The organism is Marinoscillum sp. (assembly GCF_040222955.1).
Lineage (GTDB): Bacteria > Bacteroidota > Bacteroidia > Cytophagales > Cyclobacteriaceae > Marinoscillum.
This window is the reverse complement of record NZ_JAVKCA010000013.1, coordinates 57154-114824: the sequence shown is the minus strand read 5'-3', so window position 1 is coordinate 114824 and position 57671 is coordinate 57154. Positions and strand designations below refer to the sequence as shown.

At 43.2% G+C, this 57671-nt stretch carries 56 protein-coding genes and 1 riboswitch (2 of these 57 only partly in view); of the genes, 22 read left to right on the top strand and 34 right to left on the bottom strand.

The window, feature by feature from the left end; translation table 11 throughout:
* Both RIH33_RS12905 and RIH33_RS12900 read left to right on the top strand, forming a co-directional pair.
* Positions 1 to 40, top strand: the final stretch of a protein-coding gene (locus RIH33_RS12905; protein ID WP_406651208.1) for a hypothetical protein. The gene continues 95 nt to the left of window position 1, outside the view; the window shows 40 of its 135 coding nt (coding positions 96–135); the start codon falls outside the window, past its left edge; its stop codon occupies positions 38 to 40.
* Positions 41 to 259: 219 nt separating this feature from the next.
* Positions 260 to 1162: a hypothetical protein gene (locus RIH33_RS12900; protein WP_406651207.1), complete on the top strand. Its 903-nt coding sequence runs from the start codon at positions 260 to 262 to the stop codon at positions 1160 to 1162.
* 53 nt (positions 1163 to 1215) lie between these two features.
* On the opposite strand, the gene RIH33_RS12895 is transcribed toward RIH33_RS12900, so the two are convergent.
* On the bottom strand, positions 1216 to 2106 hold the full coding sequence (locus tag RIH33_RS12895) for a DMT family transporter (RefSeq protein WP_406651206.1): 891 nt from the start codon (positions 2104 to 2106) through the stop codon (positions 1216 to 1218).
* A gap of 22 nt (positions 2107 to 2128) precedes the next feature.
* Positions 2129 to 3121 (bottom strand): tRNA dihydrouridine synthase DusB, encoded by a 993-nt coding sequence (dusB, locus tag RIH33_RS12890; protein ID WP_406651205.1) that lies wholly within the window; start codon positions 3119 to 3121, stop codon positions 2129 to 2131.
* 38 nt (positions 3122 to 3159) lie between these two features.
* Between dusB and RIH33_RS12885 the strand changes: the two genes are divergently transcribed.
* From RIH33_RS12885 to RIH33_RS12850, 8 genes are all read left to right on the top strand, one after another.
* Positions 3160 to 4101, top strand: coding sequence for a lysostaphin resistance A-like protein (locus RIH33_RS12885; protein ID WP_406651204.1), 942 nt, complete (start codon positions 3160 to 3162; stop codon positions 4099 to 4101).
* On the top strand, positions 4094 to 4300 hold the full coding sequence (locus RIH33_RS12880) for a hypothetical protein (protein WP_406651203.1): 207 nt from the start codon (positions 4094 to 4096) through the stop codon (positions 4298 to 4300). The genes RIH33_RS12885 and RIH33_RS12880 overlap by 8 nt, the downstream gene beginning before the upstream one ends.
* Positions 4293 to 5111: a phosphatidate cytidylyltransferase gene (locus RIH33_RS12875; protein ID WP_406651202.1), complete on the top strand. Its 819-nt coding sequence runs from the start codon at positions 4293 to 4295 to the stop codon at positions 5109 to 5111. Before RIH33_RS12880 ends, RIH33_RS12875 begins: the two co-directional genes overlap by 8 nt.
* 68 nt (positions 5112 to 5179) lie before the next feature.
* Positions 5180 to 6454, top strand: a complete 1275-nt coding sequence (locus tag RIH33_RS12870) for a Glu/Leu/Phe/Val family dehydrogenase (RefSeq protein ID WP_406651201.1) — start codon at positions 5180 to 5182, stop codon at positions 6452 to 6454.
* Complete coding sequence (locus tag RIH33_RS12865) at positions 6454 to 7110, top strand: phosphatidylserine decarboxylase family protein (RefSeq protein ID WP_406651200.1); 657 nt, start codon at positions 6454 to 6456, stop codon at positions 7108 to 7110. Before RIH33_RS12870 ends, RIH33_RS12865 begins: the two co-directional genes overlap by 1 nt.
* A gap of 151 nt (positions 7111 to 7261) precedes the next feature.
* Positions 7262 to 7846: a DUF4389 domain-containing protein gene (locus RIH33_RS12860; protein ID WP_406651199.1), complete on the top strand. Its 585-nt coding sequence runs from the start codon at positions 7262 to 7264 to the stop codon at positions 7844 to 7846.
* Positions 7847 to 7856: 10 nt separating this feature from the next.
* Positions 7857 to 8390, top strand: coding sequence for a DUF4870 domain-containing protein (locus RIH33_RS12855; protein WP_406651197.1), 534 nt, complete (start codon positions 7857 to 7859; stop codon positions 8388 to 8390).
* Positions 8391 to 8399: 9 nt separating this feature from the next.
* Entirely contained in the window at positions 8400 to 9185 is a 786-nt protein-coding gene (locus RIH33_RS12850; protein WP_406651196.1) for a M48 family metallopeptidase, read from the top strand.
* Here the strand turns inward: RIH33_RS12850 and RIH33_RS12845 are convergent, their stop codons facing one another.
* Both RIH33_RS12845 and ribD read right to left on the bottom strand, forming a co-directional pair.
* A complete protein-coding gene (locus RIH33_RS12845; protein ID WP_406651195.1) occupies positions 9186 to 9656 on the bottom strand; it encodes a GAF domain-containing protein in 471 nt (156 codons plus the stop codon). It lies immediately after the preceding gene.
* A 9-nt stretch (positions 9657 to 9665) separates the two neighbouring features.
* Positions 9666 to 10685 (bottom strand): bifunctional diaminohydroxyphosphoribosylaminopyrimidine deaminase/5-amino-6-(5-phosphoribosylamino)uracil reductase RibD, encoded by a 1020-nt coding sequence (ribD, locus tag RIH33_RS12840; RefSeq protein WP_406651194.1) that lies wholly within the window; start codon positions 10683 to 10685, stop codon positions 9666 to 9668.
* Between the two features lie 18 nt (positions 10686 to 10703).
* Between ribD and prmC the strand changes: the two genes are divergently transcribed.
* Positions 10704 to 11555, top strand: a complete 852-nt coding sequence (gene prmC, locus RIH33_RS12835; protein WP_406651193.1) for a peptide chain release factor N(5)-glutamine methyltransferase — start codon at positions 10704 to 10706, stop codon at positions 11553 to 11555.
* A gap of 10 nt (positions 11556 to 11565) precedes the next feature.
* Here prmC and RIH33_RS12830 read toward each other — a convergent pair whose 3' ends face one another.
* Together RIH33_RS12830 and RIH33_RS12825 are read right to left on the bottom strand one after the other, a co-directional pair.
* Positions 11566 to 12867: a TonB family protein gene (locus RIH33_RS12830; protein WP_406651192.1), complete on the bottom strand. Its 1302-nt coding sequence runs from the start codon at positions 12865 to 12867 to the stop codon at positions 11566 to 11568.
* Positions 12854 to 13429 carry an RNA polymerase sigma factor gene (locus RIH33_RS12825; protein ID WP_406651191.1) on the bottom strand — a complete coding sequence of 192 codons (576 nt, stop codon included), beginning with the start codon at positions 13427 to 13429 and terminating at the stop codon, positions 12854 to 12856. The genes RIH33_RS12830 and RIH33_RS12825 overlap by 14 nt, the downstream gene beginning before the upstream one ends.
* A 114-nt stretch (positions 13430 to 13543) precedes the next feature.
* Between RIH33_RS12825 and RIH33_RS12820 the strand changes: the two genes are divergently transcribed.
* On the top strand, positions 13544 to 15364 hold the full coding sequence (locus RIH33_RS12820) for a von Willebrand factor type A domain-containing protein (RefSeq protein ID WP_406651190.1): 1821 nt from the start codon (positions 13544 to 13546) through the stop codon (positions 15362 to 15364).
* Here RIH33_RS12820 and RIH33_RS12815 read toward each other — a convergent pair.
* The gene (locus tag RIH33_RS12815) at positions 15358 to 15993 is read right to left on the bottom strand and encodes a hypothetical protein (protein WP_406651189.1); all 636 of its coding nucleotides are present in this window, start codon (positions 15991 to 15993) and stop codon (positions 15358 to 15360) included. The genes RIH33_RS12820 and RIH33_RS12815 overlap by 7 nt on opposite strands.
* Positions 15994 to 16118: 125 nt before the next feature.
* Here RIH33_RS12815 and RIH33_RS12810 point away from each other — a divergent pair, with 125 nt between their 5' ends.
* Entirely contained in the window at positions 16119 to 16688 is a 570-nt protein-coding gene (locus RIH33_RS12810; RefSeq protein WP_406651188.1) for a DUF4136 domain-containing protein, read from the top strand.
* A 59-nt stretch (positions 16689 to 16747) separates the two neighbouring features.
* On the opposite strand, the gene RIH33_RS12805 is transcribed toward RIH33_RS12810, so the two are convergent.
* The 3 genes from RIH33_RS12805 to pnuC form a co-directional block, all read right to left on the bottom strand.
* Entirely contained in the window at positions 16748 to 19198 is a 2451-nt protein-coding gene (locus tag RIH33_RS12805) for a TonB-dependent receptor (RefSeq protein WP_406651187.1), read from the bottom strand.
* 47 nt (positions 19199 to 19245) lie between these two features.
* Positions 19246 to 19369: riboswitch (TPP riboswitch) on the bottom strand.
* A 15-nt stretch (positions 19370 to 19384) separates the two neighbouring features.
* Complete coding sequence (locus tag RIH33_RS12800) at positions 19385 to 19903, bottom strand: AAA family ATPase (protein WP_406651186.1); 519 nt, start codon at positions 19901 to 19903, stop codon at positions 19385 to 19387.
* Positions 19900 to 20499 (bottom strand): nicotinamide riboside transporter PnuC, encoded by a 600-nt coding sequence (gene pnuC, locus RIH33_RS12795; protein WP_406651185.1) that lies wholly within the window; start codon positions 20497 to 20499, stop codon positions 19900 to 19902. Before pnuC ends, RIH33_RS12800 begins: the two co-directional genes overlap by 4 nt.
* 87 nt (positions 20500 to 20586) lie before the next feature.
* On the opposite strand from pnuC, the gene guaB reads away from it, so the two are divergent.
* The 8 genes from guaB (at position 20587) to RIH33_RS12755 (ending at position 29304) form a co-directional block, all read left to right on the top strand.
* Positions 20587 to 22056, top strand: coding sequence for an IMP dehydrogenase (gene guaB, locus RIH33_RS12790; protein WP_159582791.1), 1470 nt, complete (start codon positions 20587 to 20589; stop codon positions 22054 to 22056).
* Positions 22057 to 22138: 82 nt separating this feature from the next.
* The gene (locus RIH33_RS12785) at positions 22139 to 22624 is read left to right on the top strand and encodes a hypothetical protein (RefSeq protein ID WP_406651184.1); all 486 of its coding nucleotides are present in this window, start codon (positions 22139 to 22141) and stop codon (positions 22622 to 22624) included.
* Between the two features lie 743 nt (positions 22625 to 23367).
* Entirely contained in the window at positions 23368 to 25413 is a 2046-nt protein-coding gene (locus tag RIH33_RS12780) for a SpoIIE family protein phosphatase (RefSeq protein ID WP_406651183.1), read from the top strand.
* A gap of 5 nt (positions 25414 to 25418) precedes the next feature.
* Positions 25419 to 25760: an STAS domain-containing protein gene (locus tag RIH33_RS12775; protein WP_406651182.1), complete on the top strand. Its 342-nt coding sequence runs from the start codon at positions 25419 to 25421 to the stop codon at positions 25758 to 25760.
* Positions 25750 to 26166 (top strand): ATP-binding protein, encoded by a 417-nt coding sequence (locus RIH33_RS12770; RefSeq protein WP_406651181.1) that lies wholly within the window; start codon positions 25750 to 25752, stop codon positions 26164 to 26166. Before RIH33_RS12775 ends, RIH33_RS12770 begins: the two co-directional genes overlap by 11 nt.
* Positions 26163 to 27017: a peptidyl-prolyl cis-trans isomerase gene (locus RIH33_RS12765; RefSeq protein WP_406651180.1), complete on the top strand. Its 855-nt coding sequence runs from the start codon at positions 26163 to 26165 to the stop codon at positions 27015 to 27017. Before RIH33_RS12770 ends, RIH33_RS12765 begins: the two co-directional genes overlap by 4 nt.
* Positions 26971 to 28323 carry a peptidylprolyl isomerase gene (locus RIH33_RS12760; protein WP_406651179.1) on the top strand — a complete coding sequence of 451 codons (1353 nt, stop codon included), beginning with the start codon at positions 26971 to 26973 and terminating at the stop codon, positions 28321 to 28323. The genes RIH33_RS12765 and RIH33_RS12760 overlap by 47 nt, the downstream gene beginning before the upstream one ends.
* A gap of 15 nt (positions 28324 to 28338) precedes the next feature.
* Positions 28339 to 29304 (top strand): AAA family ATPase, encoded by a 966-nt coding sequence (locus RIH33_RS12755; RefSeq protein ID WP_406651178.1) that lies wholly within the window; start codon positions 28339 to 28341, stop codon positions 29302 to 29304.
* A 12-nt stretch (positions 29305 to 29316) separates the two neighbouring features.
* Here RIH33_RS12755 and pheS read toward each other — a convergent pair whose 3' ends face one another.
* From pheS to gmd, 5 genes are all read right to left on the bottom strand, one after another.
* Positions 29317 to 30327 carry a phenylalanine--tRNA ligase subunit alpha gene (pheS, locus tag RIH33_RS12750; protein WP_406651177.1) on the bottom strand — a complete coding sequence of 337 codons (1011 nt, stop codon included), beginning with the start codon at positions 30325 to 30327 and terminating at the stop codon, positions 29317 to 29319.
* 40 nt (positions 30328 to 30367) lie between these two features.
* Positions 30368 to 31471, bottom strand: a complete 1104-nt coding sequence (locus tag RIH33_RS12745) for an MraY family glycosyltransferase (RefSeq protein ID WP_406651176.1) — start codon at positions 31469 to 31471, stop codon at positions 30368 to 30370.
* A 106-nt stretch (positions 31472 to 31577) separates the two neighbouring features.
* Complete coding sequence (locus RIH33_RS12740; protein WP_406651175.1) at positions 31578 to 32963, bottom strand: undecaprenyl-phosphate glucose phosphotransferase; 1386 nt, start codon at positions 32961 to 32963, stop codon at positions 31578 to 31580.
* 56 nt (positions 32964 to 33019) lie between these two features.
* Positions 33020 to 33949 carry a GDP-L-fucose synthase family protein gene (locus tag RIH33_RS12735; RefSeq protein ID WP_406651174.1) on the bottom strand — a complete coding sequence of 310 codons (930 nt, stop codon included), beginning with the start codon at positions 33947 to 33949 and terminating at the stop codon, positions 33020 to 33022.
* Between the two features lie 59 nt (positions 33950 to 34008).
* On the bottom strand, positions 34009 to 35121 hold the full coding sequence (gene gmd / locus RIH33_RS12730) for a GDP-mannose 4,6-dehydratase (RefSeq protein ID WP_406651173.1): 1113 nt from the start codon (positions 35119 to 35121) through the stop codon (positions 34009 to 34011).
* Between the two features lie 188 nt (positions 35122 to 35309).
* Here gmd and glmS point away from each other — a divergent pair, with 188 nt between their 5' ends.
* Positions 35310 to 37154, top strand: coding sequence for a glutamine--fructose-6-phosphate transaminase (isomerizing) (gene glmS, locus RIH33_RS12725; protein ID WP_406651171.1), 1845 nt, complete (start codon positions 35310 to 35312; stop codon positions 37152 to 37154).
* Between the two features lie 211 nt (positions 37155 to 37365).
* Here the strand turns inward: glmS and RIH33_RS12720 are convergent, their stop codons facing one another.
* From RIH33_RS12720 to RIH33_RS12630, 19 genes are all read right to left on the bottom strand, one after another.
* Positions 37366 to 38373, bottom strand: coding sequence for an NAD-dependent epimerase (locus RIH33_RS12720; RefSeq protein ID WP_406651170.1), 1008 nt, complete (start codon positions 38371 to 38373; stop codon positions 37366 to 37368).
* Positions 38374 to 38446: 73 nt separating this feature from the next.
* Positions 38447 to 38815 (bottom strand): cupin domain-containing protein, encoded by a 369-nt coding sequence (locus tag RIH33_RS12715; protein WP_406651169.1) that lies wholly within the window; start codon positions 38813 to 38815, stop codon positions 38447 to 38449.
* The gene (locus RIH33_RS12710) at positions 38808 to 39785 is read right to left on the bottom strand and encodes an NAD-dependent epimerase/dehydratase family protein (protein ID WP_406651168.1); all 978 of its coding nucleotides are present in this window, start codon (positions 39783 to 39785) and stop codon (positions 38808 to 38810) included. The genes RIH33_RS12715 and RIH33_RS12710 overlap by 8 nt, the downstream gene beginning before the upstream one ends.
* Positions 39782 to 40543: a WecB/TagA/CpsF family glycosyltransferase gene (locus tag RIH33_RS12705; protein WP_406651167.1), complete on the bottom strand. Its 762-nt coding sequence runs from the start codon at positions 40541 to 40543 to the stop codon at positions 39782 to 39784. Before RIH33_RS12705 ends, RIH33_RS12710 begins: the two co-directional genes overlap by 4 nt.
* The gene (locus RIH33_RS12700; protein WP_406651166.1) at positions 40536 to 41504 is read right to left on the bottom strand and encodes an NAD-dependent epimerase/dehydratase family protein; all 969 of its coding nucleotides are present in this window, start codon (positions 41502 to 41504) and stop codon (positions 40536 to 40538) included. Before RIH33_RS12700 ends, RIH33_RS12705 begins: the two co-directional genes overlap by 8 nt.
* Complete coding sequence (locus RIH33_RS12695) at positions 41501 to 42658, bottom strand: glycosyltransferase family 4 protein (RefSeq protein ID WP_406651165.1); 1158 nt, start codon at positions 42656 to 42658, stop codon at positions 41501 to 41503. Before RIH33_RS12695 ends, RIH33_RS12700 begins: the two co-directional genes overlap by 4 nt.
* Before the next feature lie 2 nt (positions 42659 to 42660).
* The gene (locus RIH33_RS12690) at positions 42661 to 43974 is read right to left on the bottom strand and encodes a phenylacetate--CoA ligase family protein (protein WP_406651164.1); all 1314 of its coding nucleotides are present in this window, start codon (positions 43972 to 43974) and stop codon (positions 42661 to 42663) included.
* A gap of 4 nt (positions 43975 to 43978) precedes the next feature.
* Positions 43979 to 45337: a hypothetical protein gene (locus RIH33_RS12685; protein ID WP_406651163.1), complete on the bottom strand. Its 1359-nt coding sequence runs from the start codon at positions 45335 to 45337 to the stop codon at positions 43979 to 43981.
* Positions 45337 to 46716 carry a hypothetical protein gene (locus RIH33_RS12680; RefSeq protein WP_406651162.1) on the bottom strand — a complete coding sequence of 460 codons (1380 nt, stop codon included), beginning with the start codon at positions 46714 to 46716 and terminating at the stop codon, positions 45337 to 45339. Before RIH33_RS12680 ends, RIH33_RS12685 begins: the two co-directional genes overlap by 1 nt.
* Positions 46713 to 48131 carry an oligosaccharide flippase family protein gene (locus tag RIH33_RS12675; RefSeq protein WP_406651161.1) on the bottom strand — a complete coding sequence of 473 codons (1419 nt, stop codon included), beginning with the start codon at positions 48129 to 48131 and terminating at the stop codon, positions 46713 to 46715. The genes RIH33_RS12680 and RIH33_RS12675 overlap by 4 nt, the downstream gene beginning before the upstream one ends.
* Complete coding sequence (locus RIH33_RS12670; protein WP_406651160.1) at positions 48128 to 48802, bottom strand: cytidylyltransferase domain-containing protein; 675 nt, start codon at positions 48800 to 48802, stop codon at positions 48128 to 48130. The genes RIH33_RS12675 and RIH33_RS12670 overlap by 4 nt, the downstream gene beginning before the upstream one ends.
* Positions 48802 to 49848, bottom strand: coding sequence for a nucleotidyltransferase family protein (locus RIH33_RS12665; protein WP_406651159.1), 1047 nt, complete (start codon positions 49846 to 49848; stop codon positions 48802 to 48804). The genes RIH33_RS12670 and RIH33_RS12665 overlap by 1 nt, the downstream gene beginning before the upstream one ends.
* An 85-nt stretch (positions 49849 to 49933) precedes the next feature.
* Positions 49934 to 51055: a UDP-N-acetylglucosamine 2-epimerase gene (neuC, locus tag RIH33_RS12660; RefSeq protein WP_406651158.1), complete on the bottom strand. Its 1122-nt coding sequence runs from the start codon at positions 51053 to 51055 to the stop codon at positions 49934 to 49936.
* Positions 51052 to 52074, bottom strand: coding sequence for an N-acetylneuraminate synthase (gene neuB / locus RIH33_RS12655; protein ID WP_406651157.1), 1023 nt, complete (start codon positions 52072 to 52074; stop codon positions 51052 to 51054). Before neuB ends, neuC begins: the two co-directional genes overlap by 4 nt.
* On the bottom strand, positions 52071 to 52706 hold the full coding sequence (locus tag RIH33_RS12650) for a NeuD/PglB/VioB family sugar acetyltransferase (protein WP_406651156.1): 636 nt from the start codon (positions 52704 to 52706) through the stop codon (positions 52071 to 52073). Before RIH33_RS12650 ends, neuB begins: the two co-directional genes overlap by 4 nt.
* On the bottom strand, positions 52690 to 53838 hold the full coding sequence (locus RIH33_RS12645) for a LegC family aminotransferase (RefSeq protein ID WP_406651155.1): 1149 nt from the start codon (positions 53836 to 53838) through the stop codon (positions 52690 to 52692). The genes RIH33_RS12650 and RIH33_RS12645 overlap by 17 nt, the downstream gene beginning before the upstream one ends.
* Positions 53831 to 54826 (bottom strand): NAD-dependent 4,6-dehydratase LegB, encoded by a 996-nt coding sequence (locus RIH33_RS12640; protein WP_406651154.1) that lies wholly within the window; start codon positions 54824 to 54826, stop codon positions 53831 to 53833. Before RIH33_RS12640 ends, RIH33_RS12645 begins: the two co-directional genes overlap by 8 nt.
* A complete protein-coding gene (locus RIH33_RS12635) occupies positions 54816 to 55892 on the bottom strand; it encodes a Wzz/FepE/Etk N-terminal domain-containing protein (protein ID WP_406651153.1) in 1077 nt (358 codons plus the stop codon). The genes RIH33_RS12640 and RIH33_RS12635 overlap by 11 nt, the downstream gene beginning before the upstream one ends.
* A 101-nt stretch (positions 55893 to 55993) precedes the next feature.
* A protein-coding gene (locus tag RIH33_RS12630) for an SLBB domain-containing protein (RefSeq protein WP_406651152.1) crosses the window boundary here: on the bottom strand, positions 55994 to 57671 show its 3' portion. The gene runs 806 nt beyond the window's last position; the window shows 1678 of its 2484 coding nt (coding positions 807–2484); its start codon lies off the right edge, out of view; its stop codon occupies positions 55994 to 55996.

The window sequence follows — 57671 nt, the reverse complement described above, 5'->3', positions numbered from 1 at the left end:
TCAGGTAGAGACCCTCTCTCTGGAGTGGGAGCACCTGTGACCCACCTGCTGGCAGCTCAAGAAACCTCTCAGGATTAGCCACAAGCTCTATTTGGCCTTAAAAAATCAAATCAGAACAGTTTGTTTTCTCTTTTATTGAATGCTTTATATTAGTTTTCCGCAAATTTGACAGTCCGCCAACATAAAAAATGTTTGAGGTTTTAATAATTTTCGGTTAAACTGAGCAGTTTAGCTTAAAACATTCATCATATAAAGCATTATGAAAACTAACGATTCCTATTTGTCCTTTCTTGATATCTGGCATGTCGCCATGTGGTACCTGTTTCTGGTGGCCATCGGTCTTTCCATTGTTTTTGTCATCAGGTATTGGATCAAATATTCATTTGCCGGCACACTCAAAGAGAAATTCGATGTAGCCAGTCAGCATGAAATCAAAAGTTACCTTCGGGCCAATTATGTGTTAGCTGCCAGTATCTTTTTCTTCCTCAATACAGTATATGATGAAACAGTGGTTCTTAGTCCTGTTTGGTTTTTCATCAGGATCTTTGTCTCCTTTTGTATAGGCACATTACACATCTACATCGCATACCTCATTTTCAAGTACTACTACCCTGGCCCACTGGAGAAAAAACTCAAAAAGCTGAGGTATACGCCACGTATCAACCCTGGCACCGGCAATGAAATGAAGCTGCTGAGTGAAGATGAAGAAGATACTTACCTGGATGAAGGGATGCAGGCTGAAGAGGACGCATTCTCTGTGGACTACGACGTATGGATAGACCCGGAAACTCAGGAAACCAAGATTGAAAAATATCAGGGTCACCTTAGCGCATTCGAATGTGACCGATGTGGTTTCCAGACATTAAAACTGGTAAAAGAGGATATTCTGAAACCTGCCACTGATCACGAGGATGGTGAAATACAGAAGGAATACGAGTGTTCTTACTGTGGTCGGGTAAAAAGAAAAACACAGAAACTCTCCAAGAATATTGATAAAGATTCCCTGGTGGCTAAATCAGCGGGCCATACCATCCCTAATATTGAGGCCATCAAAATGGAGATTCATGATACAGACGGCCACACTAAAATGTTTGAGTTTCAAAACACTGCGCAGGCGAAGAAATTTCTCGAAGAATTCGATTTTTCGAAACTGCACGATTAAGACCTTCTTAGTCTTTCAAAAAAGGCGACCCGATGCTATCGGGTCGCCTTTTTTTATACCTTCTTTCTATTGGAGTTGGCTACATACACCCCGACCAAAATGGCTACTATGCCGAGTATATGGCTCAATAAAAGCACCTCGCCATCCAGCACTCCCCACATCACAGCGACGATGGGGATGATGTAAGTCACGGAAGAGGTAAAAACAGGGTCGGTGAGATTCACCAGTTTATTGAAAATAATTAACGCTATGGCCGTCCCTACCACTCCCAGTGTGAGAATATAACCCGTGGCTTCCAGTACACCTTCTACCTCCACCAACCGGGTGGGAAAATCTGAAAAGAACAATAGCTGCACAGCGGCGATGGGCCCCACAAAAGCCAGAGAGATACTGGTGATGGTCATAGACCTGAGCTCCTGCAGGTGGTGCTTGATGATGTTAAGGTTGAGGGCATACATGATTGTGGCCAATACCACAAAAAATGCGTAGAAATTGAAGTTGGATAGCTGACCTCCTGATCCGGCCATCACCAGCGTGGCGGCTCCCAAAAATCCCACAAAAACCCCTACGAATACACGAGGAGACTGCTGCTGCTTATAGACAAATAAGCCTACCAGCATGGTGAATATGGGTGTCATAGCATTCAGTACCCCGGTGATGGAGCTTTCCAGTCTGGTCTGAGCTATGGCAAATAGAAATGCCGGAATAAAACTCCCCAGAAAGCCAATCGAGATTAGGTACCTGACCTGATGCCGCCTGACCTTCTTCAGGTTTCGAATCACAAAGGGCAGTAAAAAAAGGGATGCAAAAAAGATTCTGAGGGAACCCACCTCAAAAGGAGTGAGTCCCAGCAGGCCTTTTTTGATCAGAATAAATGAGCTTCCCCATATCAAGGATAAGGCAAGCAAAAGGCTCCAGGCCTTTAGGGTTGGTTTTTGGGTCATATTGGGGTTGGGGGTCTTAGGATCAGGCGATGATCGCCTCCTGAAATACTTCTGGAATTTCATCCAGAATACTCTTCAGTTCTTCAAATGAAGCGGATTCTACCAAACGTGTGCGGTAAGGTTTGAAGTCCGGTATTCCTTTGAAATAGTTGGTGTAATGCCTTCTCATTTCGAAAATACCCTTCAGCTCACCTTTCCACTCCACAGAGAATTCCAGGTGTTTTTTGGCAACAGCTACACGCTCCGTCAAAGTAGGTTTCTCCAGATGCTCCCCTGTGGCCATGAAGTGCTTGATCTCATTGAAAATCCAGGGATAACCGATGGCAGCCCTGCCGATCATAATCCCATCTATTCCGTATTTCTCTTTGTATTCCAGCGCCTTCTCCGGGCTGTCAATGTCACCGTTTCCAAAAATGGGGATGTGGATATCGGGATGATTTTTTACTTCCGCTATTTTGGTCCAGTCTGCCTCGCCTTTGTACATCTGCTTGCGGGTGCGACCATGTATGGTCAGCGCCTGGATGCCCACGTCCTGCAGACGTTTGGCCACCTCCACGATGCGAATGGTGCTATCATCCCAGCCCAGACGGGTCTTCACCGTCACCGGCTTACTCACTGCCTTCACGATCTCAGCAGTCATTTCCTGCATTTTGGGAATATCCAGCAAAATGCCGGCACCGGCTCCCTTGCAGGCTACCTTTTTCACCGGACAGCCATAGTTAATATCGATTATCTCCGGATTGGCCTCCTCAGCAATGGCGGCCGCCTGACGCATGGAGTCTATTTTATCTCCGAAAATCTGGATGCCTATCGGGCGCTCGTAATCATATATGTCCAACTTCTCCACACTCTTGGCGGCATCCCGGATGAGCCCTTCCGAAGAAATAAATTCAGTATACATCAAATCCGCTCCGTTTTCCTTGCACACGGCACGGAATGGCGGATCACTCACATCCTCCATGGGTGCAAGCAGTAGCGGGAATTCCCCGATTTCTAAGTTTCCTATTTTGACCACAGTCTTATGTCCAATTTTGCCGTAAATTTAGGGCAATTATGCAGAATATCCTGAAAAACACCGATGAGGGTGATCGTTCGGCCGCCCCCTGGATGTTACTACTGATTTTGGGTGGTTATGTTTTAGCTGCCCTTTTTTTGTTTTCCTTCATTGCTCAGGGGCTGATAATGCTCCTGTTCAATTACAACACACAGGAATCGCTAAGCATTCTTACCAACCCCTATGAGTCTGAAAGCGCCAAATTGCCCCTGATGATTATTCAGGCAGTGACCTCCGTGGGTGCTTTCATCATTGTGCCACTGTTCTTTATCAAAGTCAACCTAAAAACAAAGTACGCCCCATTTTTCAGTTTTCCGGAGCAGGCCCTGCGCCCCATACTGATGACTGTGGTGATCCTCTTTTGTTTTATGGTGGCCAATAGTGTGGTGATAGAATGGAACCAGAATGTAGATATGCCCGACATGTTTTCGTGGTTTGAAAACTGGGCGCAGAGTAAAGAAGCACAGCTGGAAAAACTAACCGAATACCTGACCTCTTTTTCTGGGATTCAGGAATACCTGATCGCTCTGGTAGTCATCGCTCTGATCCCTGCCGTGGGTGAAGAGCTTCTTTTTCGCGGACTGATTCAAAACCTCTTTGGAAAAGCTTTTAACAATCCGCATGTGGCCATATGGCTGTCGGCTATTGTTTTCGGTATTTTCCATTTTCAGTTTTACGGGGTGGTGCCGAGGATTTTCCTTGGAGCCCTTTTTGGCTACCTCTACTATTGGTCCGGCTTCTTGTCACTCGCCATGGTAGGTCATTTTATCAACAACGGACTCACGTTGACCTTGCTTTATTTCAGTCAGATCAAATTCATCAATTATAATCCCGCTGAGGCAGACACGTCTCCGCCACTCTATGTGGTCAGCATCTTTTTTCTGGCCGGTGCAGTATTGCTATATTTATTCAGAAATTTATTCCCTGAGAAAAATGCGTGATTGGCAATGCGTGTACCGTGACACCCTGGAATACCGTGCGGAAATCGTAAAAGCTGTTCTGGAGGATCAGGAAATGAGTCCTGTGGTTTTGAATAAGAAAGATTCTGCTTATCAATTAGGTACATTTGAAGTTTTGGTGGCCCCGGAATACATCATCAAAGCAATAAAAATTATAAACGACGAAATCAAATTTGAATAAATTCTCCGACCTCTACCAACGCATCATCTCTGCCACGGCAGGCGCAGCGATCATTGTTTCTTCTCTTATCATTGGCGAGTGGGCCTACTTCGCAGTATTTCTCACCATTTCGCTTCTGGCGCAGTGGGAGTTTTACCGGCTCATTAAGCTGCAGAGCTATCTACCCATCAGACTCCTGGGTGTGGCCATCGGAGGTGGATTATTCATCTTGTCCTTCTTTGTGGCGCGTGGATCACTCAACGCCAATTTCTATTTTATCATTTTCCCGATCGCCTCACTCATATTCTTAATTAAGCTGTACAAGAAAAATGACAACAACCCATTCCTGAACATTGCACTCTTTTACCTTGGCCTCACCTACGTGGCTCTGCCGTTTGCCCTTATGAATGTGGTGGTGCACTACCACGGCTGGTACAGTTATGAGATATTGTTGGGGCTCATGCTGATTATCTGGGCCAGTGACACAGGTGCTTACTTTGCCGGAATCCGCTTTGGCAAACGAAAGCTTTTCGAGCGCATCTCCCCCAAAAAATCGTGGGAAGGAGCCATAGGTGGTGCGCTGACGGCCGTGGCATTTTCCATTGTCATCAGCAGATACAGTACGGGTCTGGCCATGTGGCAATGGATCATCGTGTCTCTGATCGTGGTAATCGCAGGCACCTACGGAGACCTGGTGGAGTCGATGTTTAAGCGTACCATGCAAATCAAGGATTCGGGCACTTCCATTCCCGGGCACGGGGGCTTTCTGGATCGCTTTGACAGCCTCATTCTGGCCGTTCCGTTCATCGTTGTTTTCCTTAAACTTTTCTAGTTAAATGTAGGGAAACACGTAGCTTTGCTGCCAAATAAACAATAACCCCATTTAAATTATTTACAAGCATGGCTTACATTGAACCGGCTCCTATTAAGGATAAAGGAAATCCTTTCGAGTCAATGATGTCACGATTTCACATTGCAGCGCAACACCTCGGCCTGGATGATGAAGTTTATAATGTATTAAAGTCACCTACCAAGCAAGTCATCGTATCACTGCCTATCACCATGGATAATGGATCTATCCAGGTGTTTGAAGGCTACCGGGTGATTCACTCCAACATCCTGGGCCCCTCAAAAGGGGGAATCAGGTATGACATGGACGTGAACCTGGACGAAGTAAAAGCGCTGGCCGCCTGGATGACCTGGAAATGTGCCGTGGTAGATATTCCTTACGGAGGTGCCAAGGGTGGCATCAAATGTAATCCAAGAGAAATGTCAGCCGGAGAAGTGGAGCGACTTACCCGCTCATTCACCCAGTCGATGCTGGAAATTTTCGGCCCGGACAGGGACATTCCCGCACCTGATATGGGTACCGGACCGAGAGAAATGGCCTGGCTGATGGACCACTATTCCAGAGCTCAGGGCATGACGGTCAACTCGGTTGTTACGGGTAAACCACTGGTTTTGGGCGGATCACTTGGCCGTACAGAAGCCACTGGTCGTGGGGTAATGATCTCAGCGATGGCCGCTATGGAGAAGATGAAAATCAATCCTTTTAAGGCAACTTGTGCCGTTCAGGGATTTGGCAACGTAGGCTCATGGGCAGCTATCCTGCTGGCAGAAAGAGGGGTGACCGTGGTATCGGTATCAGACCTTTCGGGAGCGTACTATAACAAAGAAGGAATCAACATCAAGGAAGCCATCAACTACCGAAACGAAAACAACGGGTCGCTGGAAGGATTTGAGGGCGCTGAAAAAATAGACCCGGACGAGCTTCTGCTGCTGGATGTGGACGTATTGGTACCTGCTGCCGTGGAGGATGTTATTACTCAAAAGAATGCAGGGCAGATCAAAGCAAAATTGATTGTGGAAGGAGCCAATGGACCTACATCCGCCAAGGCTGATGCCATTCTGAATGACAATGGCATCATGGCGGTACCGGACATCCTGGCCAACGCCGGTGGAGTAACCGTCTCTTATTTTGAGTGGGTTCAAAACCGATTGGGCTACAAGTGGACCGCTGAGCGGGTCAACAGAAGATCCGACAGGATCATGAAAACAGCCTTTGACAAAGTGTACGAGACATCTCAACAATATAATGTTTCCTTGCGTATCGCTGCATATATTGTGGCCATAGACAAGGTGGCTAAAACCTATAAATACAGAGGAGGATTCTAATGAACATTCACAAAGAAGGATACAAGATCATACCCATTGCAGCCATTGTTTTAGTGCTGCTCTATGCACTGCTTTACTGGCTCATCCCATTTCAGGTAATTCAGATCATCCTGGGCCTGGCAGCGGTTATTTTCTTCGTCCTTGTGGTACGTTTCTTCAGAGACCCTGAATTTCCAGTTGAGAAAAACCCTACACAGATCATCGCTCCGGCAGATGGTAAGGTGGTGGTGATAGAAGAAACCGAAGAGTCTGAGTATCTGAAAGACAGACGAATTCAGGTATCCATCTTCATGTCTCCACTGAACGTGCACGTGAACAGAAGCCCGGTAGCAGGAGAGATCTCTTACTACAAATATCACCCGGGTAAATTTCTCGTGGCATGGCACCCCAAATCGAGTACGGATAATGAACGAACTTCTATCGGGCTGAAGCTGGCCTCCGGAGTGGAAATCATGATGCGTCAGGTGGCAGGGGCTGTGGCCCGGAGGATTTGCTTTTATTCCGAAAAAGGAAAGGCAGTAGAGCAGGGAGAGAAGTTTGGGTTTATCCGCTTCGGTAGCAGAATAGACCTCTACCTTCCTTTGGATGCTAAAATAAAAGTGAACATCGATGACATTTCCTATGGCGGGAAGACGGTCATCGCCGAACTTCCTTAAAAGAAGAAAACATATTAATAAAAAAGGGCCCGGTGATCACCGGGCCCTTTTTTATTTGCAACCCACCTACCAGCCGCCGGAGGATTGCAAATAGTTCTTTGATCCTTTTCCAAAAAAAATTAACTTCCGATTTCACAAAACCTAACCTTAAATGAAGTTAACCATCCAACACCAGGAGTATTACTCCCGTGGAGAGCTCATCTTGCGCTCACTATTTGGTGCGATTTACATTGCATTCCCACACCTTTTTCTTCTTATTTTCGTCAGCATCTGGGGAGCCATCTTACAGTTTATTGCATGGTGGATCGTCCTGTTTACCGGAAAGTATCCTCAAAGCTTTTTTGAATTTCAGGTAGGCCTGTTACAGTGGAACCTGCGACTGAATGCCCGCTTAATGAACCTCTCTGACGGTTACCCTGCCTTCGGCATCAATGCCTCCGACGAGTATACTTCCCTGGAAGTGCCCTACCCTGAAAGCATCAGCCGTGGCTTGCTCCTGATCCGTGCGTTCTTCGGTATTATTTACGTGCTCATCCCACATGGATTTATTCTTTACTTCCGTACGCTCTGGGGGCTTATTCTTTCCTTTCTTGGCTTTTGGGCCGTGCTTTTTACTGGTAAGTACCCGGAATCCTGGCATACTTTCAATGTGGAAACGTTGAGATGGAGTACCCGGGTGAGTTTATACATGGGCTTTATGGACGATCAGTATCCACCATTTTCCGGCAAGGAATAATACCAAAACAATGACAGAAACGTCCGAAAAATACTACCCGATTGAACAGGTAGAGGATATCAGCATGAGGGATCGGGAAGATGCCATGGGGGCCTACCTGATGATGTTTGCCGCGCTGGCGGCAGGCCTCCCTTTGCCTATTTTAAACCTCATAGCAGCGGTGATCTACTACTACGTGAACAAGGGCAAAAGCCGATTTGTGAAATTTCATTCCCTGCAATCCCTCTATTCACAGATCCCAACCACTCTGATGAATGCCGGACTGGTGTTCTGGACTTTCAGGATTATTTTCAATGAGGGGTCATTTCGCAGCAATGACGTTTTTATGGAAGGGTTTGCTACTGTTTCGGAGCTCTACTGGGGCTACCTATGGGTGGTAGTGGCAGCCAATCTACTGTATGTCATTTTTAGTCTCGTGGGAGCCACAAAAGCGCGAAAAGGAAGGTTCTATTATTTCCTTTTCTTCGGCAAGCTGGCTTATCACTTTGCGTACCTCAAGGAAGAACCTTCCGACACCAGCGTACTCAATGAGCCACCCAAATAATCCACCAGAATGATCAAAGGACTTTATAAGGAACTGCTCATTGTCATAGGAATATTTCTCCTGGGGTGGTTGGCTTTTATACTATTCAGGTGGGTACCTGAGACGCCCGAACTGTCCGTATCAGTGGAGACGGAGCAGGAGCTGGGGGACCTGCTTGCTGAACAGGTGCTGCGTGAGTATGAAGCCTTAGAAAATGATACGGTAAGAGAAGCCATTCTTATCATCAAGAAAAGGCTTTTGGCTGCCATAGGCCCTACCAACTATGACTATCAACTGCATGTGCTGGATGAGCCCGAGGTGAATGCCTTTGCCACCCTCGGTGGGCACATTTTTATATTCTCCGGGATCATCAGACTCTCAGAGAACCCGGAGGAGTTGGCTGCCGTCCTTGCCCATGAAATGGGGCACGTGGAGGAGCGACATGTGGTCAATAAAGTCATCAAAGATCTGGGAATCAACGTAGTCTTTTCCATCCTCACCGGAAGTGACCCGGTGCTGGTGGGGGAAATCGCCAAAGCCACCATTTCCTCCTCGTTTGACAGAAGTCAGGAGACCAGCGCTGACCAGTTTGCACTAAAAACCCTCGAGGGAGCAGCCATCAGTCCACGGTATGTTTCTACCATCTTTCGACGGCTGAAAGAAAAGTATGGAGAAGGTGACAACCGGCTTGATTTTCTGATGTCCCACCCTAACCTCAACAAGCGCATTAAAGAGGCTTTGGAGTATCCACTGAAGGAAAACTTTGAGGCTGAGCCAATGAATATAGACTGGGACCTGGTAAAGTCAGTGTTGTAATCAGAGCTTGGAAACCAATCTTTCCAGATATTCCTGATCTACCTCATCAAAGGCCCCCAGGCTATCACTGTCCACGTCCAATACGCCGATGACCACACCATCTTTGATCACAGGCACTACAATCTCTGATTTACTATCCGAGCTACAGGCGATATGCCCTGGAAATTGATCCACATCAGGCACGATAAGGGTTTTGCCCGTAGCCCAGCTCTGTCCACAAACCCCTTTTCCCTTGTTGATCCGTGTGCAGGCAATAGGCCCTTGAAAGGGCGCGAGCACAAGCTGAGTATCTTTGACCATATAGAATCCCACCCAAAAGAAATTCATCCCATACTTCAGCGCTGCCGCGATATTGGCCAGATTGGCAATCCTATCCTCCTCATCTGCAATGAGCGATTCTATCTGAGGAATCAGGGAAGCGTACTTTTCTCTTTTGTCAGTGGTGTTGATAATGTTTAGTTCTTCTGCCATTTTAGCGCTTCAATAATTTTTATAAATCAATAGTCGATCCTGTAAAACGTCGGTCTCCGACAAAAGTTCACCGGATATCAGGGGAGCTGCTATGCCTTTGCCAAAAGAGTGCGGGGCAATGAAAACCCTGGCTTCATCCCAAGGGCCACTTTCCAGGAAAGAGTTCAAGAGCTTACCGCCCCCCTCAACAATTAATGACTGGATTTTCAATTCGCTGATCGCCGCTAAAATGGCTTCAGGAGTCGTCTCCTTCCGCTGTATAAACGTTAAATTTGGCCTGTTTTCACCCTGCCCTTCTGTAAAACAATAAGTAGGGACACTTCCATCCAGGAGATGTAATCCCTTGTTTAAATCCAATGTTCTGTCAATGAAAAGACGCACCGGATCCTTTCCTTTCCAGTTTCTGGTGGTCAAAGAAGGATTGTCATACCGTGCCGTATTAGTACCCACCAAAATCGCATCCTCCTCCGCGCGCCACTTATGCACCAACTGTCGCGAATAGGCATTGCTAATCCATTTGCTATCATAGTTTTCCCGCGCCACAAAACCATCGGCGGTCTGTGCCCACTTAAGGATGACATAAGGTCTTTTCTTTTCAAAAGCTGTGAAAAATCTCCTGTTGAGTATGCTACCTTCTTCCTTTAGCAAACCCACTTCTACTTCAATTCCGGCATTCCTCAACCTCTGAATGCCCTGCCCGGCCACTAGTGGATTCGGATCATCATTGCAAATGACCACTCGCTTTACCTGATGCTTCACCAGCAAATCTGCGCAGGGTGGAGTCTTCCCGAAATGAGCACATGGCTCCAGGGTCACATATACGCTACTTTCAGTCAAAAGAGACTGATCCTTTACATCCTGCACCGCATTCACCTCCGCATGGGGTCCACCGTACTGCTGATGATATCCCTCCCCTATGATTTTATCGTCTTTCACAATGACACACCCAACCATAGGATTGGGGCTTACATTTCCCAAACCCAGACGGGCAAGCTCCAGCGCTCTGTGCATCCATTGTTGATCTGACATATTTGATAACTTCGTGCTGTGAATCACAAAGTGTCTGCAATTTACAAAGAATCAGTTCTTCTACTGACCCCTATCTATGGGGAAAGAGAGGCAGAGTCTATCCTCAATCTCCTATTTGAGGATCACCTGGGGATCACCAGAATCCATCGGCTTACCAACCCGGAAAAGGAGCTGTCAGAAAGTAATGTTGAGAAGCTCCAGACTGCCATGCCCCAGTTGCTCAAAAATATCCCTGTGCAGCACATTATCGGCTTTGCTTACTTTATGGACAGAAAATATCTGGTGAACAAGCACACGCTGATTCCCCGGCCTGAAACCGAAGAGCTGGCAGGGCTCATTCTGGATGAAAATGATCATGAGAAAGCACTGGACATGCTGGATATTGGCACTGGTACAGGGTGCATAGCCATCAGCCTGGCATTGGGCTTTAGTCAGGCGAAAGTGACAGGCTGGGATATCTCAGAAAGAGCTGTTGAAATCGCCCGACAGAACAGTCAGGCTCTGGGCACTTCGGTCATATTTGAGGTCCAGGATGTACTCCAGGAGGTTCCACCAAAAAAATATGACCTCATCGTGAGTAATCCCCCCTATATACCAGAGACGGATCGTGCAGACATGCATGAGAATGTTGTGGGCTTTGAGCCGGAGGGTGCGCTCTTTGTGCCCAATGATGACCCCCTCATTTTCTACCGCAGGATTGCTGAGCTTGGGTTCACACGACTTAACCCAAAGGGAAAGCTCTATTTTGAAATCCATGAGGACTTTGGACTGGCCATGAAAGAAATGCTGGAAGAAAAAGGATACACAGGAGTGGAAGTCTTTCAGGATCTAAACAGCAAAGATCGCATGGTACGAGCTTTACTTATCTAAAGGCGGCTCCTCATTCCCGCTCAAACAGGACTTTCACCCTAACCTCACTTTCTACAGGCTCCCCATCTCGGGTAGCTGCTGTCCATGGTGGGCCAGTTCTCACTAACCGGATCGCCTCCTCATCACATCCAAACCCAAGGCTTCTTTTGATCTCTATTTCACCGATTTCCCCTGTGGAGAGAATCGTTACCTTCAGGATTACCTTTCCCGCAATGGCCCCATCCCTGGCTGCTTTGGGATAGTTCAGCTCACGTTCCAGGTAGGTTTTGTAAGCCTTCATCCCTCCTGCAGGCACCGCGCTCTCGAAGCTCAATTCATTTGCCTCCTTGTAAGTGGTCACCACCACCTCAGAGAGGGCCTGCACATCTGTTTCCATTTCTACATCGAGCTGAGTCCGATCGCCAACCTTTAGCTCCACCGGATCATACCCTACATAGGAGAAAACAAGCATCGCGCTTTTCTCTGCCAGATCTATGTTGTACTCACCATTGATGTCGCTCGTCACCCCATAAGAGGTACCCTTCACGAGCACGGTCACTCCTGGTAGCGGATTCCCGTCCTCATCTGTGATCGTACCGGTCACCTTGTCCCCGGCACCCAGCGCTGATCGCGATACTGCCCCTGTAGATCGGCTCATGGCCACCACTTCTTTTTTCATTACGGTACTCTCCTGCGGAACCTCCTCCTCTATCACCACCTCAGCCAATATCTCATCTTCCAGCTCCATGACCTCCTCCTGCTCTATCAACTCCTCTGTGGCTGGTTCCGGAGGTTGGTTAGTTATTGCAGCATCTTCCTGCGGAAAAACCTTTTCTTTTTCATCGGCCAATACGTTTTCTACTGGCTTTGGTCTTGCCTCTTCGGCAACGGGGATACTTTCCTTTTTGGTTATTGGCGGCTCAGGGGTAACAGGCGCCTCCTCCACAATATCGAGATCACCAGTGGCAGCAGAACCCTCTTCCTGTTTGTCTTCTTCCTTCAGGGATAGCTGGTCACTGGCAGAATCTAAAGACGGAACCACTAACCAAACAACCACAGCAGCTACCGCCAGAAGTGCGAAAGTCGCTGCCCAACGCCATAAATGACTTTCACGCTTTTCTGCTTTAGCTGCAATCTGTTCTTTCAACCTATCCAGATCCGCCTGGGTCAGTTCGGGATCAAATTGAGCATAGCCTTCCATAGCTTCCTCATCAAAAGGATCATTCAACAGCTGTCGCTCCACTGCATGCGCCTTTTTGCCAGTCAGTCTGCCTTTCAGATAGTCCCTGATCTGTTCACTGGTCAATGTGCTATGTTTTCTACCTGTCGACATGTTGCTTTTCGATACAGATTTTCAAATTTCGTTTTCCATTTTGGATATAGCTCTTCACCTTTTTCAGCGCAAAAGAGGTTTGTTTACTCACCTCCTCATAGCTCAGCTCCTGCAGGTAAAATAGCCGCACGCAGCGCTGCTGATCCGCACGCAGCTGCTCCAGGCATTTCTCCATGGCTTCAAGGTCATCATCTATATCTGCATGCGCTTCCTCTATGGGATGCAAAAACACCTCATTTTCCACAACCGACCCATTGAGATTTTCACTTGTTCCGGCTTTGCGAAGTTCCATGAGGCAGTGATTTTTGGCCACCATATAAAGCCAGCTTTTAAAATACCTGACCTCATGATTTTGCAATTTTCCCATCAGGGACTCAAAAACTGCCATCACCGCATCCTCCGCCTGTGACCGATCTTTCAGGTATTTCAAACAAAGTCCATAAACCAAATGCACATACCTGTTGAAAAGCACACCGATTAAGGCCTTGTCACCCGTTTTCCGATAGCGCATGAGCAAAGTCTCATCCGTTTGGCTCTCCGTATTTGAAGAAATAAATTTCAAATAACCTGTTGTTTTACAGTGAGTTAAATCTCAAGTGAAAAAATAATTTCATATCTCTTATGGAATTAAGGTCGGTATCACATCTCAAGAATACAAATCAAATATGATATCGATATGAAAAAGCTTCTATTACTTCTCGCCATCGTCATTGTTTCCAGTTTGGATGCCATGACCCTACCAATAACCGGATCGGTTTATGATGAAACAGGCACCCCCCTACCTGGTGTGACCATCGTAGAAAAAGGAACAACCAACGGCGCACTTACTGATAAGAATGGAAAATACTCCATTACAGTGAAAGATGCCGGCAGTACACTGGTCTTCTCCTTCGTGGGTTTTCAAACCGAAGAAATACGAGTGGGAAAGAAACAGCAGATTAATGTCATCCTGTACACCGATGTTCAACAGCTACAGGAGGTAGTCCTTGAAGATGATGCATCATCATCTGCCCTCCGCAAGCGGCTAAATGCTACAGGGGCGGTTTCACGAGCTGCCGGTCCCTCCTACATGGTCAGTGAGCCCTATCCATTTCACAACACTGAGTCTTATGATGCCATTGAGGAAAATATCTTTCACAAAAGTGTCGACAAACCTCTATCCACCTTCTCGATTGACGTGGATGCCGCCTCCTACAGCAACCTGCGACGCTTCCTGCACATGGGGCAGCTCCCTCCCAAAGAAGCAGTGCGCATAGAGGAAATGATTAATTACTTTCATTATGACTATGAAGGACCAAAAGATGACAAGCCCTTTGCCATACATACTGCGAAGACCAAAGCTCCGTGGAACGAGGATCACCTGTTGGTGAAAATCGGAATTCAAGGGAAAAAGCTGGAAATGGAGGAACTGCCCCCCTCCAACATTGTCTTCCTGCTGGATGTATCCGGCTCCATGGACGCCCCGAACAAACTGCCGCTCCTCGTCTCCAGTCTGAAAATGCTAGTCAATGAACTACGCCCCCGGGATAAAGTATCCATCGTGGTATATGCCGGAGCAGCTGGGCTGGTGCTCCCACCTACAGATGGGGGTGACAAAGCCACCATCATCGAAGCACTGGAAAATCTGGAAGCAGGTGGCTCTACGGCTGGTGGAGCAGGGATTCATCTGGCATATAAGGTGGCCAAAGTGAATTTCGTAGCGGGAGGCAATAACCGGGTGATACTGGCCACCGATGGAGACTTCAACGTGGGTGCCTCCAGCAACGGCGAGATGCAGCGGCTCATTGAAGAAAAACGCGAAGAAGGCGTTTTCCTTACGGTGCTGGGGTTTGGTATGGGCAACTACAAAGACTCCAAAATGGGAACTCTGGCTGACAAAGGCAACGGCAACTATGCCTATATTGATAATATTCTGGAAGCCAAAAAGGTGTTGGTGACAGAATTTGGCGGCACGCTTTTTACGATTGCCAAAGACGTGAAAATACAGGTGGAGTTTAATCCCAACGTGGTGCAGGCCTATCGCCTCATTGGATATGAAAACCGAAAACTCAACGATGAAGATTTCAACGATGACAAAAAAGATGCCGGGGAACTGGGAAGCGGCCACACGGTCACGGCACTTTATGAGATTATTCCTGTGGGTGTAAAGAGTGAATTCACCAAAGATGTGGATGACCTGAAATACCAGACTCAGGCCATTGCAGGGAATATGGATGAGCTGCTCACGGTAAAATTCCGATATAAAGCACCAGCTGGAAATACCAGCCAACTCATCGAACGAGTGGTGCCAAACGACAAACAACCCGATGAGGATGAAAACCTCAACTGGGCAGCTACTGTGGCAAGCTTTGGGATGGTGCTGAGAGATTCAGAATTTAAAGGGGACCTTACTTTCAGTAAAGTCCTTCAAATGGCACATCAGTCTGCCGGGACAGATGAATTCGGCTACAGAGCGGAGTTTATCAACCTGGTGAACATTGCCAACAGGATTCAGTAATCCAAATCCTCAATCACAACAAAGGGGGGATGGCTGCAGCGAATTTCAGCCTCCCCTTCTTTTTCTTTGATCACATCGAGTTCCTGATAGTGCGAGGCTTTCACATCCTCCTCAAATCCAACTGCATGCCATTGCGAATGCTCATTCAGTGCCATCAATGACAGGCGGGTTCGGGCAGGAAGCCATTTCCTGAATGTCTCATGCTTGACAAAAAGGAATTTTTGTTTTTCTGTAAATACCACCAGGTCAAGCTGGCTAAGCCACTGAGTAGCTAACTGGAGTACATCAAATATGGACTCCTCGTCCGTGATGATATTCACCGCCCGATGATCTTCTTTTTGCAACACCGTCAGTCCGGTCATCAAAAAGTGTGAATCGTCAATAGCGATGATTTTCACCGGCTGCTGATCATCCAGGCGGCTTTTCCAGCTTTCAAAATGATTCAAACTGACCAGGGCAAAGTCCAGTTTATGACCCAGGCTGGTATATTTATCTATAGCCGGCTCACAGCAGATTACCGTTGGCGACCACTCCAGAAGTGCGTGCAAATGTGAGACAGGAAAAGAGTCCAGGCGGTGCAAAATCAAGGCTGGTTCCTGCTGATCTCTGACAATGTGGTGTGATGACATTCGGAAATATTAAAATTCGGTGTTAAATTATAAGTGTTTAAATAACAAAAATTCAAAACAAAAACAGTTTGAAAAGAATTTAATAGTAAGAACGTTTCACCAAACCCCGCCAAATTTCTACAAAAATGAAAAATTTACTCATTATTATCTCGTTTATCCTGCTCTCCGGATGCATGGCGGAGCGGGAATTTATCGTAGAGTATGATTACAGTTATCGCGGGAAATTCAAGCGCTACGATACCTTTAATTTTCTAAACCTGGGAGACACCGTAAACTACAACGGCCTTAGTGACAGCATGATCAAAAGAGAAATTGAGCGTCGCATGATCTCCCAAGGCTACAAAAAATCTGACAAGCCTTCCATTTATATTGCGTACAAAGTATTCTCCAATGACATGTCGTTTAAGGGCTACGAACAGCTGGAGTTGGAAAGCTGGGATGCCCTATATGCGGAGCGTGCCGAAAACGAAAGTAATCTGGAGTATATCCGTGAAGCCAAGTACACCAACAAAGCGTATGAACTTAAAAAAGGCACCTTGTTGATTGACTTTGTGGACCGCAAGTCCAATGGGGTAATCTGGCAAGGCTACGCCAGCGGGCTATTCGATGACAGAACTTATTTCTCTAAAGATGTGCGGTATTCCGTTCGCAGCATTTTGAATCAATACAGACTGCTGGCCGCCAGCTATCAATAAAAAAACTGGTTACATTGAAAAGCGCCCGGAAATTTCATTTCCGGGCGCTTTTTTTATGCTTAAAACTTCAGTGAAACTGCTGCCAGAAAATTTGTGCCCGCCTGGGGATAATAATAATTTTCACGCACTACATAGTCTCCTCCGGCATACCCAAAGGTGTAGCCATTGCTCACGTATTTCACATCAAAAATATTATTCACCATCAGGGAAATGCCAATCTGCTTCACCTGCTTGCTGGCAAAAGAAAGGTCCATTTTCAGATCGTTCACAAAGTAAGCATCGATGCTGCGGTCATCATTTGAGGTGTTGTCCAGGTATTGCTTACTCACATATTTACTCAGCAAAGAGATTTCCATGAAGTCCAGCGGACTGTAGCTAATCTGGGAACCGCCAATCACATTGGGAGAGAACGAGATATCTGTATCAGTGTATTCATTTTGAATTTCGTTGTACTCATCAAAGGCCGGACCATAGTCGTAAATCACTTCAGTAAATTCAGCGATTTTATTCTGGCTCAGGGTCAGGTTTCCTGACAGGGTGAGGGCATCCATGACCTTTACTGCTCCTACCAGCTCCACACCCATCCGGTAGCTATCAGGTACGTTCACCCGTATGGATGAGCCCACATCATTCACCGCGCCTGTGAGTACCAGTTGATTCTCATAATCCATCAGATAGTAGTTGGCAGAGTAGCTATAGTTACCAGAAGCTTTACGGTATCCCACTTCCAGGTTGTGCATGGTTTCTGCCTTTGGGATCTGATCTGCGGCAGCATCTACAAAATCACCACGTACAGGCTCCCGATTGCCTATGGCGTAGGAAGCATAAAAACTCTCACCTCGTTTGACCAAATAGGTCAGACCTACTTTCGGATTGAAAAAAGCATAATTGTCTCCCGTGTCGATATCCCTTAGGTCACTGTCCACACCCTTTGTGTGATAATCCAGCAGTCGCACCTGAGCATCTGCGAAAAGATTCACTTTAGGAGATAGTTGATAGTTCCCTTTCAGGTAAACATTGAAATCGGTTTTCTTTCCAAAATTGTCATAGTACCGGTCGCGAATGGCACTGGTACTGGCATACTGTGCCCAGATGATCTCTCCAAAATGATCGCCATCATATTTGTTCCAGGCGCCCCCCAAAGACAAGTCCCATTTCTCCTTACTGTAGTTTGCTGAGAAGGTAAATCCGTAAAAATCATTATCCAGCCATCTGCGACGAATCAAATCAGTAGAAGTGATAGTGCTATCACCAATCACCACATCCGGAAGGGCATAGTCGGCCAGGTCATCATCGGCTCTATACTGCTCATAGTATCCACTTCCGTTGGTATAATGCAGCGCTCCGTTTACGTTGAAATTGGGGTTGAAAACATGGCTCAAGTGGAGTTGATAATGATCCTGCTGGTAATTGTCCACCTCGTTATCGTACTGATAGTAATTGTAGGTACGCCCTGAGTTGAGCAGGTTATCTGCCTGCTCATCGGAAAGCCCATTATTGGCTATGACCTCCATCATCCCATCCACATCGTTGTTCAGCCGGGCCTCAGGAGTCCCCCACCAGGCCTGATACGTGACTTCTTTGCCTGCAAAAACCACCGCTTTCACGGTAGTCTTATCTCCATAATATCCCCCCGAGAGGTAGTAAGATTTCAGATCAGCGGATGCCCGATCCAGGTACCCATCAGAGGTTATCTGTGACAGCCTTCCCTGGAAGGCCCATTTTTTGTTAATCAGGCCGGTATTCATTTCTACTGTGTGCTTCCAAGTATTGAACGACCCAAAACTATTATCCACTTTGGCATATGCCTCCTGAGAGGGCATGTCCGTCTGCAGGTTCACCGAAGCACCGAAGGCAGCCGCGCCATTGGTAGAGGTACCGATTCCCCGCTGAATCTGAATGTTATTGACCGAAGAAGCCATATCAGGCATGTTTACCCAGAAGGTACCGTGCGATTCCGAATCATTGATCGGCACACCATTCACGGTCACGTTGATACGTGTAGGGTCACTACCCCTGATCCTGATGCCCGTGTAACCCACCCCGTTTCCAGCATCGGAAGTCACGACCATAGAAGGTGTATGCTGAAGAATAAAGGGCAAATCCTGGCCCATGTTTCGTCCCTCTATCTCCTTGTTTGAAATGTTTGAAAAAGTAGTGGGTGTTTTATCATTCGCACGGGTAGCATATACAAAAACCTCTTCACCTTTGATCACATTTTCTTTTAGCGAAATCTCCAGGGAAACATCCTGATCTACCTGTAGCACTTTGGTATAGGTTTCGTATCCTACAAAAGAAACACTCAATTCAAAGGTGCCTGCCGGTACCTTGCTCATCATAAAATAACCATCTCCATCGGTGGAGGTAGCATACTTAGACTGGTTCAGCCACACGTTAGCTCCGGGCAAGGACTCGCCCGTCGCTGTGACGACCTTTCCATCCACATTGAACTGACCATAGGCGCTAAATACAGCGATCATTGCCAGCATTGACATCCAAAAAACTCTCATTTTAATTTGTTGTTAACATTTAACCATACGGAAAGCGGGGAACTTCCCTACTGGTTTATCATACTTCCCTACGCCGGCATTATCCGGATCAGGTTATTTGGGTATGATCTCAGCCCGATAGATTCTTTTTATTGAATAAACAGAATCCGTAAGGCACCCCTTTGTAGCCGCAAACTTAGGCCAAAACTATTTGTTGAAGAAATCCTCGATTAAATCCTGAGCACATTTGACCCTTAAGTCCTCGATCCCCGATACAATGGCATAGGGCAATTGATGATCCCTGAGGTAAGCTTCATAAACATCAAAAAAGTGTTTTCTCAGCTTCGGGTGCTCTCGCTGAGGATCCGGCCGCCAGATCAAATCTATATTACCAAGCAGGTAAAAATCGTAATGTCGCTTTTCCAGCTCTGCCAGTATCCAGGGATCTGCCTCACCATACTTATGCTCACTCCAGACCTTCATCACAATCAGGTTGGTATCACAAAAGAGATACCCGTTGGCCTGCTCAGCCTTATCATCTTCCCAGACCATCTGACCCTGAGCAATATGCAGGAGGTCCTCCTTTTGATATTCACCTTCTAGCCGGTCAAGGTAAAAACGAGCATACTCCGGCACCCATTCTGTATCGTAAATCCGCGCCAGATGTTGGCACAATTCGCTTTTCCCTGTAGACTCGGGACCAATTATCGCTATCTTCCTGATCATGATTTAAGCAACGTTTTTCTCCATGAAAAATACCCCCAGGTGGCCAGCACTGTAAATATTAAAAACTGCAAAGCTGTAAAGGGCAACCCTTTGTACAAATAAAGCGGAATAGAAATAATGTCTGTGATGATCCAGGCGATCCAGTTCTCTATCTTCTTTTCGGCCATCAGCCACATGCCCACCAGCGCAAACGAAGTGGTAACAGCATCCCAGTTGGGTACATCACTATCGGTGAAGTAGACCAAAGCCGTCCTGATGGCAATAAAAGAAACAATGAAGAACAGAACACTCATCACATTCTGCTTCTTGCTATTGCTCGTCACAGGGATCTGTGGTCTATTCTCACTGTCTGTCCAATGATACCAGCCGTATACGCTCATCACAAAATAGTACCCATTTATCCCCGTGTCGGCATAGAGTTTATATTGGAGGGTGAGGTAGATATAAATCAGCACCGATACGATACCCGTAGGATATACCAAAATATTTTCCTGTTTGGAAAACCACACACTCAACAATCCAAAAAACACCGCTACAGCTTCCAGCCATGTGGTCTGATACATTTGATCCAGTAACTGGGAGAAAAATTCATTCATGCCTGTAAATTATAAATCACATTAAGTTTCGCAATCTCTATAAGACCAGTTAATTTTGCCCGGCAAATAATAACAAATATTGTTTGCATGAATCTCGACGATAAATTCCTCTTTGAAGCACTTACCTATGATGATGTGCTTCTGCTTCCAGGTTACTCTGAAATCCTCCCCAGAGATACCGATACCTCCACCAGAATTACCCGCAATATTAGGCTGAATATCCCACTTGTGTCTGCTGCGATGGACACCGTGACGGAAGCCGAACTGGCTATAGCCATGGCATTGGAAGGTGGTTTGGGCTTTATCCACAAAAACATGCCTGCCGATCAGCAAGCCGCCCAGGTACGCAAAGTAAAGCGATCTCAAAGTGGAATGATTCTAGATCCCATCACCCTTTCTCATGACAGTGTGGCCGGAGATGCGGAAAAGATCATGCGCGAAAATAAAATTGGAGGAATACCGGTCATCGACCAAAATAAAAAATTGATCGGGATCATCACCAACCGTGATTTGAGGTTTCAGAAAAACATGAAACGCCCGATCCGCGAGATTATGACCACAGAAAACCTTGTCACAGCGGAGGTGGAAGTGGGCCTGAAAGAGGCCGAGCAGATTCTGCAGGAGTACAAGATAGAAAAGCTACCCATCATTGATAAGGACGGCAAGCTCACAGGACTTATCACGTACAAGGATATCCTGAAAAACAAAGATCGTCCTAATGCCTGCAAGGACGAATACGGCCGACTGAGAGTAGGTGCGGCAGTGGGTGTGACACCCGATATGGTGGACCGAATCAAAGCCCTGGTGAATGCCGGTGTGGATGTGGTGAGCATTGACACTGCCCACGGCCACTCCAAAGGGGTAATCGACGCAGCCAAAAACGTAAAGAAAGCCTTCCCGGACCTGGAACTCATCGTGGGTAACATCGCTACTTATGAGGCAGCTGAAGCACTGGCTGCCGCTGGTGCTGATGCAGTGAAGGTAGGTGTGGGTCCCGGAAGTATCTGTACCACACGTGTGGTGGCCGGTGTAGGCGTGCCGCAGTTATCAGCAGTATATGAAGCTGCCAAAGCCCTGAAAGGAAAAGACCTGCCCATCATAGCCGATGGGGGTATTCGTTTCTCAGGCGACCTGGTGAAGGCCCTGGCAGGCGGTGCCAGTAGTGTGATGATTGGCTCACTGTTAGCAGGAACTGAAGAAGCACCGGGCGAAATGATCATCTACGAAGGACGAAAATTCAAAACTTACCGCGGAATGGGCTCAGTGGAGGCCATGGAAGACGGTTCCAAAGACCGATACTTTCAGGATGCCGAGGACGACATCAAAAAGCTGGTGCCCGAAGGCATAGTGGGCCGGGTGCCATACAAAGGCATGGTGTCAGAAGTGCTCTATCAACTCACCGGTGGTCTGAAAGCAGGAATGGGCTACTGTGGCGCAGGAACCATTGAACAATTACACAATGCCAAATTTGTGAAAATATCAGCTGCAGGTGTGGCAGAAAGCCACCCACATGACATCACCATTACCAGAGAAGCACCTAACTACAGCAGGAGATAAGCATTCAAGGAGTCATCGGACTCTATTGGGCAATGATAAAAACAGTTGCGTTTCAAACGCAGCTTTTTTTATCTTTAGCTCTATGTTCATAAGAAATGCTTTCTTTCTTATTGCTGGATTTCTATTGCTTAGTTGCAAAAGGGACTGCTGTGAGTCCATTCCAGATCGGCCTGAATTCAAGCTTGTGAATGCCGATGGCCAGGATTTACTGAATCCAGCCACACCAAATTCACTAGAAGCAAGTGATATAGAATTTTGGACGGTCAAGGGCGGCACTAAAATCCTCTTATCCACATCAATTCGTGAGCGAATAAGATTCGCTTCAGACACCAGTTTCCTGGTTACTTTCATTCGCGAAGATGGGAAAAATGCCTACATGAGCAATAATTCAGGTGCTTGGGAAGTATTCATTCAGTTTAGAAGTGAGGACATAGACACCATCACCTGGGTGACATCAGGAAATGGCGGAGCCATTTTCACCGACGAGGTTCGATATAATGGCAAAATTGTTGAAATGAAACTCAGTTCCCTGAAAGACTTCTATACGATTGAGAAGCACTTTGATTAGGGTTTGAGCGCTCTCAAGCCAACATGTAAACCAGCTATGAAAAAACTACAAGTAATCATTTTCACCTTAAATACCCTTTGTTATGGCCTGCTCTGAAGAGGAGGGCTCTATGCAGGCTACATTTCCTAAACTAAGGCTGGTGACTGACACTGGAGTTGACTTGCTGAATCCCGATAGTCCAGAATCCTATGACCAGAATCAAATTGAGGGTTGGACCATACAAAATGAATCCAAGGTCAGCGGGAAAATAGAAATTTGGCCAAGGGAGATAGCTGCGATGGATAGTTCTCTTTTTATATTAGGAGTTGATCTCTTTTATCAAGGGTCAATATATTGAAGATCCCGGCAACAAGGAGTTCTTTCTTAGGTTAACAGAATCGGATATTGATACAATCACCTGGGTAGTAGGTGGCACGAGTAGCTTTAACACCCGGACCTCAGAGGCGAAATATAATGGGCAAACAGTGGAACTTAGTTAACTTCAGGATTACTATGTAATCATAAAGGAGTGAACCGCAACCCTCGAAATTACCTGGCGTACTCTCCATAAAGGTCAAAATAAGGCTTAGGTTTCTAGAGGCCTTTTACCGCGCCAATAAATAGTCGTGACCATCCTTCCGGGTTTTTTATCACCATTTAAATAAGCCAACCGGCTGGAATCGTTAAAAAAAGTGAAAGCCGTCCATACATTATATGGATGGCTTTTTTATTAAGGGCCACCCCCGTATTTTTGCGGCACGCCGATGCTCTCCGAAAAACTCAAAATACGACTTAGCTTTTTAGCAGGCATCCTGTCATGGTTACTGTTTACGTTTTTTGATCTCTACCTCCTTTTTGTAGACCAATATCAGTTGAATGTAGACCTGTCGGCCATTTTGCCACAGATTTTCCTGACTACCCTGGTGCTCTCCACCTTGGCTTACTATCGCTACACCATCACCAAGGCAGACAGCATCAACTTCATAGATCTGCTTTGGCGGGTCTTCATTACAGGGTTGGTGACCACTATTGGATCGCTTTTCATCCGCCTGTTTTTCTATATTTTCGGCAATAGTACCATCAGTGAAAATCCATTCACGGTAAATTTCCTCTACAATATCCTGGTGGGCCTGGTAGTGATCTACCTGGTATCCACTTTTGTGGTTTGGAAACGGCTCATCCTTTATCAAAAATCAAAGAACCTAATCCAGCTCTGGGGGTTCTTCGAATACGCCCTGCTCGGGAGTCTGATTTTTGACCTGTTTGGCAACAAATTTCTCAGTGTCAACTTCAACACAGCGCTGATCTTTTTAGGTGGTTTGGGTATCATCCTTGCTTTTAACCTCAAGTGGATTGCCTACCTCAACTTCAGGCAGAAGTGGAAAAGCATCCTTTTCATCATTCTCTCAGGCATCTACCTGTACCATTTCCTGCTGAACCTGATGAATTTTTCAGAGACAGGGGCCCTCAATCTGGACTTGCTGGATCGGGCTTATTTTGTGTCGCTGTTCATCTTTATTATCTTGTATGCCGGCATTTCTATCCTGGTCACCCTCTTCAATCTGCCCACGTCGTCCGTTTTTGAGCGGAAGCTACAGGAGGCCATAGACTTTCAGAAGCTGAGCCAGTCCATTCCGGCAGGACAAAGTGCCGAGCAGACTTATGACATCCTTCTGGAGAGCTCTATGAGTGCTGTCTTTGCCGATGCCGCCTGGCTGGAAATCAATGGGGAAGAACCGATCCTGCTCACCCGAGGTGTCACCTCCTCTACAGTGAAAGACATTAAGGAAAGTGTGAAGCAGGATTTTATCAAGAAAATACTGAGTCATCAGGTCGCTCATGAGTTTGCTCCAAGCAAGGTTATCGGCACCCTCAATCATCCTGACTTCAAATCCATCATTGCTGTACCCGTCATGGTCAAGAGCGAGCAAATAGGCTCCCTGGCTTTGCTGCAGGAGGTAGGTGACGCCTTCAACCGGGAGATGGTAGACATCATCACCACTTTTGTAAACCAGGCCAGTATCTCCATTGAGAACTTCCACCTGATCAGGGAAGCACTTGACAATGAGCGGTACAAAGAACAATTGAAGATAGCCAAAGGTGTACAGAAGAGTCTGCTTCCTTCCGTACTGGAGCACAATGACTGTTTTGAGATAGAAGCCTATAGCATGGCCGCCGATGAGGTGGGGGGTGATTATTATGACATTATTGAGCCTTCTAAGGACGTTTTTAACCTCATTATCGGTGATGTGTCCGGCAAGGGCACCTCTGCAGCGTTCAATATGGCTCAGATGAGGGGCATTTTTCACAGTCTGGCTCAGGATGTAAGTACCCCAAAGGAGTTCATCACCAAGGCGAACACTGCTATAGGCCGTTGCCTGGAGAAAAACTCCTTCATTACCGCCATTTACTTTGTGATCCACACCCAGGAAAGAAAGTTCTGCTATGCCAGAGCGGGGCACTGCCCGGCCATGTATTATTCAGCTTCAACTGGAAATATCACCCTTTTGGAGAAAGAAGGGCTGGGACTGGGCATCCTGAGAAACTCGCAGTACAACGAATACGTTCAAGAAGAAACCATAAACTACCAGCCAGGTGACCTGTTGCTGCTGTATACAGATGGCATATCAGAAGCTAAAAATGAATACAAGAAGCAATATGGCGCGGATGGCCTGAAATCCTCACTGCACAACCACATTAATGCGCCTTTGGGTAAACTGAAAGATATGCTCATTAACGATCTGCTAAAATTTTTGAATGGGAACAAATTAGACGATGATTATACACTGACCATCGTCAGGTTTAAATAATAACTATGGTAGAAATAAACACACAGGCTGAGTCGGATTATCAACTCATAGAAGTAAAGGGCGACGTGGATGCCAGCTCATCGATAGAACTGGATAATGCTTTAAAATCTGCAGCTGAAAATTATACCAAAATACTCATCAACCTCAGCCGGCTGGAGTACATCTCTTCCGCCGGGTTGGGAGTGTTTATTTCTTACCTCGAGGAGCTCAAAACGAATAACATCAAGTTGGTCATTTATGGGCTTCAGGACAAGGTCAGAGAAGTCTTTGACATTCTGGGACTTCAGCATTTGATGAATATTACCACCAATAAGGAAGAAGCCCGGGAGCTTTTGAATGGAAAATAAGCTGACCATATCGTGTAGCAAGCAGAATCTTGCCAAGATCAGACAATTTGTTGCTGACATCCTACATCGGGAGGCAATCAAAGAAGTGGAGGCACATAAACTCGTCCTGGCTGTGGATGAGATTTGCGCCAACCTGATCATTCATTCCAACCATTGCAATCCCTCCCAAACCATTGAAGTTTACGTTGATTTTCAGCCGGCAGAGCAGGTCACTTTTGTTATCAGAGATCAGGGGATCAGTTTCAATCTGAGCACTTATGCTGAACCCTCTCTGGATGAGATCGTCTCTTCCAGAAGGAAAGGTGGCGTAGGCCTGATGCTCGTTAAGAGAATAATGGACAAAATAGAGTTCTCTACCGAGAAGAATTACAATATTTGCAGGCTGACTAAAAAGCTGAGTGAATGAAGTATGGCTGGATCATAATTTTGGCGTTTTCCTACGGGTGTGAGTTTTTCAAACCGAAAGAAACAGCCACAGAAGCACCCATTGCCAAGAGCATGGACAGCTACCTCTACCCTTCCGACCTGGATGGTCTTTTTCCTGCCAACATTTCCTCTGAAGACAGTACCAAACTGGCTGAGAAATACATAGAAGACTGGATCAAGAAGCAGCTAATGATTTCACGATCTTCACAAGCAGTAGATTTTAACGAAGCTGAAATTGAGCGCAAGGTGTTGGACTATCGCTACGCCCTCATGGTGCACTCATTCGAGAAAAAATACATTACTCAAAACCTGGATCGTGAGGTGAGTAGCGAGCAAGTACTCAACTACTACAATGGCAAAGCCGATAATTTTTTGCTTAAGCAGAACATTGTGAAATGCATCTTTGCTCAGGTTCCCAAAAACGCTCCTAACATTGCCCAGTTTCGTCGTAACTTCCGGGCTCATCCGGAAGGAAATCTGGAAGACCTCAAATCATATGTTTCCCAATTTGCTACTAAGTCATACCTGGAAGATACCACCTGGATCATTTTCGATGAGCTCATCCTGGGCACTCCACTGGAGACCCTTGAAAATAAGAATCAGTTCCTTTCGAAAAACAAGTACTCCGAAACTACCAATGAAGAATACATCTATTTTCTAAATATCTTCGATTTTAAAATTTCAGATGAGATTTCACCGTTAGAGTTTATCAGAGAAGACATTAAGAACATTATCATCAATAAGAGGAAAATTGCGCTGAAGAAGGAGCTAGAAGAAAAAATTTATGATGAATCAAAGCAACAACATCTGTTTGAAATATATCGCGATTAGCATTATACTGATCTTACCACTTATTACCCGCGCCCAAACTGAAGGCGTGGTGGTAGATAAGATCATTGCCAAAGTGGACAATTACATCATTCTCAAATCAGACCTTGAAAAGGCTTATCTGGATTACCTCTCCCGTGGTGAGTTTAGAGGGAGTACGGCCAAATGTAACATACTGGAGCAACTGGTGGTGAACAAAATGCTCGTAGCCAAAGCAGAAATTGACTCTGTGGAGGTGGCAGACGAAGAGGTAAGAAGCAACCTGGGTAGGAGAATGGAGTACATGATCTCCCAGATCGGCTCACAGGAAGAAATAGAGGCCTATTACAAGAAATCCATGGATCAGATAGAAGCCGACCTTTTCGACGACATTAAAGAGCAAATGGTGATCCAGCGGATGCAGCAGGAGATTACTACAGACCTGAAGGTATCTCCCGCAGAGGTGAAGCGATTCTTCGCCAAGATCCCCCAGGATAGCCTTCCGTTTTTTTCCACCGAAGTGGTAGTGGGGCAAATCGTAAAGCAACCAAAAGCCGGAACCAAGCAAAAGGAAGATGTGAAGAAGCTGATGTACGAAATCCGTGGAAGAGTTCTTCAGGGAGAATCTTTTGCAGCTCTGGCGAGACAATATTCCGAAGACCCGGGCTCGGCAGCCAGAGGTGGAGAACTTCCCTTTTACAAGCGGGGAGATTTGGCACCTGAGTTTGAAGCTACGGCCATGACCTTGAATGAAGGTGAGCTTTCCATGCCCATTGAAACTCAGTTTGGCTATCACCTGATAGAGCTCCAGCAAAAGCGGGGAAATACTTTCAAAACCCGGCACATACTTATCTCCCCCAAACCCTCCAATGAGGATGTAACCAAAGCCAGGACTTACCTGGACAGTCTGAGGACTGCCATTGTGAATGACAGTCTTACTTTTCAGGCTGCGGCCAAAGAATACTCCGATGATCAGCTCACTTCATCCAATGGAGGTTTTTTCCTGGATGACAATGAATCCAACAGGGTATCCGTGGATCAATTGGATCCCACCATATTTTTCACATTGGATACGATGGAGATTGGGAGTATCTCCAGGCCCCTGGAATTTCAGCAGCCCGATGGCTCCACCGCCTTCAGAATTCTGTATTATAAAAACAGATTGGCGCCCCATCAGGCCAACCTGAAGGATGACTATCAAAAAATAGCAGCGGCAACCCTCAATAATAAAAGAAATAAAATTTTATCCGAATGGTTTGATGATGCCCGGGATGAAGTTTACATTGATATCGATCCGGAATTCGATCACTGTAACCTCCTGGAGCAATAACCCAAAAATCTGAATATGTCTGAAATGGAGAATGAAGTAGAAGTGGCCAATGAATTGCATACCGCTTATCAGAAGCTGGAACAGGAAATCGGCAAAGTAGTGATCGGTCAGAAAGAAGTGGTCAGGTTACTCATCACTTCCATTTTCTGTGGCGGACATGCGCTACTTGTAGGGGTTCCCGGTCTGGCAAAGACCCTTTTGGTTCACACCATGGCTCAGTCCCTGGGACTGAATTTCAGCCGGATTCAATTTACCCCTGACCTCATGCCATCGGATGTGTTGGGTGCCGAAACCTTGGATCAGGAACGAAACTTCCGCTTCATCAAAGGGCCCATCTTTTCCAATGTCATCCTGGCAGATGAAATCAACAGGACGCCCCCAAAGACACAGTCTGCTCTCCTTGAAGCCATGCAGGAAGGTGCCGTGACTACAGGTGGCAATCACTACATACTGGACAAACCATTTTTCGTACTGGCCACGCAAAACCCTATTGAGCAGGAAGGTACTTATCCGCTCCCTGAAGCGCAGCTGGATCGATTCATGTTTATGATCAAGCTCAATTACCCCTCACTACAAGAGGAGCTGAGTATTATTAAGCAAACCACTTCGGGGGACGAGTATAGCGTAGGTGAAATTCTCACCAAGGAGCAAATTCTTAAGTTTCAGAAACTGGTGAGAAAAGTGCCCGTGGCAGACAATGTCTTTGAGTATGTGGTGAATCTGGTGCATAAAACCAGGCCCTTCACAGAAAACTCAGATCCCATCAGTGATGAATACCTGGAATGGGGAGCAGGGCCTCGGGCCAGCCAGTTTTTAATTCTGGCCGCCAAATGCAATGCCCTCCTCAAAGGAAAGTACTCACCGGATATCGAAGATGTACGCGAGGTGGCCAAGCCGGTGCTTGTTCACAGAATTGTGAAAAACTTCAAGGCTGAAGCTGAAGGTAAAACGGAAGAAACCATCATTGATCAGCTGTTATAAGGCCACAGAGCGCTAAAACTGTTTCAAAAATCTCAGGTCATTTTCTGAAAAGAGCCTGATATCGTCGATCTGGTACTTTAACATGGTGATTCGCTCAATCCCCATACCGAAGGCAAATCCGCTGTACTCCTTCGGATCTATACCACAGCTTTCCAACACATTTGGGTCCACCATTCCAGAACCACCAATCTCAACCCATCCTGTGTGCTTGCAGATTTTGCAGCCATCACCCTTGCAGATGAAACAACTAATGTCAATTTCGGCACTGGGCTCTGTAAATGGGAAAAATGATGGCCGAAAACGAATCTGGGTGTCCTCCCCAAATAACTCCTTGGCGAAATGGTAAAGCGTCTGCTTCAAATCCTTAAAAGACACATCCTTGTCCACATACAAACCCTCCACCTGATTGAAAAAGCAATGGGCACGGGCTGAAATGGCCTCATTTCTGAATACCCTGCCGGGCATGATGGATCGGAATGGTGGCTTGCCATGTTCCATCAACCGAATCTGTACGTTAGAGGTATGTGTCCTCAGTAAAATATCTGGGTTCTTGGAGATAAAATAAGTGTCCTGCATCTCTCTTGCAGGATGATTTTCGGGAAAATTAAGCGCCGTGAAGTTATGAAAGTCATCCTCTATTTCAGGTCCTTCTTTCACACTGAACCCTTGCCGCTCAAAGATTTGAATAATCCTGTTTTTAACTTTGGATAAAGGGTGTACCGAACCCTCTTCCACTATAGGGGGTAGTGTCACATCCAGGTCGTGCTCAGCATTATCACCCGCTGAACCATTCACCTGATCGATCAACTCCTGAAATTTCTCCTGAGCCTTTTGCTTGAGTACATTCAGCTCGCCACCAATCTCCCTTTTTTGTTCATTCGGAACCTTCTTAAATTCTTCAAAAAGCTCTGTCAACACTCCTTTCCGGCTGATAAACCTCAACCTGAACTGTTCGAGTTCCTCCTTATTTTTGGCAATGGCTTTATCTATGGCCTCTATGTACGTCCCGATCTTCTCTTTCATCTTTTCTAGCTATCGGGCAAAAATAATAAAGAGAACCTTCTTAAGCAGACTTAGAAATATAAAGATCAGTTGATTTAGTTGACACGGAAGTGATCTTGCCCAGGTGTCCCTTTCGCTTCAGCTTATATCCCAGGGTGATGGTCACCCCCAGACACATGGCTGTAATGATCAACATAAGCGAGCCGTTTCCCAAATAAGGATCGAGCAGCAGGGCCATGAAGAGAATAAGCAAATTAAATAGTCCCAAAAAGACCGTGGTCTGAGCATGATTCATTCCCAGCTTTAGAAGTCCATGATGTAAGTGGTTCCGATCGGGGTCCAATGGGTTCTTTCCATTGCTAAATCGAATGGTAAAAACCCTAACCGTATCAAATATGGGAAGGATCAAGGCCGCAATACAGACGGACACACTAGAGGTTATTTCAAAATACCCAAGATTTATCCCGGGAGCTACGTTGATAAACATGATGGCCAGTGATGAGATGATAAAACCCAGAATCATCGAGCCCGTGTCCCCCATAAACACGCGAGAAGGATTCCAGTTGTACAGCAGGAAAGCAAACAACGACCCCACTACAGACAGGCAGAGCACAGAATATGCATAGTACCCCCCGGTAAGGAAAACCCAACCGAAAAAAGACAGTATCAGTATTCCGATGCTACCGGCCAGGCCATCAATCCCATCAATCAAATTAAAACTATTGGTAAGCCCCACCAACACAAAAATGGTAAACGGAATACTAAACCATTCTGGCATCTCGCCGATTCCAAACATCCCATAGAAGCCTGTAAGTCGTATATCCGAAAAGTAAACGACTAAAAATGCAGCAAACACCTGCGCCAAAAGCTTATGCTTTGCCATGAGACTGGAGATATCATCCCTGATACCCATAAAGAATATAATGATCAGACCAAACAAGAAAAATTTGAGCGTTGCCAATTCTGCCAAAGGAACGGCCATAAAAACAGCAACCATAAACCCCATAAAGATTCCAATGCCCCCGAGAGCGGGAGTTGATACCCTGTGAATTTTTCTTCTGTCAGGCGCATCTAACAAATCCACAGACCTGCTTACCTTAATAATGATGGGCAGCAGGATAAAGGTGACAATGAAGGCGGCGATAATAGAAATGATGATAGACATTTAACCAGCTTTAAACCTAGCATCTAAAGTATAAAAATAAACAGATTTAATATTCTTATTTCGATAAAGTGAGAAATAAACTAGTTGGGGGTGTTAATACTTACGTTTAGTAAGCGTTCTCACTGCCTCTCATAATAGAGATCACGGTAAGCAGAATTATCTTGAAGTCCAGTACCAGGGACCAATTTTTTACATAAAACCGGTCCAAACGAACCCGCCCGCTCATGTCACTAAATACAGAGGTCTCCCCTCTGAAGCCTTTAGCCTGTGCTAACCCGGTAATACCCGGCTTCACTGCATGACGCTGGATAAAGCGATCAATCTTTGGCTGAAATTGCTCATTGAGCTTGATCGGGTGAGGTCTAGGGCCCACTACAGACATATCTCCCAAAAAGACATTGATAAACTGGGGAAGTTCGTCAATACTCGTCTTTCTCAAAATAGCACCAATTTTTGTGATCCGGGGGTCATCCTTAGTGGCTTGTTTGGAGTCGGCCTCATTGTTCACAACCATCGTTCTGAACTTCCAGCACAGGAAAGGATGATTATCTCTGCCGTTTCTATGCTGCTTAAAAAACACCGGACCCGGAGACTCCATTTTAATCAGCAGGGAGATGATGGGTATGAGCCAGGAAAAGATAAAGATCATCACCAACGAACTGAAAATGATGTCGAACGCACGTTTGATCACCTGATTAGCCATACTGTCCAGAGGTATTGCTCCCACATTAATTACAGGAATATCCCCGTACTTCTGGATGCTCAGGCTCTTATTTCCCAATCGGCTAAACTGGGAGATGATCTTGATTTTGATCAAATTGTTCTCAGCAAAATCAATCAGTTTCTTTATTTCTTTGTCATACAGCCGGGGTAGGCAACAAAAAATCACATCCACGGAGTGCTTCCCCACATAACTCTTCAGCTCATTGACCATACCTAAATATCGCCCTCGGGCCTCTTCAGGGTTGTTGTCAAAATATCCCAAAAACTTATACCCAATCCCCGGATTATAGCGGAAATATCGCTCCAAGTCCGTAGCCAACTCACCATACCCAACAATAACCACATTTCTTAGGTTATATCCCTTACGTCTGTAATAGCGGATAAAATAATGCCAAACAGATCTCCAGAAAATCAGGAGTAAAGTGAAAACCAGATAGGTGATGAACAGGTGCTGCCGAGAATAATAGAAGGGTTTAGCCACAAACCACAAGGCAAAAACAACCGAAAGGTTAATCACCAGCCCCGTCAAAACCTTATTGAGGTGATCGATCAACCTGAATTCACGACTGATTTCATGTAGCTTGGTAGAGAAAAAAATCATTAACCACGCCAGGTTCAGAACCACCTGGAGGGTTAGATAACTCTCATTGGTATAGAGAAATCCCCCGAACCGCTCGTAGTTAGCCGAAAATATTCCCAGATTCAGGCAAGCCAGATCCGCGAGTAGAAAGAGAACAGGGAAATATTTGGAAAAACGATGCTCCGACATATTTTAAAAATATGAACGGCAAATATAAAGATTATTACAAAAGCAGTAGCAAAATTTCACCAAAGTGATTTATCCACATCCGCATATACTTTTCTGATACCTTCTGCCAGTGAGATTTTCGGTGCCCAGCCAAGTGCCCCTAGCTTCGAACTATCCATGAGCTTTCTTGGGGTACCATTCGGTTTCGTATCATCAAAAATCAGGTCACCACTGAAGCCGACCACATCCTTCACCATCAAAGCCAGGTCTTTAATTGACAAGTCCTCTCCAAACCCTACGTTGATGGTCTTCTCGCTGCTATAATGGTTCATCAGAAAGAGACATGCCTCGGCCAGATCATCCACATGCAAAAATTCACGAAGGGGTGATCCTGTACCCCAAATAGAGACCTCCGGAGTGCTGGTCACCTTGGCCATATGGAATTTGCGAATGAGCGCCGGCAAAACATGAGAATTGGCCAGGTCATAATTGTCATTGGGTCCATAGAGGTTCGTAGGCATGGCGCTGATAAAATCGACTCCATACTGTGATCGGTAGGTCTCACAAAGCTTGATTCCCGCTATCTTGGCAATGGCATAAGGCTCATTAGTCTCTTCCAATGGCCCCGTCAATAGAGTATCCTCCTGAATAGGCTGGGTGGCCATTTTAGGGTAAATACATGAACTACCCAGGAAAAGGAGTTTTTTCACACCATTCACATAAGACTGGTGGATCACATTGGCCTCTATCATGAGGTTTTCATAAAGAAATTGCCCCCGATAAATATTGTTAGCATTAATGCCTCCCACCTTGGCTGCTGCCAGGAAGACATAATCCGGCTTTTCGTGTGCAAAAAATTCCTCCACATCAGCCTGACTGGTAAGGTTCAACTCTGAAGAAGTTTTGTACACCAAATTAGTAAATCCTTCCTCCAGAAGTTTTCTAACGATGGCGGATCCCACCATCCCCCGATGGCCGGCAATGTATATTTTAGCGTCTTTTTCCATATTCAACGGAATATTTATTCCTTTAGAAGAGAATGATTGGTGATTGTGGCTTGACCTGACTACTCAGCCTGCTTCAAAATATCGTGACCACCTTCCAACAAGTACTTGTCTTTCTCGAAAAGCTTCAGGTCGCTTTCCATCATCTCCTGCACAAGTGCCTTCAGATCATATTCAGGCTTCCATCCTAATTTTTCATTCGCTTTGGTCGGGTCACCAATCAGTAAATCCACTTCTGTAGGTCGGAAATACTTGGGGTCGATGCGAATTACTTCCTGACCAACTTTGAAGGCATAATCAGGATTGGATGAGGTCTTCACATAACCAATTTCATCAACTCCTTCCCCTTTAAAGGCTATTTCCACCCCCACTTCCGCAAAGGCCATTCGAAGAAAATCCCGAATCGTGGTAGTCACACCCGTTGCCAATACAAAATCTTCAGGTTTGTCCTGCTGAAGAATTAGCCACATACCGCGCACATAGTCCTTGGCATGGCCCCAGTCCCGCTTCGAATCCAGATTGCCCATAAATACTTTTCTCTGAAGGCCCAAAGCCATTTTGGCAACCGCCCGGGTGATCTTTCTCGTGACAAAGGTCTCTCCCCTCAACGGAGACTCATGATTGAAGAGGATGCCATTACAGGCATACATGTTGTAAGCCTCCCTGTAGTTAACAGTAATCCAGTAGGCATAAAGCTTGGCAACTCCATAAGGAGATCTTGGATAAAAGGGTGTCGTTTCCTTTTGTGGAACCTCCTGTACCAGACCATAAAGCTCCGAAGTGGAGGCTTGATATATTTTTGTCCTTTCTGTCAATCCCAGCAAACGAACGGCCTCCAAAAGCCGCATAGTCCCAAGCCCATCAACGTCAGCCACATATTCAGGAGTCTCAAAGCTCACTCTTACGTGGGACATGGCTCCCAGATTATAAATCTCATCAGGCTGAATCTCCTGAATCAATCGGGTCAGGTTCATGGAATCTGTCAGGTCTCCATAATGCAGAAACAACCTTGCATCGGGTCTATGTGGATCCTGATATAAATGATCAATTCGGTCTGTATTAAATGAAGAAGCCCTTCTTTTCACCCCATGAACTTCGTATCCTTTTTCCAATAGCAGCTCGGATAGATACGCTCCATCTTGTCCTGTGATTCCTGTTATAAGTGCTTTTTTCATCCTGGTAAAGATAGCCAAATCGTAAAATAATGCGTTTCAAATACTCCGATGAACTTTTCAAAAAACCAGACGCTAAAGAAATCAACTACTTCTTAACTCCCATGATATTGAAGAATATATATAATTTTTAGTCACTAGTGCACTTTCATTACTTTTGTCCTGAAATAAAAATAATTTTATACTGGTATATGTGTGGCATAGTAGCTTATAAAGGATCGGGTCATTCAATTGAAGTAATCCTTAAGGGCCTAAAAAGATTAGAATACAGAGGGTACGACAGTGCAGGGATAGCTGGATTTGAACAGGGCAAATTAGCATGTTGCAAGAAACAGGGTAAAGTTTCTGAGCTTGAAAACAAGATATTGGAGGATCAATTCTCTTTTGACCATGGCGTTGGTATTGGCCATACACGCTGGGCAACCCATGGCGAGCCGAATGACACAAATGCCCATCCTCATATGTCTCAAGACAGAAGCCTGGCCATTATTCACAATGGAATCATAGAGAATTATGGATCGTTAAAAAAAGAACTTGAGATCAACGGATATGAATTTGAAAGTGATACTGATACGGAAGTACTTGTCAATTTTATTCATTTCATAAGAAAATCAGAAAACTTAACCACTGAAGAGGCTTTTAGGTTAGCCCTTAAGCGGGTAGTGGGTGCATATGCCGTTGTTATGCTTTCTTGCGCCGATCCAGACCACCTCTTTGCGGCCCGGAAAGGAAGTCCGATGGTAATCGGTATCAATCAGGATGAATATTTCATTGCTTCGGATGCCACCCCGATTGTTGAATACACCAATGAAGTAATTTATCTCAAGGAATCTGAAATTGCGGTTATTTCTTCGGGTGGGTATACGATAAAGAACCTCGATAATGCGGTTCAGGATCCACGGGTTCAATTGATCGATATGGAACTGGAAGCAATCGAAAAGAGTGGGTATGATCATTTCATGCAGAAAGAAATATTCGAACAGCCAGAATCAATTGCCAACTGCATGCGAGGACGCCTGATTCTGGAAAAAGGTGAGTTAGTACTGGGTGGAATAAATGAATATAGTCAATCACTTATTCATGCCAAGAAAATTACGTTGCTGGGGTGTGGAACTTCGTGGCATGCCGGATTAGTCGCTGAGTATCTATTTGAGGACATCTGTAGAATTCCAGTGGAAGTGGAATATGCTTCTGAGTTCAGATACAGAAACCCAATCATAAATGAGGGAGATGTATTCATAGCGATCTCTCAATCTGGAGAAACGGCTGATACTTTGGCAGCAATAGAATTAGCTAAATCAAAAGGGGCCATTGTTTTCGGTGTGGTCAATGTGGTAGGTTCATCAATAGCGCGTGAAACTCATGAGGGCGCCTATTTGCACGCAGGCCCAGAGATTGGCGTTGCTTCCACGAAAGCGTTCACAGCTCAGGTCACTGTTTTATCTATGATTGCCATTAAAATGGGACTCATTCGAGGGACTATTTCTCAATCTCAGTTTCATCTGCTAATTGCTGAACTGAATCAGATCCCCAAAAAAGTAGCTAAAGCGCTTAAAAGCAACGAACAAATAGAAGCACTGGCTGAAATTTACAAAGACGCTCAAAACTTTCTCTACCTGGGCAGGGGTAACAATTTTCCAGTTGCCCTGGAAGGGGCACTTAAGCTCAAGGAAATTTCTTACATCCATGCCGAAGGATACCCTGCCGCAGAAATGAAACATGGACCAATTGCATTGATTGATGAAGACATGCCTGTTGTCTTCATAGCAACACAGGATGACTCTTACGAGAAGATTGTTTCCAACATTCAGGAGGTCAAATCCAGAAAAGGCAAAGTAATTGCCATAGTAACTGAGGGCGACACCTTGGCATCTTCGATGGCAGATTATAGCATTGAGATACCAAAATCACACTATGTCGTTACCCCATTGCTCTCAGTCATTCCGCTCCAACTTCTTTCCTACTATGTTGCTCTGAAGAGAGGGTGCAATGTGGACCAGCCAAGAAACTTGGCTAAAAGTGTGACAGTGGAGTAAAGTGGGAAGTGGTATTTTTTTTGATAGTAGCCCCCTCTTTATGCAGGGTTTTAGATCTTCCCCTAAAGGACGTCTTTGACTCTTTGAGGGTTTCACGATTTCGGTCACTGTAATTCTTCCTTTTATTTTAATTGTTCTAAAAACACAATTCTTGTCGTTCTTCAAACAATACTGTTTTTAGGGAAATTTACCGAACACAGTTATCAGTATCTTAAACTCGTTTAGAACGGTAATCTTGATACCATTTAACAAAGCTACCTACTCCTTCATCAATTGATGTTCTTGGCGAGAAGTCTATCTCTCTAACCAAGTCTGATACATCTGCAAATGTGTCCTTCACATCCCCTGGCTGCATAGGCACAAAGCTTTTTCGAGCCTTTTTCCCCAAATGTCTTTCCAAAGCATCTACATATTCCATTAAGGTGACTGGATTGTGTGACCCTATGTTGAATATTCTATAAGGAGCAATTTTGGATTGAGCAGCAGATTCTTCAAGACCTTTAGAAGGAACTTTAGGCATAAGCCGTACCATGCTCTCTACAACATCGTCCACGTAGGTGAAGTCACGCCTCATATCCCCATTATTGTAGATATCGATGGTTTCATCCTTTACAATTTTCTCAGCAAACTTAAAGAGCGCCATGTCCGGCCGACCCCAAGGGCCATAAACAGTAAAGAAGCGAAGACCTGTGGAGGGTATACCATATAGATGCGAGTAGGTATGAGCCATGAGCTCATTGGATTTCTTAGTGGCCGCATACAAGGAAACAGGGTAATCCACATGATCGTCAGTAGAAAAGGGTAGCTTTTCGTTTCCTCCATATACTGAGCTGGAAGAAGCATAGATAAAATGTTTTACCGGATTGGCCCTGATAGCTTCCTGAATATTGTGAAAACCTACGATATTGGTTGAAATGTAAACATCTGGATTTGTAATGGAATAACGAACTCCCGCCTGAGCAGCCAGATGAATAACTAAATCAAACTGATGCTGCTCAAATATTTTCAATAAATGCACTTTATCTGCCAAATCATATCTATAAAACTGAAATTCTGGGAATTCTTGAAGCCTAGAAAGCCTGTCCTCTTTAAGCACCGGATCATAATAATCATTCAGATTGTCTATTCCCACTACCCAATATCCGTCTTTTAAAAGCCTCATTGTAAGATGGAAGCCAATGAAGCCTGCTGCCCCCGTTACTAGAATTTTTTCCTTCATATTAGCTATGTTGATGACTTAAGTAGGTTAATCGTTTTGTGAAATAGATGGCAGACTAAAATTTTCAGACAGATCAATCTAATTTCGAAGTGTAATTATTTGTTGCGATCCCGAAATAAACGAACTCAAGGTTTTCCGTACCATCGTTCCGTAAATCATGAGGTATGTTCGGGGGTATTCTTAAAAAGGTGCCAGGTTTAATCCTGACAAGTTCCCCGCCAACCTTATACATACCAAACCCAGAAATGAAGTAAAAGCACTCCATCATAGTAGGATGTACATGGTTCTCGCATCTCTCCCCCGGTTTGAATATCCCATATGCGAACTGGGTCATGGCCGAACCTGTGTCTTCGTAGGTTAGGAAAACCTTCTTAAAACCAGAAAGGTGAGCAGTTGACTCACCTTTCATATCTTCCAAATAGGCAAAAATCTTTCTAGGCATTCTGAAGGTCTCTCTTGGCGACTTGTTCAGAAATCCATTTATAAGTTACCTCAGTACTTTCTCTAAGGGTCATTTGAGGTTCCCATCCTAACTTTTCTCTAATTAATTTATTGTCAGAGTTTCTACCTGCCACACCCCTTGGTCCCTCAATATTCTTAATGCTCAAATTTTTCCCAGAAATATCAATAATCACCTTTGCATAATCATTAATAGAGATCATCTCTTCAGAACCAATATTTACTGGCCCAGCGAAATCAGATTCCATTAATCTGCGTACACCTACTACACACTCATCTACCAAAAGGAAGGAGCGGGTCTGCTTACCATCACCCCATACCTCAATCACTCCACCATCTGGTGTCTCAGCTACTTTCCTACACAAGGCTGCTGGAGCTTTCTCTCTCCCGCCATCCCATGTTCCCAAGGGACCAAAAATATTGTGGAACCGTGCTATTTTCACATCAATCCCATGATTTCTAGCGTAAGTCAGATACAGACGCTCGCTAAATAATTTTTCCCACCCGTATTCACTATCCGGAGCTGCAGGATAGGCACTATCCTCACTACATTTGGGATTGTCGGGATCCATTTGGTTGTATTCTGGATACATACACGCTGAAGATGAGTAAAAAATCTTCTTTATTCCCTTATTCCTAACTTCTTCCAATACATTCAAATTACATAGTGCTGAATTGTGCATAATGTCAGAGTCATTATCACCTGTAAAAACAAAGCCAGCACCTCCCATATCTGCAGCCAATTGATACACTTCATCTAAATCATTGCTTACCACCTCTGATACTACCTTAATATCACGTAAATCCCCAATTACAAACTCATCCGCATTGTTATTGCCGTACTCATTTTCCTTTAAGTCTACTCCTCGTACCCAATAACCTTCTTTTTTTAACCGGTTTACCAAATGACCGCCAATAAACCCTCCGGCTCCACAAACTAATGCTTTTTTCATGATTCTTTTTTGTAAAATTTACCAATAACGAATTCCGCAAAGTTATAATAAATGAACAAAGGGACAATCTCAAAATACCGTTTCCACAAGCGCTTTGGTTCCATAAACAGACGAAAACACCATTCCATTCCCATTTTTTGTATCCAGCTCGGGGCTTGTCTGACATTTCCTATATGAAAATCAAATGCAGCCCCTACACAGATGATAAATTTCACTCGGGTATGTTTTGACAGATGAAAAGCAAACTGTTCCTGCTTGGGTGTGCTCAAACCAATCCAAACGATATCTGCATTGCTTTCTTTAATAATTTGAGAGATCTCATCATAATCATATTCATCCACGGATTTAAACGGAGGACAATGAGTTCCTACAATATTATAATTGCTGAATTTCATTTCACAGGCATCCTTTAGCCTGTCAGCCACACCTTCCTTACCTCCACAAAAGAAGTGTTTCATTTGCGTAGAAGCCGATTCGACCATAACCTCTTCAAAAAAATCAGGACCGTAACATCGCTGCATCTTATGGGCACCTTTCATTCTACCCACCCACACACCAGGCATCCCGTCTGGAAGGTTTAGGTAAAAGGATTCCAGAATGGATTTGAACTTGGGCCTTTTCTTAGCATAGACTAATCCATGAGCACCAGTAGCACTAACAAGCTTATTGTTATTGTGAAGTGTAGATTCGTTCAGAACAAGTCTAGTGGCTGACTCAATATTCTCTGCAAAAAGAGGAATCCCTAATATCCTAATCATAAATTTCAACTTTCAACCACTCAGATGTCTTATTAACTCCCTCCTGAAGGCTCACCTTTGGGTTTCCAACTTCCTTGAAAGTTTTCTCCATAGGTGCAGGGTTGCTGGTGGTCATACTTCTATACCTACTAGTTGTAATTGGGAACTTAATCCCAAAAAATTTTAATACATCACCAATAAGACCCAACAGGTAGACCAGTTGTTTTGGAACCGTCCTGACTTCTCTCCCTTTAAGTGCCAAAGAGAATGCATTGACCCAATCATACAAAGCAACAGGCTCATCACCCACATAAAAAACTTCTCCATTTAACTTTTCAGCATTGCTAATGAAATGAATCACCTGCTCACAAATGTTTTCTACGTAACCGTATGACCTCACAACCCCTCGGTTGTTCGGATGTATGTATTTGCCTTCGTAAAGGACCTTCCAAAACTCCTGAGGATACCTAAGGTGCCACTTTCCCCATACATTGGTGGGTCGAACAATAATCCAATTAAATTCATACTTATTTTCCAGCAACAGTTTTTCGGAAACAATTTTTGACTCACCATAAACCGTGTGTGGCCTGTAGGCAAAAAAGTCTTTCAAAGGAAAATCATACTGATTAACAAATTGAGTAGAGGTATGGATTAGTGTTTTAACTGATTTCGTATTACTGGCTATTTCAAAGACATTTTGGGACCCTTGTGTATTTACTTCATAATCCTTCAACACTAAATTTGGTTCACAACTTGTCTCAGCAGCAAAGTGAATAACACAATTTGGCTGGTGCTTTTCAAATATAGATTCCAACTTCTCTTTGTTGAGGATATCGCATTCTTCCCAAGCCGAATGCGAAAAATTCACTTTAGGTTTGACTATATCAACATTTATCAATTGATAATTAGGATAATGGGTGCCAATAAACTCATGAATATTTGTACCAATAAACCCAGATCCCCCAGTAATAAGTACCTTCATTGTATTAATCTCTTATATACCCCCGTTAATTGATTATAGAAGTTCTCAAACTCAAATTTCTCTTCGAATCTCCTTCTACCATTAATCCCCATATTCACTCTCAAATCTTCTGAATTAATCAATTTATTAAGTGCCTCTGCTAACCTAATATGATCACCAGGTGGCACTTTAAAGCCAGTAACATTCTCTTCGATTTGCTCTATAGTCCCACCAATTGATGTGCCTATTACAGGTTTTCCAAGTGCCATAGATTCGATTACTACACCTCCGAAAGGCTCCGGCAAGCACGAAGTTAAAACAGATATATCCAATGCTTTATAAGCTGCCTTGATGTCATCCACTCCACCAGTAAAAATTACTTTCTCTCCCACTCCATTTTCTTTAGCCATTTTTTCTAGAATACGAAGGTGCTCATCATTACCAGGGAAGACATCTCCTATTATAAGGAATCTCAAACGTTCATTATCATTCAATATTTTTGCCGCTCTTATTAAAACTTCTTGACCTTTTCTTTGCAATTTCACTCGACCGACAACTCCTATGTTTAAAGTATTTTTTAAACCCCATGTATCTCTGAAACGATCAACTCTATCTTCGGTAACCCCCTCAAACTCCTCTTTAGGAAAACCATTGTATAATACCCTTACTTTCTGTGCCCCTTTAGCTAAATCAAATTGCTCAGCAATTGGAGTTGATACAGATAGAATTACATCGGCGTATTTCAGCATGAACCTTCGAAAAAACAACCACATAATTCCAAACTCCTTAAATGATTCACGGATATGCCACACATGAGGTATCTTCCTTTTTGAAGCTACATAAGCGGCAGTAAGAATCAAGGCTACATTCGTATGAACTATATCGGGCTTTTCTTCATTAATCAAGGCGTTAAACTCTTTAGCTGATCGAAAACAATCCTTTACGAACATTAAAAATGACTTGAAGCTTTTGATAGTTTGTCGATCAATACATGCCAAATTTGGCATGATTTGTACGGGCACATTTTTAGCCTTAAGTTCTTTAACCAAAGGCCCATCTTCTTTTAAAATCACTCTTACCTGATGGTTATCGATAACTAACCTACTGGATAGTCGAAGAAGCGACCTACTTGCTCCATACAAATCTGCCATGGAATGCACCAATATAATTCTCATGGCTAAAAATCTTTTATTATAAACTTCATTTTGCCCTTCACGTCAGGTATGCGATTCACAACTTCCACTGTAATATCTGCCAACCCTTTTGATTTTGCCTTCAATGTATTTTTGACATTAGAAACGACATCTTCTAATCCTTCTTGCTTTTTAGGCACCACTTTTATTGTTATTTCGGCTCTACTTTTCTGAATTACCTGAAACCTACTTACCGAGTCGACATAATCATCAAATATTGTAGTCAAGTATTCTCCTGATATTACAACATCCCCTCCTATTTCCAAATTATCAGTAGTTCTACCTTTAACTTTATTCATAAGAGGGAGGTTCATCCCACAACTACACTTATGATCTTTGAATGAGCTTTCATCACCATTCATATATCTTATTAAAGGAAAAGCGTAATCCTCAAGATCAGTAACAATTAATTTGCCAATCCCATTATTATTCTTATCAATAAACTCTACCTTCTTCACATCTGACAATACATGAAGACCTTCTTTTTTTGGGCATTCGGCTGAAATAAAATACACCTCACTACAACCATATTGATCACATACTGGGGCATTAAAAGCACTGCTTATTTTGCTTTCCTGAATACCTGTGATCGGTGAAGCTGTTAGCCAGACAGTTTTTGGAGCTGGAACTTCGATTTTATGTTTAATAATATAATCAGCAACCGCATCAATAGCCCCAACATAACCATGAATCATTTTTGGCCTTATTCTTGCCATTTGCATAACAAAGCTCCTAATATTTTCTGAGGTAATATTTGTTGCATCCAGTTTTACTGCCTTTTGCGGATAATATATTGCCCTCATTGCTAACTTGTCAAAGTTACTGTAAGGTAAAGGTCTATAGGCTGTAGCAATGTTATCAGTGGGATTTATCCCCCACCATGATTGTATTCTCCACTTTTGTGCCTCTCGGACTACGTTTTTATTCCTTCCAACTCTCAATGGAACACCCGTACTTCCACCAGTTGTAATGTCCTTTACTGTTTTATGCGAAACTAATCTCGAAATCAACAATTCATAATTTTCTGCGATCTCCTCTTTAGTGAGTACAGGCACCTGATAGTAAACTTTTTCAGAGCTGATATCATTTGGATGAAGACCTACTGATTTATACTTTCGTTGGTAATACGGTACATTTTTGTAAGCATAATTTAATAGGCTCTTTGTTCTACTCCAATTTAACTCGTTCAGTTCTTCAAGAGATAAGGCTTGATTTCTAATCCCATCAAGATATGCTTGGAATGCAGAGGACTTGGCCACAGTATATTTTAAGAGGAATTGAAATGTATTAAGATTCATAAGATCACTCCTTTTTTATCATTGACAAGCACATGATAAATATCAAATTCATAAATACAGTGAAAGATGCAAATTCAAGCCACAAATCTAATACAAGCTGGGCAAAAAACAGGCTCATGAAAATTGGGGCCAAAGCTACAAATGACCCAGAAAACCCTTCCCCTCTTTGAACATTGATAAAAACCAGCCTTCTAGATAAGAGTAAAAGAATAAGTAAGCCTATAACCCCAAACTCTGCAATTACAGATATTAAAGAACTCGATGGTAAAGCTAAAACAGAACCTCTGAATTTTGCTTGCTGTTCGTCGTTCCATAATGGCCATATAATTTGCCTTGTTTCTTCCGACATAGATACAGGAAAGTAAGATGGGTGTGGGTATAAATAATCTCCAGTTAGAATTAGTGCTGCTCGACTTGAGTATTGACCTGGACCAAGACCAACTAAAAAGGTGGTGATATCTTTTTTGATTACCCTATCAAAAGTTTGCTCAAAGGCATATAACTTTTGGAATTTATATTGATCGGAGAAGTCCACAGATAATAATTTATCTGCAACCAAAGTTATCATCTTGAAATTACCTGGCTGTAGTTTCGCAAAAACAGTTACCCCTAGTGAGAAAAATAAAATGAAGGTGGACAATTGAATTATCATGATTTTGGACCTACTCTTCTTTATTTTTAAACTAACTGCCGCATCTTTAAGAGATTTGAAAATTCTCAAAGAATAGAACATCACCAAGAAAAAGACGCTCATAATGATCCCTACCATGTAACTTGAAATCAGAGCACCTAAAAAGGCGGATATCGCGGCAAATCTCACCAGATTTAAAATTGATTGATGATTTTTTTTTACCTCCTTATAGATAAGAGTTAAAATCAAGCCTTGAAACAACATTTTAAGGGAGTACACATGAGAACTCTGAGATAGCGTAGTGCCCACCACTTTATCCCAAGCATTTCCGGTAAACTCAAGTTTAAAGCCTTGAAAGATGATCAATTGCACAAACCCAACTCCAAATTCTAGAATTGACATCCACGCAATCGCTCTTATAAGAAACAAAAAATCCCTCTCTTCTAACCCACGAAATCTAAAAATGAACATATAAAAAGGCGTTAGTAATACCCAGCTCAACGCAATATTATAGTAAGCCGTATCAGTCCCTCGAACCAATCCGACACAAAAATAAAATGAAGTGAAAAGGAAAGAATATAAAAAAGCTTTTCTGCTGGCATAAACTGACCCTGTCATGGAACCAATTAACAAAATAACCACTGGTAATAAATGAACCAATGGCTGCATAAATCCTTTTATTGGGAACCAGCATATGATAAGTAAAGAAAGAATAAGAGTTCTTTTACCCATCAGAAATCAATATAGATCCCATCCTTCTCCTTGCGGATTTCGTACAAATTGTTCTTAAGGATTTCAATTTCTGATTCAGTAACTATACCGGAAGCAATTTTGTAAGCAGATTCAATCTTATTAGGATTGAGCCTAACAGGATTATTCAAGTCCGCTTCTTTCCGTCTGTTAGCCAAGGTCGAAATATAATTTTGCAGGCCGAGTTCCTTGTTGAACCAAATACCAGCTTTTACGGCTTTGTCCTTTACCAGCGATAAACACAAGTTTCGATAGTGAACTAGGAAATCGCTAAAGCCATATTGTGCAATTCGGTTTTCAAGAACATCTTTTATTGCTATAGCATTTCGTAGGACAGCCTTTTGATTGCCTCCATACATATACTTTTCAAGAAGCTTTTTACGTCCACTTGATGGATAAAATACCTTTCCTTCATCATAGTTTCGAAGAATATCCATAAACTGACTTTTATTTACCCATTCAAATAATTCGAAATACTCACCTTTTCGCTCCTCTGGAAGATCGTGTAAATCCAAATTAAACACTTGCTTATCCATGACTAATACTTCGAATAATGAGGTGGAGCTATATGAAAAAACCAAACCAGAATCTAATACGTCCTCAATAAAGTCTCTATCTCCAACCAGTGATATATTATTAGTCCCTTTCAAAAGTTCATACGCCGCCCTATCTTCTCCAGGATGAATCCTCATTTTAAAATGAATATTAGGATATCTTTCGGAGGCTGTCAATACCCAATTTACCAACTTTCGTCGTGCCTCATAATAATGTCTATGTATTGGTGTATTGTAATTTGCTTTGTATCTTTTTTTAAATTGTGACCACCTCTCATCATCCATATCACCCAAAGAAAAGTCAGAAACAATCAGCACAGATTTTGATGGACTAAGGTTGGGAGTACTTGTATTTAGGCGCGTAGAAACCTGTAATTTAGGATTACCTGTTATATAGATTTTATCTGCAGGAATTGAGGAATGAGTCATTAACAACTCTGCAAAGAAGGGACCCCATACGAAATGAGAGGTGATCTGTTTGGAATATTTTGACTTTGCACTTGTGTTTAGTTTTTCCTTATACAATGCTGAATTGATTATTTGTTCAGCATGAGTGGCTACCATCATGGAATTTGTTCGAATAGCTCTTGATAGTTGTTCGGGCGTTCGGTTTACATTGTAGCTCGGAAATAAAGTTAAGTCTATATTCTCTCTTGTACGATCGAAGAAGTCAAAGCCTGAGGGAGAATAAAAAAAATTATAATTATCCAACTTGCATTCAATGTCCATGGCTTTTAACAAAATACCAATACAAGAATTAACAACCGCCTCTCTTAGTGCATTATCAATCAAAAAAGACACCTTCATACTCCCAATTTTTTTAGATCTGATTTATTAAATAAAAAAGCCCAAACTGTATAGACTATGATAAAGCTCAACACTTTTAAAAGACCGTCAATCACTAAATTACTATGGAACTCAAATGCCCCAAGGAATACTAAGATTACAATGCCTCCCACTAAAAAACTAATCAATAAACCCAAACCTTTAAGTTGATCCGAATTTCGAAAGTGACTCATAAACCTTAAGCCAAATAACAACCCTCCAAAAAGCACAATGAATGAACATACGCTACCAAGAGCGACACTGACAATGTCTGGAATGTATTTAAGAAGTATCAAACTCATGGTGATATTTACAAAAAGTGCTAAAAGAACTATCAAAAGCCTATTTTTCTGTTTGTTCAAAGTAAAGTAGGAATTTGTCAAAATGCCCCCACTAAAGTAAAATATATGTCCAACCAGGAGCCATTTTGCAGCATCAATGCCATCAGTATAATCTGGTAAGAACATAGATGTCACTAACGGCAACAGTAAGTATACTAAACCAATGCAAGCAGAATAAATAAAAATCAGAACCTTTGTATATCTGAAAACCCTACCTATAGAGAGAAACGTTTTGTCCTTCCCGAAACTCGATGAAAATGAAGTATACAAGACAGAATTCACAGAACCAGAAATCAACAAGAATGGATTGATCACTAAATAAGCGAGCCCGTACAAGCCGAGAGATTTATCATCAAAATAGTTAGCGATTATCAATCGATCAGATAAAGTCACCAAATAACTTGATAGGACAATTAATATTATCGGTGTCCCATCTACTATCAACCCTTTAATGTAAGTTAACTTAACTTCTAAGTTCAGAGTGACTTTATTTATTAGATAAAATATTAGGAATGTTAGTATGTACCGAACTAACTGGCCAATAAGAAACCCGAAGAATGATAACTTGTATGCTAAAAAAACACTGATCAATGAAAGCAAACCACTTAGGAAAGATACAATCCCAACCTTTTTGAATTGATTATGGCTTCTAAAGACTATACCAATATTATAAGAAATCAAATTAAATAATAGAATAGGAGCAAACAAGTAGCAGTAAGTTTTGTCGATACCTAATAAACTCGGGCCAAGTAACATAAATGCCACTAGTAAAACCGTTCCCATCAGCCAAGAAAAACCGTAAGCATTGTTTTGATTTATCCGGACGGTTTCTAGCTTATTTTCTGCAATAAGTATTGGCACATTTCTCTGAATACTTTCAGAAACACCTAATTGCGTGAATGGGCTGAATTTTAAGATGATATTGAAAATCATCCAAATTCCCCACATTTCAGGACCTACTAATTTAGCAACTAGAAAGGTAGTTAAGAAGTTGAAGACACCCCCAAGGGTAGATCCTGTGGCGAAACGAAGTATATTCTTAACGACTAAACTCAATTGCCCCGGAGTAACATCTCAGCAAAAACCCAATCAAATTCGGTATCAATATCAACCGAATCACCTTCACTCATCTCATATTTCTTAATCTTTTTGAAATCTTGAAAACCAGAGTTCAAAATTGATCCCTTATTAATTATATAAATAGCCCCATTAAATTCCCAAACTTTCGGACAGTCCTGTCTTCTTGTAAAACCCCCTTCTTTAGATTTTTGCAAATTCCCTAGCTGATCCTCTTCGTATAACACATAGTAAGGGTTTGATTTGGTCTCCTTAACTCCAACAACCATATCCAAATCATGAGAATAGAGACATAGTGCTTCTTCTATATGTGTAGCCGTTCTGAATGGTGAAGTAGGCTGAAGAAGTACTATTAACTCATGATCCTCCCCTTGATTTTCAAGATAAGATATTGCGTGCAAAATTACGTCTCTAGTCGATGAAGTATCTGTAGCTAGATGTAACGGCCTTAAAAAAGGCACTTTCAACCCCGTTTGCTCAACTACTTTCTTAATTTCTATATCATCTGTTGAAACGATGATTTTCTCATCCGGGAATATCTCTCTAGCCGAATCAATAGTATAATGAATCAGAGGCTTATCACCTAGTTTTCTAATATTCTTTCTGGCGACACCTTTGGAGCCCCCTCTTGCTGGAATTAGTACAAACATCAGAACTTAATATGTTTAATATCTTCTTGTGCTTGCATGAAATCTTCAGGCTTTCCAATGTCAAGCCAATACCCTCTTAACGGATACGTAACGACCTTATCGCCTTGATTGATCAAATGTTGAAGTAAATCGGTTGCATTATAAAATTTATCTTCGGGGATGTGATTAACCACTTCTTTTTTCATTAAATAAATACCCCCATTGGAATAATAGGTGTAGGATGGCTTTTCTTTGAAACTATGTATTCTTCCATCATTAGTTTCCAAGACTGCGTAAGGGACATCGACTACATAAGGAATAGACACTACAGAAATGTCTGCTTCTTTCTCAATAAAGTCTATGAAAAAGTTTTCATAGTCTAAATTGGTCAATAAGTCAGAATTGGTAACCAATACATATTCATGACAAAAATCAGATATTTTTTTTACCGCTCCAATTGTTCCTAAGGCCTCCTTTTCCCAAACATATTTTATACGAACACCTTTTGCAGAGCCATCTCCAAAGTAAGACTCAATTTGTTCCCCCAGGTAGTTTATAGAAATCCAAATGTCATCTATCCCGAACGATATTAGCCTATCAATATTATGCTCAATAATGGCTTTTTCTCCAACTTTTAATAATGGTTTTGGTGTGTCTTCAGTCAAAGGTCTCAAGCGGGAGCCTTTTCCTCCGGCCATTATAACAACATCAACCGGTAAATATGATCTTAATCTTCTAAGATTAATTACGTTGACGATTTCTCTTTTCCCATTTAACACAGGCAGGACTCTAAAACCATTCTCCCTGAATTTAACAATATCATTTAAAGAATAATTTTCCTTCTCTAGGAACCTGGGATTCGCTTGAATAAGGTCTGCTACCTTGAGTTCTAGTGAAGCATTCTTTAAGAGAGCTCTTCTAACATCACCATCAGTTAATGAACCCACTAATCTTTCTTCATCATCCACTGCAAACAGTATAGCATCGGAAGCTAACTCATCCAACTGTTTAAGAGCTACACTAATATTAGCTTCTATTTTTATGATATGCTTCTTGAACGGATACATTTCTATATTTCTTTGATTTTTCCCAAATCGATTTCACATATGAATGAGCCAAAGTTCATTTTAATAAAATACATTTCTAAATCCATCAAAATTCTTGAACTAATTCAACTATTCTTTCTAAACCATCTTCCCTATAATAAATATTCACACCTGTGAATGTAAACTCCTTGGATTCTATAATTCCTACAGCACCCAGAATGGGGTTCAATTCAAAAGGGCAATCAATTACATTCTCGCTCCGATCTCTTCCTTTCTGACGATCCCCCAGGTTAATTACATACTTATTAAAAGTCGCTGCTTCAATAATTCCACTTGATGTATTTCCAATAAGAAATTTCGATAGTTTCATTGCAGAAAAATAACCTTGGGTTCCAAAATTCTCAATGAGAATTATCTTTCCATTTGAACTTTTTTGAAGTTCAATGAACATGCTTCTGTAAAGGGAACCCTTAGTATCGGCATTTGGCATAGTGATCACAACTTGATACCGGTCTGAGATTTCCTTAAAAATGTTAGCGCATACATTTGCATATTTTTTGTTCGATTTACTGTCTATAGTCTCTGGGTGAACTGTCACAAGAACTGTTTGCACCGAAAAATCTATTGAAAATCTGTCAATCATCTCCGATACAGAGAATAGCTCAATGTTACCAAGATTGTGCAAACTTATTGACCCAGAAATGTAGATATTGTTAGATTTAGTTAGTTCCCATACTCTATCCTTATATTCCTCCGTAGATACAAAATGCAAGTGACTTGCTAAAGAAATGGCATGCCGATAGGTATTATCTATTGCGCCAAGGGTAGTTTCACCACCATGAATGTGAGCAAACTTAATCCCGAACGGAACACCTGCATAGACGGCACCAAACATTTCAAATCGATCTCCTAAACATAAAATTATATCGAAATTATTGCCGTAGTTCTTCCAAAACTCTGCAAATTTCATCATTGTTAATGATACTGATGATGAAATTGCGTTTTCATCATCATGAAGCAACATTGAGTTAATCTTGTAATCAACCTCAAATCCATGTGATTCAATATGTTTTATCGTCAAACCATGATATGGAGAAAGATGAGTTCCAAATGCGATTATGCTAAGACACAGTTCTCTATTCTTTTGGATCTCTTTTAGCAAAGGCAGATAGATACCAAAATCGGCACGCGAACTTGTTAAGACACCAATATTTTTCTTTGCACTCACCTTAAATCTTCAAAACTCAGCTTATGATACATTGGTAAGTCAAGACTGACTTCTTTGCCAATTATTTGTTCCCACTCCATTGGACTAATTCCATCTCCCGGCCTTAAGGGAATGAGGTCAGATTCACTTATTGTTTCTCCCTTCTCAAGCGGTCTTAACAAATGAATGCTCTTCCGAGCAATTGACTGGTTTTTGATTTCGCTCGGGCTTGGCTCTTTTTGCGAATTTCCAGACATAGCTCTTTCAATATTTCTAATTGCTTTAACCATTGCAATCAATTCATCCGGTTCAAGTGATGCGGCGTGATCAGGCCCTTCCATGTCTCTGTCTAAAGTGAAATGCTTTTCAATCACTTTCGCTCCCAAAGTGACGGCCGCAATTGGAACCTCAATCCCTAGGGTATGATCTGAATAGCCGACTTTAACCTTACACTCATCTGCAATTGTTTGCATTGCTCCTAAGTTAACATCTTCATAGGGTGTTGGGTATTCTGTGTTACAATGCAATACAGTAATGTCATTTAATGTCAATGTCTTGGATGTTAATACCTCAAGTGCATCCTTAATTTCATTAAGAGTAGACATACCCGTAGAAAGTATAACTGGCTTACACAATTCTGATAGTTTTCGTAAGTAAGGATAGTTTGTAATCTCTCCACTAGGAGATTTGAACATCTCAAAACCCAAGGAGGACAGGTACTCAAGCCCTTCTACATCAAATGCTGTTGAAAAAAACCGAACTCCTTTTGAAAAAGCATATTTCATTAAAAGAACATGCTGATCATGAGATAATTCCAATTTCTTTAATAATTCATGCTGAGAATTCTTTGACTTAGTATTTGTTTCTTGATATTCCGCCATTTTTGCGTCTCGACTAACTAAAGAATCTGCTCGAAAGGTTTGGAACTTGACGTAATCCACGTTGGCTCTTGCAGCAACATCAATTAACTTCTTGGCCAATCCAATGTCACCGTTATGATTCACCCCTGCTTCCGCTATAATCGTGACATTTTCATTCATCGCAATATTCTCTTTGCAGGGTTACCTACTATTTTTAGATTACTTTCAAGGTCATCTATAACAACAGACCCGGCACCAACTATTACATTATCCTTGATTTTAATCCCTTCTTTGATAACTGTATTCGCGCCAACAAATACATTCTGCCCTATTTCAACATTACCCAATATAGTAGCACCAGGCGCAATGTGGGAACCTGCCCCTACTTTGCATTCATGTTCAACTACGACAGACGTATTGATAATTACATCCTCTCCTATTTCAACTTGAGCATTGATAATGGCTCCTGCGGACACAAAAGTGCCAGAAGAAATTGTTGACGATTTAGAAATTGTGGCACCCGGATCAACAATCGTCAAACATTTTCTCGACTTACTCCTTATAAAAAGACCTATTCTTCGACGAATTTCATTGTTACCAACGGCCAAAATAAATGCCGATTTCTCACTCCAGCCTATAAAATGCCCTTCATCCTCGCTTCCACAGAATGTCAAGTTGTAAGGATTCTTAGTTTGCCTTGATCGATCCAAGTAACCATATACTTTCAGACCTAATCTGTCAACTGATTCTAAGATAACGTAAGAATGACCTGAATACCCAACGAGGTAAATTTTATTATCGTTTTCTTGCACTACTTGGAATATTTACAATTCTTTCAGATAATCGTTTTGCGTTTTCTTGAGAATCCCTCTGACAATTCTTATACATAGGAAGGTTAAACATTAACTGCCAAATAGGGCGGGTCATTACATTGTTGGCATTTGTATACTCAAGAAACTGGTCTTTGGATTCTTCATCCTGAAATTCCAATGGAACTAACCAATAGTTCCACTGCGTGTCCATCGGAATTTTCTTTAATCTAAATGACCCTGAGCCAAGTTGCTCTTTATAAATTTCATAAACAGCCCTTTTTGATTCAATAAAACTATCAAGCTTCTCAAATTGAGCCAATGCCAAAGCTGCATTTAGATTTGGCATTCTAAAATTATACCCAAGTTCATCATGATAGTAATCCCATGCATGGGGCACTTTAGCTGTGGTTGTTAAATACTTCGCCCTAGTTGCAAAAGTTGGGTCTTTAGAAATCACTGCTCCTCCTCCTCCTGAAGTAATAATTTTATTTCCGTTAAAGCTAAATGCACCCATCATTCCAAAAGTCCCAGAAGATTGACCTTTATAGAAACTCCCCAATGACTCAGCAGAATCTTCAATCACGGGAATTTTCCACCTATTGGCAATATCAACTATCCTGTCAACTCTACACATAAACCCAAAAGTATGCATGGGCATTATAGCCGCAATGCGCTTCCCTGTTGATTTATTAAAAGTTCCTCCTTCTCTTAACTCACCAAACTCTTCGAGAAAATCCTCTAGTGCATCCGGAGAAAGTCCCATTGTTTCATAATCTACATCAACAAAGATGGGATTGGATCCATTATGTTTTATAGCATTAGCTGTTGCCACGAAAGTCAATGCCTGTGTAATCACTTCGGTGTTTTGTGCCACTCCAGCAATCCTGAGCGCTACTTGCAGGGCGGCAGTACCATTAACTATCGCTGCTGCTTTCGCCGCATTGGTATATGCTGCAATGGCTAGCTCAAAATCATCAACAAATTTACCTACCGATGATACATATGTTGAATCAATGGTTTCCATTATATAGTCTTTCTCCTTCTGGGAGAAACGAGGTTCATGCAATGGGATAAAATCCTTTGTCCTGTAAATCGATTGAACAACCTCAATAAACCGATGTAAATCAGACATTGTAAATATCAGTTTTATATCGTGACAAATTGGTCTCATCTGAAAACCAATCGATGGTTTTACTTATCCCTTTCTCTAAAGAGTAACTAGGCTCCCAATCCGTATACTTCCTTAACTTCTCATTTGAACCAAACAATCGGAACACCTCACTTTTTGAAGGTCGCAAACGCTCACCATCTGTAACAATTATTGCCTTAGGATTAATCTGATTAATCATCTCTTGAGCAAGATCTCCTATCGATATCTCAGATTGAGTAGCAATGTTAACTTCATGACCAATAAGGTCTATACAATTAGCGATGGCATGAAACCCATTAACGGTATCCTCCACATAAAGCAAATCTCGAGTGGGTGTTATATCCCCTAGTTTGATTTCATCTTTTCCTGAGAGCAATTGTGAAATGATGGTGGGGATAACTGCACGCGCTGACTGCCTGGGGCCATAGGTATTAAATGGTCTAACGATTGTGATTGGCAGATCGAAACTTCTATAAAATGAATCTGCAATACTATCTGCTCCAATTTTGGTAGCTGAGTAGGGTGATTGAGGTTGTTTAGGATGCTCTTCAGTAATAGGAACGAATTGTGCTGTGCCATAAACTTCTGAGGTTGACGTAACCAAAACCCTTTCAACCCCATGATCACGCGCAGCTTGTAAAACATTAAGCGTCCCTTTTACATTGGTATCAACATAAGAATCAGGGGAATGATAGCTGAATGGAATGGCAATTAATGCCGCAAGATGATAGACTATATCTATACCTTTCATTGCTTCTCTCACTCCATTGGGGTCGCGAATGTCCCCTGTGAATATTTCGACCTGTTCGAGAGTAGATTTATCTATTGTATCTAGCCATCCCCATGAATTAAATGAATTATAATAGCAAAATGCTCTAACCTTAAAACCCTCACTCACGAGAAGTTCCGTCAAATGACTTCCTATGAAACCATCTGCGCCGGTTACCAGGACAACTTTTCTATCTTTCATCGACTATTTTTTTAACTGTTACCAAAGAGACGGAAATCATAACCCCAAGAATGCAGAGACTTATTAAAATGAATCCCCTCTTTGGCTTACTTTTATCCTCTGGCACCCTCACTGGTTCGAATACCGTAAACACTGGTGTTTCTTCCTTTACTTTTATCTTGGCCTGCTCAAGTTGAGTGGCCAGACCTTTATACACCTCAAAGGTGATGTTCATTTCGTTTTGGAGTCGCAGGTACTCAGTCTGCACCAGAGAGCTGCTAATATTTTTATTCTGGTCAGTAAATCTGGCTACTTGGTTTTGTTTGGCTTCATACTCCTTTTCGGCCTCTATATAGCGTTCCCGAATAAACTCCAAATTAACCTGTGCCTTTTCTACTTTGTAGTTGGTCACCTCACTGGTGAGTTTTTTTACCACCAGATCGGTCACCCGCGCAGCGGCATAAGGATCAGGCATTTCAGTGGTCACGGTAATGATCCCCGTCTTACTATCCACAGCAACATTGATCCGATCCCGGTACTTTTCCAACAGTTTCCAGTCGTCTTTGGTAAGACGGAGCAAGTCATCCGTCGGGCTAATAAAAGTTACTTCCTTAGCCAAAAAAAATCCTTTGACCTTCCCTGGTAGGCCAATAGTATACCCAGCAAGAACACCGAAAAAGGAAGGCTCATCAATTTCCGTAAAATAGGTGTAGCTACTCAATAGAGAGTCCAGATTTTCGAAGCGGATCGGGGTATGAATGAGTTCCAACTGAAAGGGAATACTTTTCACAATCTCAGGGTAAAGCTGAGGGGTTAAGGAACCGGAGACACCCAACCCCAGGTCAATTCCAGCCAACCCAGCAAGTCCACCGAGTCCACCTAAGTTACCTTTCATCCCTTCCTGACTCTCCGGCATTAACTTGCAGGAAGCTTCGTATTCTACCTTGCTGGTAAAGGCGATCAGCAGACCAAGCACTACGAAGATGCTGGTTGTTTTCAGAATAAAGCCCCGCTTGAACCAGATGACTCGTGCAAGCTCAAGGAGGTCAATTTCATCTTCGTGTATGACTTTGTTCGGTTCTTTCATACTAATCAGAGCGCAAAGGTATGCTTAAAAAATGAGGATTTCGTTCAAGGTTCATTCTGTCATGAAGTGGTAATCTGAAACAACCCAAGAGCAACCCGGCATCACCTCGTCAAATTGTTAATGATCAACGCCAACGTCCCAATTCCAGTGGTGATACTTATAATCTCCCCTGGACTTAACTTTCTTTTCACTGGCTTCCTCGGAATAATCACCTCTGCACCTGGCTCGACTTTGGGGTAGTCCTTAAACCACAGGAAGCTCCTTGTTCGTTCTGCACTGCCATTGGCGTAAACCACATAAGATTTATTTCGCTTCGCATCATCCGCAAACCCACCAGCTTGGGAGATGAGCTGGTTGAACGAATTGGTTCGATCATAACGTATGGTGCTTGGATAAAGTACCTCGCCACGAATTCTCACCGTTTGCAGTTCTCGAGGAATGCTGATCACATCCCCTTGTTTAAGAATTAGATCCAAACCAGAACCCGGATTTTCAAGAATTTCCACCAACCGAATCCCAATGGACTCCTGCGCCTTAAAGGCCTGTTGACTCTTATCCACTAGAGTATCCCGAGCTAACAACCCCTTCAATTCTTCTCTTCTTATCTTTGCTGCTTCATCTCCTTCCTCATCGGAAACATAATATTCAGTACGCCGAATCAATGTTGCGCCTTTGGCATAGGCAAAGGCCGTCAACCCTCCTGCTCGCTTCAGCACATCCGAGATCCTTTCATTTTTGGTTTGAAGTGCATATTTCCCTGGGTACTGTACCTCTCCCTCAATCTCAATTATATTCTGTTTCTCATAGAAAGGTGACTTACGAATGACCACCAGGTCAAAAGGCTCCAGCTCAAATTGAGAACCGGTCGCATTTAAAGATAAATTCTGATCAATCGGGAAATTAAAAATCTCCGAAGCATTGCTCCCATCACCCGAGTCGGTTGTGACCCTACGGGCCACTTCCACAAATGACTTGGCCGCGGTTTCCTTGAATCCATTCGCCTGATAAATAAGGTTCTCTACAGTCATCCCCCTGGCAAAAGGATAATAGCCCGGAACCAACACCTCACCCTGAATGGACACAGTATAATTCTGCTTCATATCAAACAATGATTGCACCCGGATCAAATCTTCTGATTTTAAACGCATATCAAATGTTCCATTCAACACTTCCTGAGGAGAAAATGCGACATTCGATAATGTCAGATCATCATTTTGCCTGATCACGATCGCCCTTGGTAAAAACACATCGGCTCTAAATCCATCCGACACAGCTATTAAGTCGGAAAGCATCATGCCTTCTTTCAGCTCAAACTCTCCCGGATGGTTTACTGCACCCTCGATCCGAACCCTTCCGCTAAATTGATCCTGTATAGCCCCTATTTCAATATAATCACCCCCTTGTAGCTTAAATCCTACAAAATCCTCAGGCAATATAGTCTGGACCGTTTTCCTGTTCCCCAAATTTCTCCGTAATGAAATGCTCGCCTGGTATGCGCTGGCCGTGAACCCTCCAGAGAACTCAAGGAGCGTAGCCAAAGATTCCTCCGCTTTGACCTCATAAATGGCCGGTCGTTTCACCTCACCCTCAATAGATACCCGGCTGAGATACGGTTTTACCAAAAGCACATCCTGATCCTGAAGCATGATATTTTGACCCTCACCGTCAATCAAAAAACGATAAGCATCCAATGTGGCTACTTTTTGTCCACCCCTGAATACCTGAATATCCCGCAGTGAACCCTTATTATTCGGACCACCTGCAAAATACAAGGCATTG

Bases quoted from the DNA above. Each gene is read 5' to 3' on its own strand.
- RIH33_RS12775 (WP_406651182.1), top strand. From the start codon at position 25,419: ATGGTAGAAATAAACACACAGGCTGAGTCGGATTATCAACTCATAGAA.
- RIH33_RS12780 (WP_406651183.1), top strand. From the start codon at position 23,368: ATGCTCTCCGAAAAACTCAAAATACGACTTAGCTTTTTAGCAGGCATC.
- RIH33_RS12745 (WP_406651176.1), bottom strand. From the start codon at position 31,471: ATGTCTATCATCATTTCTATTATCGCCGCCTTCATTGTCACCTTTATC.
- glmS (WP_406651171.1), top strand. From the start codon at position 35,310: ATGTGTGGCATAGTAGCTTATAAAGGATCGGGTCATTCAATTGAAGTA.
- RIH33_RS12880 (WP_406651203.1), top strand. From the start codon at position 4,094: ATGCGTGATTGGCAATGCGTGTACCGTGACACCCTGGAATACCGTGCG.
- RIH33_RS12770 (WP_406651181.1), top strand. From the start codon at position 25,750: ATGGAAAATAAGCTGACCATATCGTGTAGCAAGCAGAATCTTGCCAAG.
- neuB (WP_406651157.1), bottom strand. From the start codon at position 52,074: ATGAATGAAAATGTCACGATTATAGCGGAAGCAGGGGTGAATCATAAC.
- RIH33_RS12765 (WP_406651180.1), top strand. From the start codon at position 26,163: ATGAAGTATGGCTGGATCATAATTTTGGCGTTTTCCTACGGGTGTGAG.
- RIH33_RS12720 (WP_406651170.1), bottom strand. From the start codon at position 38,373: ATGAAGGAAAAAATTCTAGTAACGGGGGCAGCAGGCTTCATTGGCTTC.
- RIH33_RS12865 (WP_406651200.1), top strand. From the start codon at position 6,454: ATGAACATTCACAAAGAAGGATACAAGATCATACCCATTGCAGCCATT.
- RIH33_RS12895 (WP_406651206.1), bottom strand. From the start codon at position 2,106: ATGACCCAAAAACCAACCCTAAAGGCCTGGAGCCTTTTGCTTGCCTTA.
- RIH33_RS12645 (WP_406651155.1), bottom strand. From the start codon at position 53,838: ATGTCTGATTTACATCGGTTTATTGAGGTTGTTCAATCGATTTACAGG.
- pnuC (WP_406651185.1), bottom strand. From the start codon at position 20,499: ATGAATGAATTTTTCTCCCAGTTACTGGATCAAATGTATCAGACCACA.
- RIH33_RS12820 (WP_406651190.1), top strand. From the start codon at position 13,544: ATGAAAAAGCTTCTATTACTTCTCGCCATCGTCATTGTTTCCAGTTTG.
- RIH33_RS12735 (WP_406651174.1), bottom strand. From the start codon at position 33,949: ATGGAAAAAGACGCTAAAATATACATTGCCGGCCATCGGGGGATGGTG.
- RIH33_RS12805 (WP_406651187.1), bottom strand. From the start codon at position 19,198: ATGAGAGTTTTTTGGATGTCAATGCTGGCAATGATCGCTGTATTTAGC.
- ribD (WP_406651194.1), bottom strand. From the start codon at position 10,685: ATGTCAGATCAACAATGGATGCACAGAGCGCTGGAGCTTGCCCGTCTG.
- guaB (WP_159582791.1), top strand. From the start codon at position 20,587: ATGAATCTCGACGATAAATTCCTCTTTGAAGCACTTACCTATGATGAT.
- RIH33_RS12755 (WP_406651178.1), top strand. From the start codon at position 28,339: ATGTCTGAAATGGAGAATGAAGTAGAAGTGGCCAATGAATTGCATACC.
- gmd (WP_406651173.1), bottom strand. From the start codon at position 35,121: ATGAAAAAAGCACTTATAACAGGAATCACAGGACAAGATGGAGCGTAT.
- RIH33_RS12695 (WP_406651165.1), bottom strand. From the start codon at position 42,658: ATGAGAATTATATTGGTGCATTCCATGGCAGATTTGTATGGAGCAAGT.
- RIH33_RS12785 (WP_406651184.1), top strand. From the start codon at position 22,139: ATGTTCATAAGAAATGCTTTCTTTCTTATTGCTGGATTTCTATTGCTT.
- RIH33_RS12740 (WP_406651175.1), bottom strand. From the start codon at position 32,963: ATGTCGGAGCATCGTTTTTCCAAATATTTCCCTGTTCTCTTTCTACTC.
- RIH33_RS12640 (WP_406651154.1), bottom strand. From the start codon at position 54,826: ATGAAAGATAGAAAAGTTGTCCTGGTAACCGGCGCAGATGGTTTCATA.
- RIH33_RS12710 (WP_406651168.1), bottom strand. From the start codon at position 39,785: ATGAAAAAAGCATTAGTTTGTGGAGCCGGAGGGTTTATTGGCGGTCAT.
- RIH33_RS12885 (WP_406651204.1), top strand. From the start codon at position 3,160: ATGCAGAATATCCTGAAAAACACCGATGAGGGTGATCGTTCGGCCGCC.
- RIH33_RS12760 (WP_406651179.1), top strand. From the start codon at position 26,971: ATGATGAATCAAAGCAACAACATCTGTTTGAAATATATCGCGATTAGC.
- RIH33_RS12900 (WP_406651207.1), top strand. From the start codon at position 260: ATGAAAACTAACGATTCCTATTTGTCCTTTCTTGATATCTGGCATGTC.
- RIH33_RS12800 (WP_406651186.1), bottom strand. From the start codon at position 19,903: ATGATCAGGAAGATAGCGATAATTGGTCCCGAGTCTACAGGGAAAAGC.
- RIH33_RS12860 (WP_406651199.1), top strand. From the start codon at position 7,262: ATGAAGTTAACCATCCAACACCAGGAGTATTACTCCCGTGGAGAGCTC.
- RIH33_RS12680 (WP_406651162.1), bottom strand. From the start codon at position 46,716: ATGAAGGTGTCTTTTTTGATTGATAATGCACTAAGAGAGGCGGTTGTT.
- RIH33_RS12855 (WP_406651197.1), top strand. From the start codon at position 7,857: ATGACAGAAACGTCCGAAAAATACTACCCGATTGAACAGGTAGAGGAT.
- RIH33_RS12705 (WP_406651167.1), bottom strand. From the start codon at position 40,543: ATGATTAGGATATTAGGGATTCCTCTTTTTGCAGAGAATATTGAGTCA.
- RIH33_RS12810 (WP_406651188.1), top strand. From the start codon at position 16,119: ATGAAAAATTTACTCATTATTATCTCGTTTATCCTGCTCTCCGGATGC.
- RIH33_RS12815 (WP_406651189.1), bottom strand. From the start codon at position 15,993: ATGTCATCACACCACATTGTCAGAGATCAGCAGGAACCAGCCTTGATT.
- RIH33_RS12635 (WP_406651153.1), bottom strand. From the start codon at position 55,892: ATGAAAGAACCGAACAAAGTCATACACGAAGATGAAATTGACCTCCTT.
- RIH33_RS12700 (WP_406651166.1), bottom strand. From the start codon at position 41,504: ATGAAGGTACTTATTACTGGGGGATCTGGGTTTATTGGTACAAATATT.
- RIH33_RS12690 (WP_406651164.1), bottom strand. From the start codon at position 43,974: ATGAATCTTAATACATTTCAATTCCTCTTAAAATATACTGTGGCCAAG.
- RIH33_RS12665 (WP_406651159.1), bottom strand. From the start codon at position 49,848: ATGTATCCGTTCAAGAAGCATATCATAAAAATAGAAGCTAATATTAGT.
- RIH33_RS12830 (WP_406651192.1), bottom strand. From the start codon at position 12,867: ATGTCGACAGGTAGAAAACATAGCACATTGACCAGTGAACAGATCAGG.
- RIH33_RS12685 (WP_406651163.1), bottom strand. From the start codon at position 45,337: ATGGGTAAAAGAACTCTTATTCTTTCTTTACTTATCATATGCTGGTTC.
- pheS (WP_406651177.1), bottom strand. From the start codon at position 30,327: ATGAAAGAGAAGATCGGGACGTACATAGAGGCCATAGATAAAGCCATT.
- RIH33_RS12845 (WP_406651195.1), bottom strand. From the start codon at position 9,656: ATGGCAGAAGAACTAAACATTATCAACACCACTGACAAAAGAGAAAAG.
- RIH33_RS12870 (WP_406651201.1), top strand. From the start codon at position 5,180: ATGGCTTACATTGAACCGGCTCCTATTAAGGATAAAGGAAATCCTTTC.
- RIH33_RS12850 (WP_406651196.1), top strand. From the start codon at position 8,400: ATGATCAAAGGACTTTATAAGGAACTGCTCATTGTCATAGGAATATTT.
- RIH33_RS12670 (WP_406651160.1), bottom strand. From the start codon at position 48,802: ATGTTTGTACTAATTCCAGCAAGAGGGGGCTCCAAAGGTGTCGCCAGA.
- RIH33_RS12715 (WP_406651169.1), bottom strand. From the start codon at position 38,815: ATGCCTAGAAAGATTTTTGCCTATTTGGAAGATATGAAAGGTGAGTCA.